The 57,671-nt window shown below is 62.1% G+C and carries 50 protein-coding genes and 1 pseudogene (1 of these 51 running past the window's edge); 18 read left to right on the plus strand and 33 right to left on the minus strand.

The window, feature by feature from the left end; all coding sequences use genetic code 11:
- Positions 1-363: 363 nt before the first annotated feature.
- Genes CKW15_RS16555 through CKW15_RS16565 form a run of 3 tightly spaced genes read right to left on the minus strand, consistent with a single transcriptional unit; the run spans position 364 to position 2,521 of the window.
- Positions 364-993, minus strand: coding sequence for a nuclear transport factor 2 family protein (locus CKW15_RS16555; protein WP_218232140.1), 630 nt, complete (start codon positions 991-993; stop codon positions 364-366).
- A gap of 5 nt (positions 994-998) precedes the next feature.
- Positions 999-1,772, minus strand: a complete 774-nt coding sequence (locus tag CKW15_RS16560; protein ID WP_095061767.1) for an SDR family NAD(P)-dependent oxidoreductase — start codon at positions 1,770-1,772, stop codon at positions 999-1,001.
- 14 nt (positions 1,773-1,786) lie between these two features.
- Positions 1,787-2,521, minus strand: a complete 735-nt coding sequence (locus tag CKW15_RS16565; RefSeq protein WP_095061768.1) for an SDR family NAD(P)-dependent oxidoreductase — start codon at positions 2,519-2,521, stop codon at positions 1,787-1,789.
- Between the two features lie 260 nt (positions 2,522-2,781).
- Here CKW15_RS16565 and CKW15_RS16570 point away from each other — a divergent pair, with 260 nt between their 5' ends.
- Positions 2,782-3,615: an alpha/beta fold hydrolase gene (locus CKW15_RS16570; protein ID WP_095061769.1), complete on the plus strand. Its 834-nt coding sequence runs from the start codon at positions 2,782-2,784 to the stop codon at positions 3,613-3,615.
- Between the two features lie 558 nt (positions 3,616-4,173).
- Here CKW15_RS16570 and CKW15_RS16575 read toward each other — a convergent pair.
- The 6 genes from CKW15_RS16575 to CKW15_RS28800 all read right to left on the minus strand — a co-directional run bounded on the left by CKW15_RS16575 (position 4,174) and on the right by CKW15_RS28800 (position 11,796).
- The gene (locus CKW15_RS16575; RefSeq protein ID WP_095152452.1) at positions 4,174-5,403 is read right to left on the minus strand and encodes an NADH:flavin oxidoreductase; all 1,230 of its coding nucleotides are present in this window, start codon (positions 5,401-5,403) and stop codon (positions 4,174-4,176) included.
- A 73-nt stretch (positions 5,404-5,476) separates the two neighbouring features.
- Positions 5,477-7,123, minus strand: a complete 1,647-nt coding sequence (locus CKW15_RS16580; protein WP_095059598.1) for a DUF1302 domain-containing protein — start codon at positions 7,121-7,123, stop codon at positions 5,477-5,479.
- Positions 7,124-7,217: 94 nt separating this feature from the next.
- Positions 7,218-8,834, minus strand: coding sequence for a FadD3 family acyl-CoA ligase (locus CKW15_RS16585; protein ID WP_095059599.1), 1,617 nt, complete (start codon positions 8,832-8,834; stop codon positions 7,218-7,220).
- 16 nt (positions 8,835-8,850) lie between these two features.
- Positions 8,851-9,873 (minus strand): ferredoxin--NADP reductase, encoded by a 1,023-nt coding sequence (locus tag CKW15_RS16590; protein WP_095059600.1) that lies wholly within the window; start codon positions 9,871-9,873, stop codon positions 8,851-8,853.
- 79 nt (positions 9,874-9,952) lie between these two features.
- Positions 9,953-11,140 carry an acyl-CoA dehydrogenase family protein gene (locus tag CKW15_RS16595; protein WP_095059601.1) on the minus strand — a complete coding sequence of 396 codons (1,188 nt, stop codon included), beginning with the start codon at positions 11,138-11,140 and terminating at the stop codon, positions 9,953-9,955.
- Between the two features lie 68 nt (positions 11,141-11,208).
- Positions 11,209-11,796 (minus strand): hypothetical protein, encoded by a 588-nt coding sequence (locus CKW15_RS28800; protein ID WP_095152453.1) that lies wholly within the window; start codon positions 11,794-11,796, stop codon positions 11,209-11,211.
- A 13-nt stretch (positions 11,797-11,809) separates the two neighbouring features.
- On the opposite strand from CKW15_RS28800, the gene CKW15_RS16605 reads away from it, so the two are divergent.
- From CKW15_RS16605 to dmpG, 4 genes are all read left to right on the plus strand, one after another.
- The gene (locus CKW15_RS16605; RefSeq protein WP_095059603.1) at positions 11,810-12,583 is read left to right on the plus strand and encodes a glucose 1-dehydrogenase; all 774 of its coding nucleotides are present in this window, start codon (positions 11,810-11,812) and stop codon (positions 12,581-12,583) included.
- A 73-nt stretch (positions 12,584-12,656) separates the two neighbouring features.
- Positions 12,657-13,448 (plus strand): fumarylacetoacetate hydrolase family protein, encoded by a 792-nt coding sequence (locus tag CKW15_RS16610; protein WP_095152454.1) that lies wholly within the window; start codon positions 12,657-12,659, stop codon positions 13,446-13,448.
- Between the two features lie 31 nt (positions 13,449-13,479).
- Complete coding sequence (locus CKW15_RS16615; RefSeq protein ID WP_053159794.1) at positions 13,480-14,406, plus strand: acetaldehyde dehydrogenase (acetylating); 927 nt, start codon at positions 13,480-13,482, stop codon at positions 14,404-14,406.
- A gap of 10 nt (positions 14,407-14,416) precedes the next feature.
- Positions 14,417-15,445 (plus strand): 4-hydroxy-2-oxovalerate aldolase, encoded by a 1,029-nt coding sequence (dmpG, locus tag CKW15_RS16620; RefSeq protein ID WP_095059605.1) that lies wholly within the window; start codon positions 14,417-14,419, stop codon positions 15,443-15,445.
- Positions 15,446-15,674: 229 nt separating this feature from the next.
- Here the strand turns inward: dmpG and CKW15_RS16625 are convergent.
- The 11 genes and pseudogenes from CKW15_RS16625 to CKW15_RS16675 all read right to left on the minus strand — a co-directional run.
- Positions 15,675-16,403 (minus strand): annotated as a pseudogene (locus CKW15_RS16625) (SDR family NAD(P)-dependent oxidoreductase); the annotation flags it as partial.
- A gap of 11 nt (positions 16,404-16,414) precedes the next feature.
- Positions 16,415-17,182, minus strand: coding sequence for an SDR family oxidoreductase (locus tag CKW15_RS16630; RefSeq protein WP_095059607.1), 768 nt, complete (start codon positions 17,180-17,182; stop codon positions 16,415-16,417).
- A 135-nt stretch (positions 17,183-17,317) separates the two neighbouring features.
- The gene (locus tag CKW15_RS16635) at positions 17,318-18,553 is read right to left on the minus strand and encodes a helix-turn-helix transcriptional regulator (protein WP_095059608.1); all 1,236 of its coding nucleotides are present in this window, start codon (positions 18,551-18,553) and stop codon (positions 17,318-17,320) included.
- Positions 18,554-18,701: 148 nt separating this feature from the next.
- Positions 18,702-21,134, minus strand: coding sequence for an RND family transporter (locus CKW15_RS16640; protein ID WP_095059609.1), 2,433 nt, complete (start codon positions 21,132-21,134; stop codon positions 18,702-18,704).
- Between the two features lie 14 nt (positions 21,135-21,148).
- Complete coding sequence (locus CKW15_RS16645) at positions 21,149-22,135, minus strand: YCF48-related protein (RefSeq protein ID WP_095152455.1); 987 nt, start codon at positions 22,133-22,135, stop codon at positions 21,149-21,151.
- A 347-nt stretch (positions 22,136-22,482) separates the two neighbouring features.
- The gene (locus tag CKW15_RS16650) at positions 22,483-23,433 is read right to left on the minus strand and encodes an OB-fold domain-containing protein (RefSeq protein WP_095152456.1); all 951 of its coding nucleotides are present in this window, start codon (positions 23,431-23,433) and stop codon (positions 22,483-22,485) included.
- A gap of 4 nt (positions 23,434-23,437) precedes the next feature.
- On the minus strand, positions 23,438-24,649 hold the full coding sequence (locus CKW15_RS16655; RefSeq protein WP_095059612.1) for a thiolase family protein: 1,212 nt from the start codon (positions 24,647-24,649) through the stop codon (positions 23,438-23,440).
- A 94-nt stretch (positions 24,650-24,743) separates the two neighbouring features.
- Positions 24,744-26,411, minus strand: a complete 1,668-nt coding sequence (locus CKW15_RS16660; protein WP_095152457.1) for a DUF1302 domain-containing protein — start codon at positions 26,409-26,411, stop codon at positions 24,744-24,746.
- A gap of 67 nt (positions 26,412-26,478) precedes the next feature.
- The gene (locus CKW15_RS16665; protein ID WP_095152458.1) at positions 26,479-27,564 is read right to left on the minus strand and encodes an MBL fold metallo-hydrolase; all 1,086 of its coding nucleotides are present in this window, start codon (positions 27,562-27,564) and stop codon (positions 26,479-26,481) included.
- Entirely contained in the window at positions 27,557-29,410 is a 1,854-nt protein-coding gene (locus CKW15_RS16670; protein WP_095059615.1) for a long-chain-acyl-CoA synthetase, read from the minus strand. The genes CKW15_RS16665 and CKW15_RS16670 overlap by 8 nt, the downstream gene beginning before the upstream one ends.
- Positions 29,407-30,492, minus strand: a complete 1,086-nt coding sequence (locus CKW15_RS16675; protein WP_095059616.1) for an alkene reductase — start codon at positions 30,490-30,492, stop codon at positions 29,407-29,409. Before CKW15_RS16675 ends, CKW15_RS16670 begins: the two co-directional genes overlap by 4 nt.
- Before the next feature lie 255 nt (positions 30,493-30,747).
- On the opposite strand from CKW15_RS16675, the gene CKW15_RS16680 reads away from it, so the two are divergent.
- The 3 genes from CKW15_RS16680 to CKW15_RS16690 all read left to right on the plus strand — a co-directional run bounded on the left by CKW15_RS16680 (position 30,748) and on the right by CKW15_RS16690 (position 33,120).
- The gene (locus CKW15_RS16680; RefSeq protein WP_095059617.1) at positions 30,748-32,076 is read left to right on the plus strand and encodes an MFS transporter; all 1,329 of its coding nucleotides are present in this window, start codon (positions 30,748-30,750) and stop codon (positions 32,074-32,076) included.
- 70 nt (positions 32,077-32,146) lie between these two features.
- The gene (locus tag CKW15_RS16685; RefSeq protein WP_256580362.1) at positions 32,147-32,575 is read left to right on the plus strand and encodes a nuclear transport factor 2 family protein; all 429 of its coding nucleotides are present in this window, start codon (positions 32,147-32,149) and stop codon (positions 32,573-32,575) included.
- Between the two features lie 89 nt (positions 32,576-32,664).
- Positions 32,665-33,120: a nuclear transport factor 2 family protein gene (locus CKW15_RS16690; protein ID WP_095059619.1), complete on the plus strand. Its 456-nt coding sequence runs from the start codon at positions 32,665-32,667 to the stop codon at positions 33,118-33,120.
- 420 nt (positions 33,121-33,540) lie between these two features.
- Here the strand turns inward: CKW15_RS16690 and cysQ are convergent, their stop codons facing one another.
- Positions 33,541-34,305: a 3'(2'),5'-bisphosphate nucleotidase CysQ gene (gene cysQ, locus CKW15_RS16695; protein WP_177408839.1), complete on the minus strand. Its 765-nt coding sequence runs from the start codon at positions 34,303-34,305 to the stop codon at positions 33,541-33,543.
- Between the two features lie 1,055 nt (positions 34,306-35,360).
- Here cysQ and cysD point away from each other — a divergent pair.
- The 9 genes from cysD (at position 35,361) to CKW15_RS16740 (ending at position 43,740) form a co-directional block, all read left to right on the plus strand.
- Positions 35,361-36,347 carry a sulfate adenylyltransferase subunit CysD gene (gene cysD / locus CKW15_RS28805; RefSeq protein ID WP_256580364.1) on the plus strand — a complete coding sequence of 329 codons (987 nt, stop codon included), beginning with the start codon at positions 35,361-35,363 and terminating at the stop codon, positions 36,345-36,347.
- Entirely contained in the window at positions 36,347-38,260 is a 1,914-nt protein-coding gene (cysN, locus tag CKW15_RS16705) for a sulfate adenylyltransferase subunit CysN (protein WP_095059621.1), read from the plus strand. Before cysD ends, cysN begins: the two co-directional genes overlap by 1 nt.
- A 108-nt stretch (positions 38,261-38,368) precedes the next feature.
- Positions 38,369-39,481: a DUF1214 domain-containing protein gene (locus CKW15_RS16710; protein ID WP_095059622.1), complete on the plus strand. Its 1,113-nt coding sequence runs from the start codon at positions 38,369-38,371 to the stop codon at positions 39,479-39,481.
- Entirely contained in the window at positions 39,478-40,665 is a 1,188-nt protein-coding gene (locus CKW15_RS16715; protein WP_095059623.1) for a sulfotransferase, read from the plus strand. The genes CKW15_RS16710 and CKW15_RS16715 overlap by 4 nt, the downstream gene beginning before the upstream one ends.
- A gap of 18 nt (positions 40,666-40,683) precedes the next feature.
- Positions 40,684-41,400 (plus strand): EthD domain-containing protein, encoded by a 717-nt coding sequence (locus CKW15_RS16720; RefSeq protein WP_095059624.1) that lies wholly within the window; start codon positions 40,684-40,686, stop codon positions 41,398-41,400.
- Between the two features lie 21 nt (positions 41,401-41,421).
- Positions 41,422-41,877 carry a nuclear transport factor 2 family protein gene (locus CKW15_RS16725; RefSeq protein WP_095059625.1) on the plus strand — a complete coding sequence of 152 codons (456 nt, stop codon included), beginning with the start codon at positions 41,422-41,424 and terminating at the stop codon, positions 41,875-41,877.
- A 20-nt stretch (positions 41,878-41,897) separates the two neighbouring features.
- Entirely contained in the window at positions 41,898-42,365 is a 468-nt protein-coding gene (locus CKW15_RS16730) for an SRPBCC domain-containing protein (RefSeq protein WP_095059626.1), read from the plus strand.
- A gap of 40 nt (positions 42,366-42,405) precedes the next feature.
- A complete protein-coding gene (locus tag CKW15_RS16735) occupies positions 42,406-43,197 on the plus strand; it encodes an SDR family oxidoreductase (protein WP_095059627.1) in 792 nt (263 codons plus the stop codon).
- A gap of 87 nt (positions 43,198-43,284) precedes the next feature.
- The gene (locus tag CKW15_RS16740) at positions 43,285-43,740 is read left to right on the plus strand and encodes a nuclear transport factor 2 family protein (RefSeq protein ID WP_095059628.1); all 456 of its coding nucleotides are present in this window, start codon (positions 43,285-43,287) and stop codon (positions 43,738-43,740) included.
- A gap of 293 nt (positions 43,741-44,033) precedes the next feature.
- Here the strand turns inward: CKW15_RS16740 and CKW15_RS16745 are convergent, their stop codons facing one another.
- From CKW15_RS16745 to CKW15_RS16790, 10 genes are all read right to left on the minus strand, one after another.
- On the minus strand, positions 44,034-45,416 hold the full coding sequence (locus CKW15_RS16745) for a DUF1329 domain-containing protein (protein ID WP_177408840.1): 1,383 nt from the start codon (positions 45,414-45,416) through the stop codon (positions 44,034-44,036).
- A 91-nt stretch (positions 45,417-45,507) separates the two neighbouring features.
- Positions 45,508-47,190 (minus strand): class I adenylate-forming enzyme family protein, encoded by a 1,683-nt coding sequence (locus CKW15_RS16750; protein ID WP_095059630.1) that lies wholly within the window; start codon positions 47,188-47,190, stop codon positions 45,508-45,510.
- Positions 47,191-47,382: 192 nt separating this feature from the next.
- Complete coding sequence (locus CKW15_RS16755; RefSeq protein ID WP_095059631.1) at positions 47,383-48,525, minus strand: acyl-CoA dehydrogenase family protein; 1,143 nt, start codon at positions 48,523-48,525, stop codon at positions 47,383-47,385.
- Entirely contained in the window at positions 48,522-49,727 is a 1,206-nt protein-coding gene (locus CKW15_RS16760) for an acyl-CoA dehydrogenase family protein (protein WP_095059632.1), read from the minus strand. Before CKW15_RS16760 ends, CKW15_RS16755 begins: the two co-directional genes overlap by 4 nt.
- 65 nt (positions 49,728-49,792) lie before the next feature.
- Positions 49,793-50,962, minus strand: a complete 1,170-nt coding sequence (locus CKW15_RS16765) for an acyl-CoA dehydrogenase family protein (RefSeq protein WP_095059633.1) — start codon at positions 50,960-50,962, stop codon at positions 49,793-49,795.
- A gap of 10 nt (positions 50,963-50,972) precedes the next feature.
- Entirely contained in the window at positions 50,973-52,151 is a 1,179-nt protein-coding gene (locus CKW15_RS16770) for a lipid-transfer protein (RefSeq protein ID WP_095059634.1), read from the minus strand.
- Between the two features lie 17 nt (positions 52,152-52,168).
- Complete coding sequence (locus tag CKW15_RS16775) at positions 52,169-52,588, minus strand: MaoC family dehydratase (protein WP_095059635.1); 420 nt, start codon at positions 52,586-52,588, stop codon at positions 52,169-52,171.
- The gene (locus CKW15_RS16780; protein WP_095059636.1) at positions 52,560-53,693 is read right to left on the minus strand and encodes an acyl-CoA dehydrogenase family protein; all 1,134 of its coding nucleotides are present in this window, start codon (positions 53,691-53,693) and stop codon (positions 52,560-52,562) included. Before CKW15_RS16780 ends, CKW15_RS16775 begins: the two co-directional genes overlap by 29 nt.
- Positions 53,694-53,701: 8 nt before the next feature.
- Entirely contained in the window at positions 53,702-54,670 is a 969-nt protein-coding gene (locus CKW15_RS16785; RefSeq protein WP_095059637.1) for a bifunctional MaoC family dehydratase N-terminal/OB-fold nucleic acid binding domain-containing protein, read from the minus strand.
- Positions 54,671-54,726: 56 nt separating this feature from the next.
- On the minus strand, positions 54,727-55,512 hold the full coding sequence (locus tag CKW15_RS16790) for an SDR family oxidoreductase (RefSeq protein ID WP_095059638.1): 786 nt from the start codon (positions 55,510-55,512) through the stop codon (positions 54,727-54,729).
- Between the two features lie 142 nt (positions 55,513-55,654).
- On the opposite strand from CKW15_RS16790, the gene CKW15_RS16795 reads away from it, so the two are divergent.
- Positions 55,655-56,440: an enoyl-CoA hydratase gene (locus CKW15_RS16795; protein WP_095059639.1), complete on the plus strand. Its 786-nt coding sequence runs from the start codon at positions 55,655-55,657 to the stop codon at positions 56,438-56,440.
- A 253-nt stretch (positions 56,441-56,693) separates the two neighbouring features.
- On the opposite strand, the gene CKW15_RS16800 is transcribed toward CKW15_RS16795, so the two are convergent.
- Both CKW15_RS16800 and CKW15_RS16805 read right to left on the minus strand, forming a co-directional pair.
- A complete protein-coding gene (locus CKW15_RS16800) occupies positions 56,694-57,473 on the minus strand; it encodes an SDR family oxidoreductase (RefSeq protein ID WP_095059640.1) in 780 nt (259 codons plus the stop codon).
- Positions 57,470-57,671: the end of an FAD-binding protein gene (locus tag CKW15_RS16805; protein ID WP_095059641.1), read on the minus strand. 1,502 nt of this gene lie beyond the right edge of the window; the window shows 202 of its 1,704 coding nt (coding positions 1,503-1,704); the start codon falls outside the window, past its right edge; its stop codon occupies positions 57,470-57,472. Before CKW15_RS16805 ends, CKW15_RS16800 begins: the two co-directional genes overlap by 4 nt.

Below are 57,671 nucleotides of genomic sequence, written 5' to 3' on the forward strand. Positions count from 1 at the left end.
TGGAGCACTCGAACACGCAACTGGAAGTTGGCAGATGCTGTGTATTTAAACCCAGAGCGCCCTGAAATTAAGAGCGCAACGGGCTAGCAACTGTAAGACAAGGTGACAGGTACCTTGACACGTACCGCGTTTGCCAAAAGGGACTCGCCGTAAGGGCGAAACCATAAGTCGCCGTTACCGCAGCAATGGATATGTACACCATCAAAAAACAAGTCGCCCAACACAAAGCCATCGCGAGCAGGCTCGCTCCTACAGGGGATCGGGGACAGCCGCAAAACCCAGGCTAGCTGGAAGGTGCGCGCCAAAAGGGGTATACCGTCGCGCAAGCAAAAGGGCGGCACCTGCACGGGCCGCCCAGATTGGTCAGCGTACGCGAATCTTCGGGTCATCCGCCCCACGGCGCAGGGTTTTGAGAAAGCCTTCCAACGGCGCGGGTTCGGCGATCTGCGGCAAGGCGTCCTTGTCCGGACGTTGCGCCCAGAACGCATCCCACGACGGAAACAACTCATGGAAACTGCCGGCGTAAGGCTCGCGCCCCGGCCAACGCATCTTCAGGCCGCCAATCGGTGGTTTGTTCAGGTCGGTCGCGTACCAGTAGCACGGCAAGCGACGACGGAAACACCAGCGCCCGTCGATCCGCTCGTAGTCGTCCCAGTACAGCATCTGCATGATCACCCACTCGGGACCGGTCTCATGCTCGTTCTTGGAATAGACCACGCCAGTGGCGTGATCGGCATCGCTGAACTCGATGATGTGCTGCCCCAAGTGATGGGAGGTGCCGTGGAACTGCTTGCGCATGGTTTCGTCCAGCCACGCTTTGAGGTGCGCGCGACCGCTCTTGTCGCGGCCCACGCGCACGTCCGGGGCGAAGCAGTTAGCCATCGCATCCATGTCACGCATGTCCAGCGCCAGCGCGTACTTGCCGGCCAGTTGGCGGATAGCGTCAAGCGACTCCAGGCGATCGATGCGCTCAAGCAGCGCGGCGGACTCCAGGCCCATCAGTCGAGCACCGTGTACAGGTCAGAACCGCGCCCGCCGTCCACCGCCAGGCTGGCGCCGGTGACATACGACGCCTCGTCGCTGGCCAGGAACAGAATCGCGTTGGCCAGTTCCACCGGCAGGCCGACCCGTTTCATCGGGATCACCTTTTCGGTGTTGGTGCGGGTTTTGGCGTCACCGAGCATGCCAGCAGTGGCCGGGGTGTCGACCACCCCCGGAATGATCACGTTGCAGCGGATGTTGTGCGGTGCACCTTCACTGGCCGCCGCCCGGCTGAAGTTGATCACCGCCGCCTTGGCCGCCGAATAACCGGCCATCCATGCGGTACCGAACAGGCCACAGATCGAGGCGATGTTGACGATCGAACCGCCGCCCTGCGCTTTCATCAACTGCATCGCGGTGCGGGTGCCGAAGAAGGTCCCGTCGACGGTAGTGGCGAAGTTGGCGTGCCAGTCGGCGGTGGTCATGGTGTCGATGCTGCCCCAAGTGTAGGCCATCGCATTGTTGACCAGGATGTCCAGGCGCCCGTGGCGTTGTGCGGTCGCTTGCAGCGCACCGACGTAAGCCTGTTCATCGCTGACATCGGCCACGGCGATCTCGGCTTGCCCGCCCTGGGCACGGATTTTTTCCTGCACGCCTTGCAACGGCTCAATGCGGCGCCCGCACAACACCACTGTTGCGCCCTCTTCGGCGAAACGCAGTGCAGTGGCTTCGCCGATGCCGGAACCGGCGCCGGTAACGAAGGCAATTTTTCCTTGTAAACGCTTGCTCATGGGTGACTCCCTGATCAGATAAAGGCCATGCCGCCGTTAACGGCGATGTTCTGCCCGGTCATGAAACTGGCGTCTTCGCTGGCCAGGAACACTGCAACCCGGGCGATCTCATCGGTCTCGCACATGCGTCCCAGCGGCACGTTTTTCAGCAGCGCTTCCATGTATTCGTCAGGGATGCCGGCCATCATCGGCGTATTGGTCGGCCCCGGTACCAGGGTGTTGACGCGGATGCCGCTGGCCGCCAGTTCACGGGCGATCGAACGGGTCAGCCCCATCACTCCGGCTTTCGACGCGCAATAGTGACTTGGGCCTTCACCGGTCAGCGCAGCGGTGCTGGAGAGGTTGATGATCGCGCCCTTACGGCCACCCTTGACCATCAGTTTTGCGCCCTCACGACAGCACAGAAAGGTGCCACCCAGGTTCACGCCGATCACGCGCGACCAGCTCTCATCCGGGGTTTCGAGGAAGCTGTCCAGTCCGCCCACGCCGGCGTTGTTGACCAGAATGTCGAGGCCGCCGAAATGCTGTTCGGTCTGGCCCATGGCATCGGCCACGGAGGCGCTGTCACCGACGTTGCAGGACAGGGCCAGGACCTTGTCGCCAAGGTCTGCCAGGCTCTCGGCCAAGGCCGCTTGATTCAGATCGACAGCCACCACCTTGGCGCCTTCGGCGACAAAACCACGCACGATGGCCTGACCCATGCCCTGCGCGGCGCCGGTCACAAAGGCCACTTTGTTGAGTAACTTCATAGCAATCTCCGAGTGTGCAAATACGCTGCGGCCCGCTGCCCTTGCAGTCGCGCCGTCCCCTGCATGATTAGCGGCAAGCGCCCGGGCACACATCGTCCGATGGGACTATCGCCGCGTGGTCTGAACGGACGATGTGGATAACCCCGCCAGAGCCCAGCATTCGCAAGGCGCGCACCACGCCAGGCGCTGTATTCCCCTTCAATCTGCTGCGGCGCCTGGCGCGGCTGTGCTTCATGAATCCGCCTTCAATGGAGAACCCCATGAACCAACCCGTAGATCTGCCCCTGCCCGTCGGCCATTACGCGAGCCTGCCAAACGGCCTGCGCCTGCACTATCTGGATGAGGGCGCAGGCCCTGTGGTGCTGTGGCTGCACGGCAGCGGGCCGGGCGCCAGTGGCTTCAGCAATTTCAAGGGCAACTACCCGCAACTGGTCGCCGCGGGCTATCGCAACATCGTGCTCGACCTACCGGGTTTCGGCCGCTCGGACAAACCCGAGGACGTGCAGTACAACCTGGATTTCTTCGTCGATTGCGTGGCGGCGTTCCTCGAGGCCATCGGTGTGCGGCGTTGCACGCTGTTGGGTAACTCGCTGGGCGGCGCGATCGCCCTGGGGCTGGCCCTACGCCTGCCGCAACTGCCGCAGAGCCTGATCCTGCTGGCACCGGGCGGTGTCGAAGAGAGGGAAACCTACTTCAAGATGGAAGGCATTGTGCGCATGGTCAGCCTGTTCAGCGCTGGCCCCATCGGTCTGGAAGAGATGCGCAGCATGATGAGCCTGCAGCTGTTCGACGCTTCGATCCTGCCAGAAAGCCTGCTGCAGGAACGCGTGGCGGTGGCCGTGACCCAGCCGAAGAATCTGTTCAGCACGATGATGGTGCAGAACATGGAGGCACGCCTGGGTGAAATCCAGTGCCCGATCCTTGGCTTCTGGGGAACCAATGATCATTTCAACCCAATCAGCGGCGCCCAGCGCATCATCGACGGCGCACCGAATGCCCGCTTCATCGTGCTCAACCGATGCGGACATTGGGTCCAGGTGGAACATCGCGAACTGTTCAACCGCAGCTGCATCGATTTCCTGCAAAACGGCTGATCCGGGCGACGTGGTGAGCGAGGCTTGCCAGCGATGGCGGCATCAGCTTCACCGCCGCATCGCCAGCAAGCCGGCTCCTACAGATTGTTCGTACCACCCAACAATCCGGATACACCCGCAAAACCTGTAGGAGCTGGCTTGCCAGCGATGGCGGCATCAGCTTCAACACCGCATCGCCAGCAAGCCGGCTCCTACAGATTTCCCTACCGCTCAACAATCCGGACACACCCGCAAAACCTGTAGGAGCTGGCTTGCCAGCGATGGCGGCATCAGCTACACCACCGCATCGCCAGCAAGCCGGCTCCTACAGATTTTTCGTACCGCTCAACAATCCGGATACACCCGCAAAACCTGTAGGAGCTGGCTTGCCAGCGATGGCGGCATCAGCTTCAACACCGCATCGCCAGCAAGCCGGCTCCTACAGATTTTTCGTACCGCTCAACAATCCGGAGACACCCGCAAAACCTGTAGGAGCTGGCTTGCCAGCGATGGCGGCATCAGCTTCACCGCCGCATCGCCAGCAAGCTCGTACAGGCGACCCAGGCGCCGGTGTATCCGTCACCCCGCCGCCTTCTGGCTGTTCAACACGGCATCGCCCGGCTGGCCCAGTACGCAGGAGGTGCCGCCAGGGGTGTACATCATGGCCACGCAGCGGTTGCAGGCGGTGCAGATCGAATCGCGACTGGCGCCGCTGGCGAGTTTGTTGACGTAGTCATTTTCAGCCAGCAACACCCGCCCCATGGCGACCAGGTCAAAGCCCTCGGCCATGATCTTTTCGATACTCGCCAGGCTCTTGGCGCCACCCAGGTAAGCCAGCGGCATCTTTACCGCCGCCCGCACCTTGCGCGCATGCTCCAGCAAATACAGCTCACGGAACTCCACGGTCGGCTCTTTGCGACGCTGGATAGCCATCGCCAGGGCGATAATCTTGTTCTTCTGCTGTACGCGGTTTTCCTTGGGGAAGGACGAGCCGAACATGGTGGTGATCGATTCGGCGTTCATCCCGGCGCTGAGCACCAGCAAGTGTGCGCCCTCTTCTTCCAGCAAGCGGGCGATCTGTGCTCCGTCCTCGGCGCTGTTACCGGCGCGCACGCCTTCGGTGATGCTGTATTTGCAGATCACCGCCATTTCCGAGCCGACCGCATCGAGCACCGCGCGCAGCACCCGGCGTGGAAAGCGCAGGCGGTTTTCCAGGCTGCCGCCATACTGGTCGCGGCGCTTGTTGTACATCGGCGAAATGAACTGGCTGAGCAAGTAGCCGTGACCCATGTGGATTTCCACGGCATCGAAACCCGCCTGCCGCGCCAGACGCGCGCCCTGAGTGAAATCGCGCACCACTTGCTGCATGTCGGCTTCGTTCATCGCCTGCTTGAGGAACATGCCGCTCATCAAGCCGATCTTGTTGAAGCCGCCGCTGGCCGACAGCGGACGCTTGGTCGAACGTTCGCGAATAAAGGTAAAGCAACCACCGTGGGTGATCTGTGCGCTGGCCAGGCCACCGGACTGGTGCACGGCATCGGTCAGGGCCTTGAAGTGCGGCACGCTGGAGGGGGCGAGGATCAACTGATTGGGCAAGGTGCGGCCATCGCTGCTCACCGCGCAATAGGCCACGGTGGTCAGGGCAGTGCCGCCCGCGACCAGGGCCGAGTGCAGCTTGACCAGCTGCTTGGAAGGTACACCTCCGGCACTCATGCCTTCGTTGGTGGCAGCCTTGATAAAGCGGTTTTTCAGGGTCAACGGTCCAATCGCAATCGGGCTGAACGCTGACGGGGTCGGACGAGGATTCATGACTGGCCTCTCTTTATTGTTATCAGGCTACAAATAAAAGCTGCGCCGCCATGTCGCGACGCAGCAGTGATCATCAGAAGGTGTATTTGGCATTGAGCGACAGATAATCGCGGTCCGCCAGCAAGCGGCCCTGGGCGACATCCGGCGAGCTCAGGTAGGCGACGTAGGTCATGCCGACCTGGAAATTGCCCAGGTACTTGAAGTCGCCACCCACCGTCAGCCGCTTCTCGTCGCGACCCAGGCCCTGGTAGGCACTGCCGTCGATGTTCTGCGTCCAGACCACCTTGGTGCTCAGGTCCAGGCCATTGGCAATGGACGGATAGTCCATGTAGGCGCCAACGCCGAGCAAGGACGAGCCACGGGTCTGGGTCTTTGACTCGAACGTGTCGAACGTGCCGTCCACGCCGGCCCCACCACCGGTGATCGTCAGGCTGTCCACACCGTCAATGTGTTGATGCACCACTTCACCCATGAAAGTGGTCTGCTGGGCGAGGAAGCTCGGGCCGAGGATGTACATGGCGTTGAGGTTGCCTTGCCAGATTTGCCCGGTGGTCGGCGCACCGTTGTTGAGGTAGACCGAGGCACCATCGCGGTAGCTCAGGTCACCGGCATACTGCACCGAGTCGCCGACCTTGGAGCTGAAGCTGATACCGGTCAGCTTGACGTCTTCGAAGTAACCCAGGCGATAGGACGACGCGGTTCCGTCATGACCAATGCCCTTGAGCGACGAGTACTGGGTGGTGCCGGTGAAGTCGAAAAACAACGAACCGACACGCTCGTTATAGCGGTAGTGAAACAGCCCCACTTCGGTGTTTTCAGTGACTCGGTAGCGCACGCCCAGGCCCCATTGGCCGCTGTCGCTGGCGTCTTTTTCACCGGCATAACCGACCGCCAGGCCGTTGGGCAGGCTGTCGATCTGCCCGGCGCCCAGACGATAGAACTCGGCACCGGGACCGAAGGTATCGCTGCCGAAGTAGTCGCCCACGGGGTTGAGATCGGTCTTTTCCCACTCGTACTGGTAGTAGCCCACCAGCGCCAGGTCTTCATTGAGCGACCACGACCCGGACACCTGCCCTACCGGCAGGTAAGAGTCCTTGGCCTCGGTACCCGGCACGTTGAATTTGGTGGCATCCACCGGGGCCTGGCCCTGGCTGATGTTGGCCCAGAACAGGCTCTCGCCCCAGGCCACCAGATGCCGTCCGGCCTTGATCGACAGATATTGGGTCTCGCCGACATCGAAGTTGCCATACACGTACGCATCAAGCAGTCGCGCCATGCTACCGCTCAGGCGTCGGGTTTCGTCACTGAAGCCATCGTTGTGGCCAGTCTTGTTGACCGTCTGCGGCGAGTCGTTGGCGTTTTTCTGGTTGTAGATATCGTCATAGAACTGACTGCCGCGCAGCACCGCACCGAGATTGTCGTGCTTGAGCTGCAACTCGCCGAACAGGCTCACGCGGTTGTTGATCAACGAGCCGCGCTTGAAGTTGCGCGTGCCGTCGTCGTTGTTCGGGTCGTTGAGGTATTGGCTGGCCTGCTTGGCGGTACGCATGGATGCTGTGTAGTTGACCGTCAGCGACGAATCCAGGGTGGTATCTTCCCCCAGCTCGATGGTCGGTGCAGCACTGGCCGTAGCACTGACGAAGGTGATGGCCGTTGCCAACAGGCAGCGACTATCGAATGGACTCCCCGGACGGCGGGTTACCAGGTTTCGGGTAAACATGCTCCTCTCCTTTTTTGTTGTTTTTGCTTGTGCCGCCACAGCATGAAAAAATCCGCTGTGACGCACATCGTCCGTTTGGTGAGATGAGCGCTCCTCATGCCTGAGCGCCGTTGGCCACCACCGCGCGCAGTTCGTTCTTCGCCACCTTGCTCGACGGGTTGAGCGGCAGCGCACTGAAAAATCGCACCTGGCGCGGCACCTTGTAATTGGCCATTTGCTCGCGGCTCCAGGTGATCAGTTGCGCCTCGTCCAGCTCTTTGCCTTCACGCAACACCACGCAGGCACAGCCGACTTCGCCCATGCGTTCATCGGCGATACCGATCACCGCCACCTGGGCAATCGCCGGATGCCGGATCAGTGCTGCTTCGATTTCCGCCGGATAGCAGTTGAAACCGCCAACGATGAACATGTCCTTCAGCCGGTCGGTGATGATCAGATTGCCTGCGTCGTCCAGGCGGCCGACATCGCCGGTGTGCAGCCAGCCTTCGGCGTCGATGGCTTCGCGGGTCGCGTCGGGGTTCTGGAAATAGCCCTGCATGATGTGAAAGCCACGCAGGCAGATCTCGCCGGTCAGCCCGGCGTCCAGCGCCTGGTTATTCGGGTCGCGGATGCTCACCTCAGTGCCGGCAATCGGTCGTCCGCTGGTGCCGGCGATCACGTGCGCCGAGTCTTGCGGATCGCAGATCGTCGCCAGCCCGCCGCACTCGGTCAGGCCGTAGGCGGTGGTCACCACGGCAAACCCCAACTCGTTGCGCATGCGCTCGATCAGGCTCGGCGGGATGCTTGCCGATCCGGTCACCGCGATGCGCAGGCTCGACAGGTCGGTCTGCTGGAGCTTCGGATGGGCCAGCAGTGACAGGTAAAGCGTCGGCGCGCCGGGCAGGACGCTGATGCGCTCGCGGGCGATGCGCTGGAACACTTGCTCTGCGTCGAACACCGCGTGGGGCAGGATGGTCGCCCCGCCGATCAGACAGGTCAGCCAGCCAGCCTTGTAGCCAAAGGCATGAAAGAACGGGTTGACGATCAGGTAACGGTCACCCGGCACCAGGCCGATGACTTTGACGTACTCAGTGAAGGCCCGCAGGTTCTGGCCATGGCCGCTCATCACGCCCTTGGGTTTGCCGGTGGTGCCGGAGGTGAACAACAAATCACACATGGCCTCGGGGCCGACCGCCAATGCGCGGCGCAAGGCGCTGTCCGTATCGATGGTCGCCGCACCGCGCAGGAACTGTGCCAGCGTCAAATCCGAAGACTGCTCCGGCGCGTCGCCATCGACAATTACCAGATGTTCAAGGCTGGATGGCCGATGAGGAGCGAGCAACGCGGGGTAGTCAACGTCGAGAAAACGCTGTTGGACAAACAACACTCGGCAACCGCTACGCTCCAGCACATCGGCGGCTTCCTGCCCCTTCATGCGTGTGTTGATCGGCACCAGCACCGCACCGGCGCACTGAATGCCCAGCGCAGCGAGGATCCAGTCGGCACAGTTTGGCGCCCAGATTGCGACCCGATCACCCGCCTGGATCCCCAGGGCCATCAAGCCCCGGGCAAAGCCCATGACCCGCTCGGGTAACTGCGCGTAGTCGATGCACTGGCCGTTGTCCTCGATAGCCGTGCGTCCGGCAAAACGTTCGGCACTGCTGAAGACCAACTGGGCCAGGGTGGCAGGGGCTGCGCTCAGGGGCGCGGCAAGGTTCAGGCTCTGATTCATCGTGGGCTCGGGCTCATTAATCGGGAAAGCGGATACGCAGTTGCGCGCTGGTGGGCACCGCCTGACAGGCGAGGATCCAGCCTTCGGCCAATTCGCCGGCATCCAGTGCATCGTTGTGCAGCAGCTCGACATCGCCACTTTCCAGGGTGCACATGCACGAGGCGCAGCCACCGACACGACAAGCGCTGGGCGGGTTGAGACCGGCTCGCTCCATGGCGGCCAGCACGGTCTCGCCGCTGTCGCAGGCCAGTTGAAACTCCTCGCCGTCCAGGCGCACTGCCAACTGCGCGGCCACCGCCGCTTCGCTGCTGCTCACCAGCGGCAGTTCGCCCTCGCCGGGCAGCGAGACGAACCGCTCGACATGCACTCGGCGATCCGGCATGCCCAGGCTTTTCAGCGCGCTGACGGCCGCATCCATGAACGGGCCGGGTCCGCAAATGAATGCCTGAGCATCGATAAACGGCCGCGCCAGCTCGCCCAGTTGCCCGACGCTCGGGATGCCCTGCACCGAATCAAGCCAATGGACGACTTGCAGGCGTTGCGGATGAACACTGGCCAAGGCCTTGAGTTCATCTTTGAAAATCACTGATTTCTCATCGCGGTTGGCGTAAATGAGCAGGATCCGGCCCGTACCCGCGAGCAGCGCCGAACGCAGGATCGACAGCACGGGCGTCACGCCACTGCCACCGCCGAACAGCAGCAAGTCGCCGTCGAGGCTACGGGGCACAAACACCCCGGCCGGGGGCAGCACCTCCAGGGTCTGACCGGCCTGAAACTCGCCGCACAGCCAGTTCGAAGCTCGCCCCTCGTGCACACGCTTGACCGTTACCCGCAGCGGCTCATCCAGCAACGGCGTGCTGGACAATGAATAACAACGGGGTAGCCAGCCGCCCTCGAAAGGTACGCGCAAGGTCAGGAACTGACCGGGTTGATAGCGAAAACGTTCGCCCAGATGCTCCGGCACGTCGAACACGAGGGAGCGCGCATCGGCGGTTTCCTCGATCACTCGCGCCACGCGCAGGGCCAGATAATTACTCATAGGTCAGGTACTCATGACCACCTGCCCATGCATCACGGACAGGTGTAAACCCAGGGATGTCGAAACGGGCGCCATCGCCTCAGACGTAAGGGTCCGGGTTGGGCAAGCCGAGCATCACCGCGCCGTAGCTGCGGCCGTAGGCCATGTAGTTGTTGGCGATGTGTCCGCGCGCCTGGTGCAGGTCGCGGAACAGTCGCGCCACCGGGTTGGTGTTGTACAAGCCCGAGGCCGCCATGCTGCGCAGCAGGTCGTTGGCCCGTTCGGCGCAGATGTTGGTCACATAGGCCGACTGGTAGCGATACAACAGGCGGGTCTCGGTGTCCGGGTATTCACCGGCACGGGCAAGGCTCATCAGGTGCTCGTAGTTGCGCTCCAGCACCAGGCGCAGGCTGTCGACGGTGACCATCGCTTCGGCAATCGCGGTTTGCGCCACCGGATCTTCAGCGGTGCGAGCGCCGTGCTTGCCGATGTGTTTGGCGGCGTTGTCGCGGAACTCGTTGATCGCCCCCTGCAGGGCGCCGATCGCCGAGGTCGAGACGGCGCGGGAGAACACCTGGGCGAAGGGAATCGCATAGATCGGGTTGGTATTGACCAGCCGCCCGGGCGTTGCTTCGAGGTTCCAGTTATTGGTGCGCTGCACGCGATGGGCCGGGACGAATACATCCTCGACCACGATGTCATGGCTGCCGGTGCCGCGCAGGCCCATCACGTCCCAGTTGCGTTCGATTTGATAGTCACTGCGCGGCAGCAGGAAGGTGCCGTGCTCAGCGGCCAGTTCGCCATCGGGTGGCAGGATGCCGCCCAGGAACACCCATTGGCAGTGCTCGCTGCCGCTGGAGAAACCCCAGCGTCCGCTGATGCGGTAACCGCCTTCGACCACCGTGACCCTGGCCGCCGGCATGTAAGTCGAGCAGATCAGCGCGTCATGGTCTTCAGCCCAGACTTCGCGCTGCGTTTCAATTGGGTAACGCGCCAGTTGCCAAGGGTGAACCCCCATCACGCCGTAGATCCAGGCCGTGGACATGCAACCCTCGGCGAGGATGGTCTGGATTTCGAAGAAGGTTCGCGGGTCCACTTCGTAGCCACCGAACGCCCGAGGCTGCAAGGCCCGCAGCAAGCCGGCGGACTGCAACTCGACGACGCTCTCCACGGGCACCTTCAAGTCCTTGTCGGCCTGCGCCGTGCGTGCCTTGAGTGCGGGCACCAGGCGCCGTGCACGTTCCAGCAGATCACGTTCGTCCTGGGTCTTTTCACGCATGCTGTGCATCACTCAATTCTCCCGATCTCACTGCGCCATTGCGCCAGTTGGGATGGATCATCGGATTGAGCGGGCAATCATTCATCGTCAAAGCGGACTAGGGGGGGATGGGTCTCCCAGGATTCGCACTGTCCTGTAGGAGCCGGCTTGCTGGCGAAGGCGCCCTCAAACATTGCGCCAATCTCGCGCCCCCCTTCGCTGGCAAGCCAGCTCCTACGAAGAGCGCCGAATTCCGTGACCGCACGATGTCCTGTAGGAGCCGGCTTGCTGGCGAAGGCGTCGTCAAACATCGCGTCAATCTCGCGGACCCCTTCGCTGGCAAGCCAGCTCCTACGAAGAGCACCGAATTCCGTGACCGCACGATTTCCTGTAGGAGCCGGCTTGCTGGCGAAGGCGTCGTCAAACATCGCGTCAATCTCGCGGCCCCCTTCGCTGGCAAGCCAGCTCCTACGAAGAGCGCGGAATTCCGTGACCGCACGATTTCCTGTAGGAGCCGGCTTGCCGGCGAAGGCGTCGTCAAACATCGCGTCAATCTCGAGGGCCCCTTCGTTGGCAAGCCGGTGCACCTCATCGCAGCTCCCTGTGTGCGCTGTTTGATAGTCCATTGAGACGATGCTGGCGCCAGCGTTTGCGGCGATATTCAATCCATAAACAATCGACCCCACGGAGCAAGGGCTCATGAGTATTTTGCAACGTTTCCACATGCACGGCAGCGTCGCCATCGTCACCGGCAGCGGCCGGGGTATTGGTCGGGCGATTGCCCTGGCGTATGCCGAAGCCGGCGCCGACGTGGTGTGCTCGGCGCGTTCGATGGACGAGGTAGAAGCCGTGGCCGAAGAGGTTCGTGGCCTGGGCCGACGCGCCCTGGCCATCGCCTGTGACGTCAACGATGCCGGGCAACGCCAGGCACTGGTGCGTCAAAGCGTTGAGCAAATGGGTCGGATCACTCATCTGGTGAACAACGTCGGCGGTGGCGGTCCCAACGATCCGCTGACGATGACGCCCGAGCAATTCACCGAAACGCTGACCTTCAACGTCGCCACCAGTTACGCCTTCTGCCAATTGTGCGTACCGCTGATGCGCGAGGCCGGTGGCGGCAACATCATCAACATCAGCTCGGTGGCGGCACGCTATGCCCAGCGCCATTTCAGCGCCTACGGCACGGCCAAGGCCGCCCTCAGCCATCTGACCCGCCTGCTGGCCCAGGACTTCGCGCCGCAGATCCGGGTCAACGCCGTGGCACCCGGCCCGACATTGACCGAAGCGCTGAACGGTGTGATGCCCGCTGCCATGCGCGAAGCCATGGAAGCCAACACGCCCCTCAAGTGCCTGGGCACCCCTGAAGACATCGCCGCCGCCGCGCTGTACCTCGCCAGCCCCGCTTCGGCCTGGGTGACCGGCAAGATCATCGATGTTGATGGCGGCGCCGAGACGTCCGTCTGGCCCGGCTGACCGACTCCTTTGGGTTCGCCCCCCGAACACGTTGGGGCGGGCCTTTTTTCTTCCCCCATCTGGAGCCCTCGTCATGGACGCCCATTTGATCAACACCCTCGGTGACGAACTGTTCAACGCTTTACGCGGCCGCCAGACGCTGGCGCCCCTGACCCGGCGTTATCCACAGATCACCCTGGAGCAGGCCTATCAGATTTCCCTGCGCTTCCTGCAACGCCGCGAAGCGCTCGGCGAGCACGTGGTTGGCAAGAAAATCGGCGTGACCAGTCGCGCCGTGCAGGAAATGCTTGATGTCCACCAACCGGACTTTGGCTTCCTCACCAACGCCATGCAGGTCGAGGATGGCAGCGATGTCAGCCTGGCCCGTTACAACCTGATCCAGCCACGGGCCGAAGGCGAAATCGCCTTTATCCTCGGTGAAGACTTGCAAGGCCCAGGCATCAGTGCCGAAGACGTATTGGCCGCCAGTCAATGGGTCGTGCCGTGCTTCGAAATCGTCGATTCGCGGATCGACGACTGGCAGATCCGCATCCAGGACACCGTGGCCGACAACGCCTCCTGTGGGGTCTTCGCCCTAGGCAGCCAGCGCATCGACCCGCGCTCGCTGGACCTGGCTGCGGTGGAGATGCAAATGCTCAAAAACGGTCAGCCGGCAGGCTCGGGCCTGGGCTCGGCAGTGCAAGGCCATCCCTGTGCGGCAGTGGCCTGGCTGGCCAACACCCTGGGTGAATTGGGTATCCCGTTCCGCCGTGGCGAAATCATTCTTTCCGGTGCCCTGGCGCCACTGGTGCCAGTGGTCGCCGGTGACCGCATCAGCCTGTCCATGAGCGGGCTGGGCGAAACCAGCCTGCGCTTTGTCCCGTGAATTGCCCTTCCCTCTTGAGGAGCCAGAAACCATGAGTAAAAAGATCAAATGCGCGCTGATCGGGCCGGGCAACATCGGCACCGATCTGCTGTACAAGCTGATGCGCAGCGAGGTGCTGGAGCCGGTATGGATGGTCGGCATCGACGCCACCTCCGAGGGCCTGTCGCGGGCTCGCGAGCTGGGCCTCAAGACCACCGCCGATGGTGTTGACGGCTTGCTGCCGCATGTCCTCGAAGACCAGATCCAGATCGCCTTCGACGCCACCTCGGCCTACGTGCACGCGCAGAATTCGCAAAAGCTCAATGCCCTGGGCGTATTGATGATCGACCTGACCCCAGCAGCGATCGGCCCGTATTGCGTACCGCCGGTGAACCTCAAGGCGCAACTGGGCCTGGGGGTTATGAACGTCAACATGGTCACCTGTGGCGGCCAGGCCACCATTCCGCTGGTGGCGGCGGTGTCCAGCGTGCAGCCGGTGGAATACGCCGAAATCATCGCCACCGCCGCGTCCAAATCGGTCGGCCCCGGCACCCGGAAAAACATCGACGAGTTCACTCGTACCACGTCCAGCGCAGTGGAAAAGGTCGGCGGTGCCAAGAAAGGCAAGGCAATCATCATCATCAACCCGGCCGAGCCGCCGCTGATCATGCGCGACACCGTGCATTGCCTGACCGCCAGCGAACCCGACCAGCCGGCGATCACCGCGGCCATCGAGGCGATGATCAAGCAAGTGCAGCGCTACGTGCCTGGCTACAAGCTGGTCAATGGCCCGGTGTTCGACGGCAATCGGGTGTCGATCTTTATGGAAGTCGAAGGCCTGGGCGACTACTTGCCCAAGTACGCCGGCAACCTCGACATCATGACCGCCGCCGCGGCGCGCACCGCCGAGATGTTCGCCGAGGAAATCCTCAAGGGCGAACTTGTGCTCAAAGCCACCGCCCAACCCGCCCACGCATAAGGAGTCGACCATGGATCTTCGCGGCAAAAGCATCACCGTTCACGACATGTGCCTGCGCGATGGCATGCACCCCAAGCGTCATCAGATCAGCCTGCAACAGATGAAAGACATCGCCTGCGGCCTCGATGCGGCGGGCGTGCCGCTGATCGAAGTCACCCACGGCGACGGCCTGGGCGGTAGCTCGGTGAACTACGGCTTTCCGGCGCACACCGATGAGGAGTATCTGTCGGCGGTGATCCCGCTGATGAAAAAGGCCAAGGTTTCGGCCTTGCTGCTGCCGGGCATCGGCACCGTCGATCACCTGAAAATGGCCCATGAACTGGGGGTCAACACCATTCGCGTCGCCACCCATTGCACCGAGGCCGATGTCAGCGAACAACACATTTCCCACGCCCGCGGCCTGGGCATGGACACTGTCGGGTTCCTGATGATGGCCCACATGAACAGCCCCGAAGGCCTGGTCAAGCAAGGCTTGCTGATGGAAAGCTACGGCGCCAACTGCATCTACCTGACTGACTCGGCGGGCTACCTGTTGCCCCATGACGTCAGCGCCCGTGTGGCAGCAATGCGCGCAGCCCTCAAGCCGGAAACCGAGATCGGTTTTCATGGCCACCACAACCTGTCGATGGGCGTGTCCAACTCCATCGCCGCGATTGCCGCCGGGGCCAACCGGATCGACGCCGCGTGCGCAGGCCTCGGTGCCGGTGCCGGCAACACGCCGATGGAAGTGTTGGTGGCGGTGTGTGACCGCATGGGTATCGATACTGGCGTCAGCGTGTTTGGTATCCAGGACGTCGCCGAGGATCTGGTGGTGCCAATCATGGACTTCCCGATCCGCAGCGACCGCGACGCCCTGACCATGGGCTACGCCGGGGTCTATGGCTCGTTCCTGTTGTTCGCCAAACGTGCCGAGAAGAAATACGGCGTATCCGCGCGGGAGATCCTCGTTGAAATGGGCCGTCGCGGCATGGTCGGAGGCCAGGAAGACATGATCGAAGACACCGCCATGACCCTGGCCCGCCAGCGGCGGCAGGCGTAAAGAACCCTGTAGGAGCCGGCTTGCTGGCGATGGCGTTCGTCCGGTCGACGAATGGGTTGTCTGACCTGACGCAATCGCCAGCAAGCCGGCGCCTACATCTATGGCGACCGACCCACCGTTTTCGTCAACGCCAGTCGGCGACTATCCCGTGCTCCAGCGCAAACGGCTGCGCCGCGATGGTCCGGCGTTGAAAGCCCGGTGCCTGTTCGGCCGTAGCCAGCCACAGCATCACCGCCGCCGGAACATGCGGTGGAGCACTGCCGGCGCGCAGGGCGATCAGGCCTTTGTCGCCGATGGTGGCCTTGAGCGCTTCGGTGGTGACTACGCCTGGATTTAGCGTGTAAGCACGCACGCCGGCCTCGCCCAGTTCCGTGCTCAGCACCCCGGACAGTCGCGACACCGCCGCCTTGCCCGCGCCATAGGCATAACCCCAACCGCCCTTGCCCGCCGCCACTGGTGGGTCGCTTTCGCCAGCGCCGGAGGTGACGTTGATCACCACCCCGCCGCCGCGCGTCACCATGTGTTCGGCCACCGCACGGGTCAACAGGAACGGGGTGAGGATGTAGCCCTGGAACATCCGCTCCAGGGTCTGCGCTTGCAGGTCCATGAACCCGGCGTTGAGGTCGCTGCCTTGGTAGATCGCGTTGTTGATCAGCACGTCAATGCGCCCGTACTCGGCCAGCACCGCCTCGCAGGCGTTCAGGGCCGAGGCGCTGTCGAGCAGGTCCATCGGCACAACGAGCACCCGGCAACCGAGTTCTCGTAATGCCTGCGCTGTGCCGTTAAGGCTGCCGGCCAACGGCGCCCCGTCGGCATTGCGCAACGCATGTTCATGTTGTTCGCCCTCGTTGAGGGTGCGTGCGCTGATCGCTACGTCGAAACCGGCGCGGGCGAATGCCAGCGCCGCCTCGCGGCCGATACCTCGGCTGGCGCCGGTAATGAATGCCACCTTGTTCATACAGATTCCTTTTAGAAACGCGAGGCGCGGACCATGGCGTCCATACCGCCATCAACGAACACCACGGTGCCATGGACAAATGACGCTTGTGGCGATTGCAAGAAAGCTACCATTGCGGCGATCTCATCAGGGTGCCCGGAGCGGCCCAGGGGTGCGACGAAATCACGGGTTGCCTGGCCAAAACGCGCATCGTCCAGCGAAGCCTGGTGCAGCGGGGTTTCTACCGCGCCCGGCGCCACCACGTTCAAGCGCATGCCCTGTTTGCCCCAGCTCACCGCCAGGCTGCGGACATGTTGGCTGATGGCGAGCTTGGAGGCGGCATAGGCGACGTGAGGCTGGCCGAGGCTGTTGGCCAATTCCAGCGCCCGGGCTTCATCGCCGGCGATCATCGCTTCGATCAGCGGCTGGCCCTCAGGCCCCGAATGAGTCGCTGCCACCGAGCCGATCACCAGCGCCGCCGGTTGTTGTCCCTTGGCCAATGCGCCCTGCAGGCCATCGAGCAACTGACTGACGCCAAAGTAGTTGACCGCCAGGACCAAGCCACAGTTTGGCGCGGTGACACCGACCCCGGCGCAGCAGATCAACCCGTCGAGGACCTCGCCACTGAGTTCAAGCACTTGCCCGATGGCGGCGTCACGCCCCTGAGGGGTGGACAGGTCGGCGATCACTTCGGCGTTGCTGCGATCGATACCGATGACCTGGTGCCCGGCGGCACGCATGGCGGCGGATACGGCGGCCCCGATTCCCGAGGCACTGCCGGTGATGGCTGTAATTGGCATGGTGGTTCTCCGTGATTGGTCCGCCCAGTATCGACAGGGCGATCACGGGACGGCATCGTCCGTGCGGACTAAAAAATGCGCGGGGTCAACGACTGCGACGCCGGGCGCGAATGGCCCGGCGGTGGGTCTGCAGGATCAGGCCTGACGGTAGATCGGCACGGCCAGTTGCAGTGGCGGCACCTTGATTTTCTCGGACATTTTCAACGCCAGTTGCGGCTTGCCCAGGGCCACCACGCTGTTGAGCATGATGCGCACCAGTTCGGTCTGGCGCCGCACGCCGGTCTTGGAGAAGATCGAGCGCAAGTGTGCCCGCGCGGTGTTACGCCGGATATTGAGAACCTCGGCCGCTTCTTCCAGGGACAAGCCGTTGGCCAGTTCCATGGCCAGGGCGGTTTCGGCCTTGGTCAGGTTGAACAGCTGCTTGGTCACCACTTCGCTGGCCAGGGACTTGCTCGACGCATCGCGGATATACACCAGCGCCGCCGGCTGGCCCTTCTCCTCGGCCCAGTCCAGGGACGGAATCGATTCGACCACCACCCCCAGGTTGACCAGCCCCGAGGGACGCGTCACCGACATGGCTTCGGCGCTTTTCGGCGCATCCGGACAGAACGCACCGCGAATCAGGCGTTGCAGCTCCCGGTTGTCGCTGGGATACGTCGCCTCCAGGCGCCCGCCCACCAGTTTCAGGCCATCGGAACGGGCGAGGATTTCCTGGGCTACCGGATTGATCTGCAACACGCTGCCGCTTTCGTCGAGTACCAGGGTCGCCACCGATAACCGGCTGATGGCCTGGGAGTACAACTCGCTCAGCGATTCACTGCGGTCCACCATGTTATGCAACTGCGAGGCACGCCGCAGGTGTGGCAGGAAACTGGCGCACACCGCCCGGTCGTTGGCAGAGAAGTTGGGTGCCCGTTTTGGGCGGGTCATGCGAAAACGTAGTTTGCCGCCGTCCGGAGTGGAAATGTCGGCGCACATCAGGTGATACACGTCATGGGGCTCGCAGAACATCTTGTAGTAACCGTTCTGCTCCCATTGCGAGTTGCTCATGAGGTCATCGACGGTGAACACGCTGTCCAGCGGCTGGTTGGAGAAAGGCGAATTGGTCTGCGGGTAAGTCATGTAGCAAACATCACCGGCACCTTCGATGTCGCCGACGATGATCATCACGCCCGTATCGGGTTGATCCGGCACCCGCAGGATCAGGGTGACGAAGTTGGCATCGTAGAGTTTGAGAAAACTCCTGAGGGCGTGGGCCATCAGTTTCGGATCGAGGGCGCCTTCATAGATTTCGCCCACCAACTGGTTGTAGCGCGTGAGGTCGAGGCCAAGACTGGCCAGGGCTTCATGGGTCAAGACACCATTTTGCATAGTCTTATCTCGCTCGGGTAAGAGCCTGGCCCTTCCCTTGTTATTTTTATAATTTCGGCGGGGGGAACCCAGGGTTCCCCCCCTTTTCGACTCTACTTGCCTGCCAGTTTCCCTAGCACCTGCGGACTCCACAAGAGGTCCGGCAGGTTTATTTTTCGCCTGCGGTATCACGCGCCGCCAGGCTGTTTTTCAGGTGGAACTGCCCTTGTGCCGGAGCAGGCGTACGTACCCGACAGGCAACCAACGGTCGACCTCGATTGAACCAGGCCGCCAATGCCGGCAGGAGGAAAATCGCCCCCAGCACGTTGACCAGGAACATGAACGACAGCAGCACTCCCATGTCAGCCTGGAACTTCAGCGGTGCGAACGCCCAGGTGCAGACACCAATGGCCATGGTCACGGCCGTGAATACCGCAGCGGTGCCGCGTTGGCACATGGCCTGATAGAACGCCTCGCGCAGGTTGGCGCCACGCAGCATTTCGTGCTGGATACGTTCGTACAGGTAAATGCCATAGTCGACGCCCACGCCCACCCCCAACGCCATCACCGGCAAAGTCGCAACCTTCAGTCCGATCCCGAGCAGGGTCATCAGTGCGTTACAGAGGATCGCGACAATCGCCAGCGGCACCAGAATGCACAGCACTGCGCGGATCGACAAGAAGGTCAGCCAGCAAAACAATGCCACCGATCCGAATAGTGCCCCGAGCATGATCACTTCGGCGCGCTTGACCGCCTCGTTGGACGCTGCCATCACCCCGACGTTGCCGCCAGCCAGAAGGAATTCGACTTGCGGTGTACTGACTTCAGCAATGATCCGCTTGGCTTCCGCGATCGCATGGCTGACCGTGCTGCCTTCGTGGTTGGCGAGGAACACCAGGATCTGCATCTGCTGGCAGCCGTCGGTGACCAGTCCGTCATCCGGCATATAGGCCCGAGCGCCCTGGCTCAAGCCACGGGGCGAGCCTGGAATCGCTGCCCAGCGTGGATTGCCTTCGTTGTTGCCGGCGATCACCCGCTTGCCCATGTCCGCCACACTCTGGATCGACTGCACGCTCGAGACCGTGCGCATGCGGAAATCAAAGGCTTCCACCGCACGCATCACCGCAGGCGACAGGCAACCTTCCTCAACACCCTTGACCTGAACAAACACCGACATCACATCGAGGCCGATGGAGTAGCTGTTGATGATCTTTTCGTTGTCCTGGTTGTAGCGGGAATCAGCCCGCAGTTCCGGCGCGCCCGCGCCGATATCGCCCACCGCCAAGTCGCGAGCCTTGTAGGCCCCCGCCGCCAGCAGCAACAGACTGACAACGAATACGCCCAGAGCAGGCCCCGGCTCTGCCAGCGCCGACAGACGCCACCACAGGCGGTGCTTGCCCGTCGGCCGGAATTGCGCACGACGCAATAGCGCGGGTTCCAGGTGCAGGTAGGAAATGATGATCGGCAACATCAGTTTGTTGGTGATGATCATCAACATGACGCCGATGCAGGCCGTCACCCCCAGTTCGTGAACGATCGGAATGTCGATCATCATGATCACCGCGAAGCCCAGGGCATTCATCAGCAAGGCCAGGGAACCGGGGATGAAGATCTTGCAGAACGCCGAGTGCGCCGCTTCTTTGGAACTACTGCCGGCCAACACGTCCTGCTTCCAGGCGTTGGTCATCTGCACCGCATGGGACACGCCGATGGAGAAGATCAGGAACGGCACCAGGATCGACATCGGATCGATGCCCAGGCCCAGCAGCGGCAACAGGCCCAGCAACCAGACCACCGGCAGTAACGCGACCACCAGAGCCACGACTGTCAGGCGCAGGGAGCGAGAATACAGCCACAGCAGCAACCCGGTGATGACGAAGGCCACCACAAAGAAACCGATCACCGTGTTCAACCCTTCAACCACATCGCCCACCAGTTTGGCGAAACCGACAATGTTGATTTCGATATCGGGGTTGTTGTACTTGCCGCGGATCTCTTCCAGACGCTTGGCGATCTGGACATAGGACACCGGCTGACCGGTCTTGGGGTCGGTGTCCTGTAGGTCCGCGCGGACCATGGCCGACTTCAGGTCGTTGGCCACCAGACGACCGACCTGCCCGGAGGCCGCCGTGTTGCTGCGCACCTGCGCCAGGTCCTCGGTGGTGCCGCTGAAGCGCGGCGGCACGACCACGTCGCCAAAGAAACCTTCCTCGGTGATTTCGATATAGCGCACGTTGGCGGTAAACAGCGACGTCACGCTCGGTCGACTGACCCCGGAGATGAAGAACACGTCGTCGGTGACTTTACGCAAGGTCTCGAGGTACTCAGCGTTGTAAATGTCACCCTCGCCCTTCCAGCGCACGCTGACCAGAAAGCGGTTGGCGCCGGTGAAGTAGTGGCTGAACTTGAGAAAATTGATCATGTACTCATGACGCACCGGGATCTGTTTGTTAAACCCCGGATCCAGTTGCGTGTGGGTGGCGCTGTAACCCAGGCCCAGCGTTACCAGAACAAACAGGAGCAGCAGTCCCTTGCGCCAGGCCATCAGGTGGTCTGCGCACGTATCGACACAACGTGTCACCCAGTGTTTACCTTGATTCATTTCCCGCCTCTCATTCACTGGGTGGCCTCAGTGGCCATTAGGGCAGCGACGCTGCCACCTGATCCCTGTAATACCCCGCGTTCGCCACCCACCAACAGGCGAGAGCCAACGACGGTCGCCGAGGTCAACGTGCCAAGGCCGGCCAGACGCCCGACACCGACCAGCTCACCTTTCACATTCAGGCGTACCACCGAGCTGCCCGCACCGACGATCACCAGGCCCGAGTGATCGGGCAGCACCACATGGCCATACAGCGGCAGTTGGTTTCCGACTTTGATCTGGGTCCAGCTGTCGCCGAAGTCGTGACTGACAAAAACGTGCCCGCGCATGCCGTAAGTCACCCAGTTATCTGCACTCAGGCGCACGATGCCGAACAGTGAACCGCTGTAGAACGCCGGCAATGTCTGCCAGTGCTGGCCACTGTCGGTAGTACGCAACACCAGACCCTGCTCGCCCACCAACATGCGCCGACCATCGTTGCCTCCGGCCATGCTGTTCAGGTGCGCGCTGTCGATGTCCAGCGGCTGCGGTGTCCAGGTTTGCCCTCCATCCGGCGATTGATAGAACTTGCCGAAGCTGCCGAACGCCATGACGCTGTCGCCACCGCCCGTCCAGATGCCCAGCAGCGGTTCACCCAGATCGCTGTCGTGGCGAATTTCCTGCCAGCTGCTGCCCGAGTCCACAGAACGCAGGATCCAGCCGTCATGCCCGACAGCAAGCAAGCGTTTGTCGTCCAGCGCCACAACGGCCGTCAGGGTGGCATTGCGTTGGGTGGCGACACTGGCTGGCTGCCAGCTGACGCCCTGATCATCACTGAGCAAGATGCTGCCACGCTCGCCCACGGCGACCACCCGCGCGCCAAGATTGAGCAGACCATTGATCTGCACTCGGTCCGGGCGCGTGGCCAACAGTTCGGCCTGCGGTGGGGATTTGGGGGAAAAGGTGTAGCCAATGGTCAAGGCAACCACCAGGCAAACCACGTAGCCGATCACCGAGCGCATGAGCAACGCTCCTGTTCGGGAAAGATATGGATAGGGCAAGTCATAGGGCCGATCCTCTTGTTTTTGTCACGCACCAGGGCATGCGAGGCAATCGAGATGGGCGTTGCCTCTGAGGGAATAGTCGGCGCAAGGGAGGGGTGACACATCGTCCAAATGGCTTATGCATTGGCGGGAATGGCGTGGGGAGAATGGCGGGTATTTATGTGCAAACCGAACTGATTGGCATCGCCCCCCCCCCTGTAGGAGCCGGCTTGCCGGCGATAGCGTCAGTTCAGACAACCCATTCGTCGACCTGACGGACGCCATCGCCGGCAAGCCGGCTCCTACGGGGGGATCTTCGGCGGGGATCAGGCCATGTACAGGATCACCAGATCGTTGATCACCGAAGGCCGGTCCTGGCCGACCACATGGGTGTTGAGCTCCAGAGTCATCTGGGTGCCACGGGCCAGGACTTCGACTTTTTTCACCCTGGCCCGCGCATGGATACGCGAACCGGCCGGTACCGGAGCCGGGAAGCGCAGGCGATCGGAGCCGTAGTTGATCTGAGTCGTGAAGCCGCTGATTTCGAAGCCCAGCGCCAATTTCATCCGCGACTGCAACACCTGCACCAGTGCGCCATGGGCAATAGTGCCGCCGAACGGACTTTGCAGGCGTGCCCGCTCCGGATCGGTATGGATCCAGTAATCGTCGCCCGACAACCGGGCAAAGTCGTCGATCAGTGCCTGCTCGACCACCACCACGTTGCTCCAGTCGCTGAACTGCTCGCTGACCAGCGCCTGCAAAGCCGGACCGTCATTGAGGTCGATCTGCCGCGCGGGCGTTTGCTCCGATGCCGCAGGCGCCGGTTCGTTGTCCTGCGCCAGCAACGGTTCAAGGCTGGCCGCGTCTTTGTCCACCCCGGTGAAGCGCAGCAGACGAGTGCCCTTGGCATCGACCTCGGCGAACACTGGCTGCAACGGCATGCCAATCTTGATTTCGCCTTCGTCCAGGCCCACCAGGTTGGTGTTGATGCGCACCCCTTCGGCCAACTCGACCACCGCCAGTTTCTGCGGCATCTCATCAATGAAGTCGGGCAAGGTCGCAATGCGCGTTACGGTGTAGCTGTAGAGCGTCGCGGCGCCGTTGACTTCGCGCCAGGCCAGGTCATGTTCAAGGCATACCGGGCAATGCCGGCGCGGGTAGAAGTTCCAGTGTGCACAGGCGTTGCATTGCTGGATCAACAGACGGCGAGCCTTCAGGCCCTCCCAGAATGGCGCGGAGATCTGCGTCGCGACCGGCATCGGTTTGTTGTTGGACATGTGCTTATGCTCCCTGAAGTATCAATGCGCCCTGCTCGCTCATCACGCCGCCGGTACCGGAGACGTAGACGCTGTCGCAGCGGCCCAGTTGGCGTTCGCCTGCATTGCCGGCAATCTGGGTCACCGCCTCGATCACCTGGCTCATGCCACCGGCCGAGGCCGACTGGCCGAAACTCAGTTGCCCGCCATGGGTGTTCATCGGGAAGTCGCCACGCCAGGTCAGGTCGTGTTCGCGCACGAACGACATGCCCTCGCCCTTGGCGCAGAAACCGGCATCTTCAAGGGTCAGCAAGGTGGTGATGGTGTAGCAGTCGTAGATCTGCGCAGCATCGACGTCCTTGGGCTTGAGCCCGGCCATGGCAAAGGCGCGCTGGGACGCTGGACCGATCGGCGTGTGCAGCATGTCCTCGGCATAGGACGGCGACTTGAAGGCCAGGTGCTCGCCAAAGCCGGTAATGAACGCCGGGCGTTTGCGCGCCCGCGCCGCCACTTCCTTGTTGGTGATGATCAGCGCGGCGCCACCGGCCACCGGCATGACGATTTCCAGGACGTGCAAGGGGTCGGCGACCATTTTGCTGGCCAGCACCTGTTCGATGGTCAATGGCTGGCCGTAGAACATCGCTTGCGGGTTGGCCAGGGCGTTGGTGCGCTGATCGACGGCGATCTTGGCCATGGCGCGCTGATCATAGTCGTACTGGGCGGCATAACGCTGGGCAATCATCGCGTAGCCGGTGTTCTGGCCCATGTGTCCGTAAGGCAGGTCGAACTCGGCTTCAGGCGCGCCGAATGCCGTGCTGTGTCCACCGAAACGCATGGAGCGGGCCATCCAGCCAGGGTCCTCGTCGGGCCCCAACGGCGCCATGCGTGCGGGGATGACGCACAGCACTGCCTGGCACAGCCCCAGCTCGATGGCAGCGGCAGCGCGCCAGACCATGCCCACCGACGTACAGCCACCCAGGTCCACCACTTCGGCGAAGTTCAGCCGCAGGCCCAGATATTCGGCCGCCATCGCCGGTACGAACACCGAGGCTTCATGAAAATGCGGGCCGTTGATCACCAGCCCGTCGAGATCCGAGGCCTTGAGCCCGGCATCGCGCAGGGCCTGGGCCGCCAGGTCGGCGACTTGCTCAAGATGGAACATCTTGGGCGCAGTCGAGTACTTCTCCGGTTTGTATTGTGCGGTGCCAACAATGGCCGCGTGCCCTTTGAGCCCCATAGTGCCTCCATGCCGAAGCGTTACGCTGCGGCGTTTTTCCAGGTTGTGTTGACGGTCCGGGCGCAGCAGGGCGACCCGGACCTCGAGTCGTCAATCAGAAGGTGTATTTCATCGAAAACGTGGCGTAGTCGCGGTCAGCGAACGGACGATCGATCGCGTCGGCTTCCCCCAGGTAGGCGATGTATCTCAAACCGAGTTCCAGGTTGCCCAGGTACTTGAAGGTCGTGCCCGCACTCAGGCGTCGGTCACCGGCAACGCCGGAAATGCTTCCGGACATGGGCGTGGAGCCGCTGAAGACGTTGGAGAAGCTGAGGGGGACATCCAGATCCCAGCCTTGGAAAACTCCCGGATAACTGAACGATGCGCCCACGGTGTAGGCGCTGGAGTACTTGGTGCGGTAACCCGCGGCGGTGCTGTAGGTGTAGTCATCGGAAGAGGCCACTAGAGGTGCCAGGGAGGGCAATAGGTTCACGCCTTGCAGGTTGGGCGCCGCCGAAGTGGATTCGACGCTGTCGACCTGCACGCGGATGATTTCGGCTGTCAGACTGGTCTGGCTGGCCCAGGGACGGTCGCCGAGGATCCGGATCGCCGACAACTGCATTTGCTGGCCCTTGCCCTTGGCCGGTACTGCTCCAAGGCCGGTATTGACCATCACTGGCGCACCATCGCGGTACGACCATTCGGCGCCGACCTGGGTGTCGCCGATCTTGGTCGAGGCGCTGATGCCGGTCAGCTTGATGTCTTCGAAGTACTTGATCTCGTAGCCATTGCTGACGAAAGCGTTGCGGCCACCGCCAATCGGCAAAGCGTTGTAGCCGACCAGTGCGGTGGCCGGGTTCTTGTCGTGGTAGTTGACATGAAACAGCGACAGCTCGATTGCTGGCACCGGGCGGTAGCGCATCTGCACGCCCCACTGGCCACCATCACTCGGCTCGTCGGTGCCGCGGTAAGGGATCTTCTGGCCGTTGGCGTAGATAAACTCGCGCCCTGGCCCGACCACGTCGCTGCCCGACAGATAGCTGCCCACCGGCGGCAGTTCGGTACCCTTCCATTCGTATTGCACGTATGCACCGAAGGTCAGTTGGGGGTTCAGTCGGAACGAGCCGGAGAACTGGCCCACCGGCAACAGTACTTCCTTGACTTCAACACCCGGTTGCGAGGCTTTTACCGCATCGGACGGGTTTTGTACGCCGTTCACACCCGGGTAGAACAGGCTTTCGCCCCAGGACTCGATGTGCCGCCCGGCCTTGACGTCCAGCATGGTGTCGTTGTCAAAGCGCCAGCCGCTGAATACATAGACATCCAACATTTTGCTGCGACCGCCGCTGTAGTAGCGGGTATCACTGGTGAACTCGTCGTTGCTGCCGTTTTTGTTCACGGTGGCCGGCGAGTCGTTATCGTTCATGCGGTGGTAGATGTCGTCGTAAAAGGTACTGCCGCGCACCACGGCGCCGTAGTTGTCCTTGCGCAAGATCATTTCTGCCAGGGCGCCCACGCGGTTGGTGGTCAGACTGCCGCTGTCGAAGTTGCGGTTGGCATCGTCGGCGTTGACCGTCAGCAAGCGATCGCTTTGACTGCCCGTGCGCACACCGATGCCGTAGCTGGTGGTCACCGACCAGTCGATGGTTGCGCCGTTGTCGAACTCGATCGTGTCACCGGCCCATACGGGCGTGGACAACAGCGCAATGGCCGCCGCGAGACTGCTGATCTGAAATGCGCTCGAACCGCTGACCGTGAAGTTATTGTTGTTCTTGTTGATCACACTGACTCTCCTCAATGACAACCGGCTGGCTGCCTGGAATGTTCAACACTGCTGCCGTGCCGTCCGCTCAAAACACCTTGAGCGGAGTAACAGCGCACGCTCCCCTTACAGCACGCCGGTAGCGATATCGCCCCCGGTCCTCTTCCCGCTCCAGCGACCCTTCGGCCACCAGGTAGTTGGCATGGGCCAACGTTTCGCCAAGTGCCATCAGTTCGTCGAAACGACCCGATAGCTTGGGAAACAACAGGGCCATCAGTTCGAGCACGGTGCGCGGCTCGTCACAGTTGGCCAGCATCAGCGCCAGGTGCCCTTTGTGATGGGCTTCCAGTTGATCCAGGCGCTCATGCAAATTAAAAAACGGCCGTTCGTGCGCCGGCAGCACCAGCACGCTGTCGGGCAAGCTGCGCAAATGCTCGATGGAATCGAGCCAGTCGCGCAGCGGGTCGGCCAACGGTTCAGTGGCATGCACACCGACGGTGGAGGTGATGCGCGGCAACACCTGGTCGCCGGAGATCAGCAAGCCGTCATCCGCGGCGTACAGGCAGGCATGCTCCGGCGAGTGCCCGCGACCGATGACCACTTGCCAGGTACGGCCGCCGATATGCAGTTCACTGCCTTCGTGCAAACGGTGGAAATGGTTCAGCGGCACTGGCAGGAAATGGGCGTTGCTCATCACCGCGAACATCTCGGTGCTCTGTTCGTCACTGACGCCGGCCTTGCGGTAAAAATCGAGAAAATCCCAGCCCGGTTTTTGATCGGCAGGAAACTTGACGTGCAGCGACTGGAACTCACTGGCGGTCATGTACACCGGGCAATGAAAACGCGCCGAAAGCCACGCGGCGACCCCGGCATGATCAGAGTGAAAATGGGTACAGACCACCGCCAGCAACGGCAACCCGCCACACACTTCATTCAGCACCCGGTCCCAGACCTCTCGGGTCTGATCGGTGTTCATGCCGGTGTCCACCGCCACCCAGCCGTCGGTGTGGCGCAGCAGATAAAGGTTGATGTGGTCCAGGCGAAACGGCAGCGGCATGCGCAGCCACCACACGCCTGGCGCCACTTCGCGCACCTGTCCGGAGTCGGGCGCTTGCGGCCAGGGATAACGCAGGCCGCCGCGCAGTTCATGACCGTTGACGTCGAGATCAGCCATGGTCGGCCACCGCGAAGGGTGTCAGGCCGGCCCGCGTCAAAGCCTCTGTCGAATAAGGCACATAGGTGCGCGCCTGTTCGTCGCGAATGAACAGAGGATCGCTGCAACGGGTCGGGCAGTAACCCTGGCGCTGCAGATCCACTTTGCGCAGTTTGAAGCTGGCCGTCAGATCCGCCGACTGGGTGACCCGCACGAAAACCGGTGCCGCATAACGCGGCAGGCGCGCTTCAGCCAGGGCGTACAGCGCGACAGGATCAAACGTCTGGGCCGCCTGCATCAGCACGGCGGCCATGCCGGCGCGACCTTCATTGCCCGGCACCTGGACGCCATAGATATTGATCAGCTCCAGCCCCGGCAGATCACCCAACGCATCCGCGACTTCCTGAGTCGATACGTTCTCGCTCTTCCAGCGATAGGTATCGCCGATACGGTCGACGAAGTAGCAGTAACCGTCGGCGTCTTCGCGCAGCAAGTCGCCGGAACTCCAATAAGCATCGCCCTCGCGCAACACATTGCGGCGAATCTTGCTCTCGGTGGCCTCGGTCGAGGTGTAGCCCTCGAAACGCCCGCCACCTATCTCAGGGTGATCGACGATAAAGCCCATGGCCTCGCCGACCTCGCCCACTTTGCAGACTTGATAGAAACCGTTTTCGTCCCGCGGATGGCAGTCGTTTTCGATGTCGTAACGCACCAGCCGCAGGTTGGTCTTGTTCCAGTCCGGCACGCGTCCGCAGGAACCGAAATAGTTGTCGACGTTGATCACTGCAGCATTGGCTTCAGTGGCGCCCCAGCCCTCGAACACCTGGATCGGGCCGAAGCGCTCCAGCCAGCGTTGCCAGGAATCCGGCGACAGCCCGGCACCAAGCATGCAGCGCAGGGTGTGCTCGCGCTCGTTCGCTTGCACCGGTTGATTGAGCAGGTAGCGGCAGATCTCACCGATGTACTGGAAGATGCTGATCTGATGACGAGACACGTCCTTCCAGAACTCACGCACGCTGAACTTGCGGCGGACCACAATGGCGGCACCGGCGCGCAGCGCGGTCGACGTCACGGACGTGGCCGCTGCGCCGTGGTACAGCGGCAGACAGCAATAGAACACATCCCTGGAGGTGGCCTGCAGGGTCGTTTCCATCACATCGCCCGACGACATCCAGCGCATGTGGCTGTAACGCGCCGCCTTGGGCAAGCCTGTGGTGCCCGAGGTAAAGATCAGCAGGGTCGGCGTCTGCGCGTCGATGTGCGCGCGGATATCCCGGGGGAACGGCGTGCGCGGGGCTTTCTCCAGGCGCGCATCGAAATGCCCGTCGACTCCCTTGGGCAGCGCTGCGGTCCAGGGATTTTCCGCGTCTCGCAGCAGCCAGCACGGCAGGTCTGGAAAACCTTCGGTGGCCTGCACATTGGCCAGGCACTCTTCACCGATCACCAACGCCTTGGCCTCGGTCGTCTGCAACGCATGCAGCAGGGGTCGACCACTGACCTGAGTGTTGATGAAGGCCACCACCACACCGAGCTTGACCAGACCGAACCATGTGCAGAAAAACGCCGGACGATTTTCCATGGCCAGGGCGCAGACATCACCGGCGCGCAGGCCATTGGCATAAAAGGTGTGGGCCATCTGGTTGGCTCGCGCATCGACCTCGAAGTAGCTCAGGGTCTGCTCGCCATAGATCAGGAACGCTTGCTCTCCTTGCTTGCTTGCCTGTTGTTCCAGACGATCGGCCAGGGTGTAAAGGTCGCCCGGTTTGATCTGCCCGGCGGCCGCCGAGCGTTGGTCGAGCAGCGCTTGGGTCTGCTCCCGTGGCACTGGACGTGTTGGCAAGACGCGGCTCAAGTCATTGAGGTTCATTGCGCCACCTCCTGGGCAATCGCTTGGTAGGCGCAGTAGTCGGAGTAGCCCGCCGAGCCCGGTGTATAGAGCGTTTTACGATCGAAGCGGCTCAGCGGCAGGCCACGCTTCAAGCGGTCCACCAGATCGGGATTGGCGATAAAGTGACGGCCGAACGACACAGCAACCCCCTCGCCCGACGCGAGCGCGGCGCTGGCCGAAAGGCCGTCGAAACCATCGTTGAGAATCAACGCATGCGGACTGTGCCGACGCGCCAGGGCGAAGGCATCGAGCTCTGCCAGTGGCGAGCGCATGATGTGCAGGTAGGCCAGGTTTAGCGACGCCACGGCTTCGCACAAGGCAGCCGCCGTGGCCGCCGGATCGCTGTCGTCGATGTCGTTGTAGGGGTTGCCGGGGCACAGGCGAAAACCGACGCGTCCGGCGCCAATCGCACCGGCCATGACCTCGATCACTTCCTTGGCAAAACGCACCCGTCCGGTCACATCGCCGCCGTAGGCGTCGCTGCGCTGATTGCTGCCGGAGGCCATGAACTGCATCGGCAGATAGCCGCTGGTGCAATGCAGTTCGACACCGTCGAAACCCGCCAGACGCGCATTCAATGCGGCCTGGCGATAGTCTTCGATCACGTCGTCGATGCCTTGCAAAGTCAGTGCGTGGGGCTCGTCTGTGTCCACCAGTCCGGCAGCGTCGCTGAACACCTGCGTGCGTGCGCGCAATGCCGAAGGTGCGACCGTGGCCGCACCCGCCGGCTTATTGTGCCGGCTGGCGGCGCGACCAACGTGCATCAGCTGCAGGACGATGCGCCCGCCCTCGGCATGCACCGCCTCGGTGACCCGCTGCCAGCCGACGATCTGCTCGTCGCTGTAGATGGCCGGGGTGCGACAATAGCCCAGGCCACTGGCCGAGGGCGCGGTGCCCTCAGCGACAATCAACCCGGCACTGGCACGCTGGCGGTAGTATTCGACCATGTCGCCACCAGGGACCGCATCGGCAAGGGCACGGCTGCGAGTCATGGGTGCCATGACGATGCGGTTGGCCAGTTGCAGTTCGCCCAGGGCGACCGGTTCGAACAAGACGCTCATTTCAATTCCTCAGCTTCTTATTGTTTTCAGGCTGTCGCCATGCTCGCCACAACGTGGGCAAGCGCTGACATGCCAGCGGATACGGGCTGAATGATTGACGTTGAGCACAAGCGAAACATCGTCCGACAAGACTAGGTTCGCCATTGGGTAAGGCGGCTTGCCTGGGTACGACAAAGATGGTCTGAACGGACGATGAAATAAAAACCGGGCACGTAGAGCATCGCGCCAACTAGAACAAAACCGGGAGCACCCGCAGTGAACCAATCCACCCCCGTGACATGGCGAACGCACTACGCGTTGTTCGTGCTCGCCAGCATCTATGTGTTCAACTACATCGACCGCCAGTTGATGGCGATCCTGATCGAACCGGTGAAGCTCGAATTCGGTATATCCGATACCGGCATCGGCCTGCTTTCGGGGGTGACCTTCGCGGTGTTCTACACCGTGTTCGGCTTCCCGATGGGGCGTCTGTCGGACCGCATCGGACGCAAGCCGGTGATCGCCTTCAGCTGCATCGCCTGGAGCCTGATGACCATGCTTTGCGGGATGGCCGGCAACTTCCTGACCCTGGTGCTGGCACGGGTTGGCGTGGCGGTTGGCGAGGCTGGCGGTACGGCGCCGTCGGTGGCCATGGTCTCGGATCTGTACCCGGCGAACCGCCGATCCACGGCCCTGTCGGTGCTGATGCTCGGTTCCAGCCTAGGGGCGATCGTCGGCCTGGGCCTGGGTGGCTGGATTGCCCAGCACCACGGTTGGCGCTACGCCTTCTTGCTGATCGGCGCACCCGGGATCTTCCTTGGCCTGCTTCTGCTGCTGACTGTGCGGGCACCCCAGCGCGCAGTGCCGCTGGGCCACCTCGCGACGCAACAGGATGGCTGGCTCAAGACCCTGGTCGAACTGTTTCGCATGCCCTCGTTCCTGTGCCTGGTGCTCACCGGCGGCGCGGCGGCGATTGCCGGCTACGCCATCGGCACCTGGAGCCCGAGTTTCCTGATCCGTTCCCACGGCCTCAACCTGCAAGAGGCCGGATTTTTGGTGGGCGTGGTGGGCGGTGGCGGCGCGACCGTCGGCACCCTGTTGTGTGGCATGCTCACCGACCGCATGGCGCGGCGCGATGTCGGCTGGCAAATCGGCGTGCCGTTGCTGGGTACGCTGATCAGCATCCCCTTCGCCCTGGCGTACTTCCTCTGGCCCCAAGGCACGGCGTTCCATATCGGCAGCATCGCCGTGCCCCAGGCGTTCCTGTTCTACAGCGCCTTCGCCTTCTTCGGCGTGTGGTGGGCAACACCGTGCCTGAGTGCCATTACCCACCTGTTCCCGGCCACACGCCTGGCCCAGGCCACGGCGATTTTCGTCATGTCCATGACCCTGCTGGGCGTTGGTATCGGACCGCTGTTCGTCGGCATGCTCAGCGATTTCTTCGTGCCGACCCTGGGCAGTGAATCGCTGCGCTATGCCCTGGCTTCGTCGGTGTCGATGCTGTTGCTGGCCAGCGTGTTCCTGGCCCTGGCACTGCCGCGTTATCGCCAACAGATGAAGCACCCGGCTGCACCCCTTGCACCGGTCCGGGCCGTGACGGCCTGACTCCTTTCCTGCACCACCGCGCCGCTGCAACCTTGCCAGGTTGCAGCGGCTTTTTTTCATGAGGAATGCCATGAGCGCCGTACAGATCTGCAACCTGCTCTACCGTTACGCCGAGTACCTGGACAGCGGCCGACTGGTCGAGGCCGCCGAACTGTTTCGGCATGCCCGCATCAAGGTAAACAGCCAGGGCGAGTGCCTTGATCACACCGCCCTGCTGGGCATCTGGCAGCAACGCATCAAGCTCTACCCCTGCGGTACACCGCGCACCCGACACGTCATTAGCAACCCCATCATCGACATCGACGAAGCCTCGGGAACCGCCACGGTTCGCGCCTGCTACACCGTGCTGCAGGCCACCGACACACTCCCCCTGCAACCCATTGCCGCCGGGCGCTACCTTGATGAGTTCGAGCGTGTCGACGGGGTCTGGCGGTTCAGCTTTCGTGATTATTCGCACCTGGACATGTTGGGGGATTTGCGCGGGCATTTGGTGATGTAGCCGCAAATGGTCTGAACGGACGATGAGGGGAACCCGAAGCGGGCCGAGCATCAGGTCAACCGAAAAAACCGGAAATGAAGGGAGGCAAGATGGACATCAACAATCTGCTGCTTGAGCGCGAGCTCAATGTAGTCCTTTCCCGCTATGCACGTGCTTGCGACCAACGCGACTGGTCGGCCATGGAGGATGTTTTCCTGGAGGATGCCACCGCCGACTATGGCGGCTTGCAACACCTTCAAGGGCGTGAGCCGATTGTGGCGATGATCCGTGTGCACCTGGATGGCTGCGGACCTTCGCAGCACTTGCTTGGCAACCTGTTGGTCGACGCCAGTGATGCGGCCGTCGAGAGCCGCGTGTACGTGCGTGCCGCGCATCGCGGCGCCGGCAGCATGCGGGACATCACCTATGAATCGCTGGCCGAATATCAGGATCGCTGGGTATCGACGGTGAACGGTTGGCGTATTGCCCATCGACGCATGGTCATCAGTCACGAGCAGGGATGCCGCGACATCCTGCGCCCGACAACAGAGGCTGCGCACAGATAGGTGCAGGCCTGTGATCGTTTCCACGCTCCGCGTGGGAACGATCACAACGAGTACATCCGCGAAATCAGGTCGGCTGTCAGGCCGCCTCGCTTTTGCTTTCGCTTTTGATTTGGCTTTTGATTTTCTTGCCCCATCGAGAGGCCGAGTGGAGGTTCTGCGCAGTGGGTAAACCGGCAAGGATGCCGGTTTAGCCGCGCTGGGCCATGGATGGCCCATCGCGGCGACCCACGGAGCAGGACCGGAGCGAGGGCATGCCGAGCATTAGCGAGGCACCGAACGCCAGGGGCAAGAGCCCTTGGTTACTTGGGGCTTTTCCAAGTGACTCGCTGTAAGAGCGAAACCCTAAGTCGCCGTTACCGCAGCAACGGATATACACCCAATCCAAATATGCAACGAGTACATTCGCGAATGCCCGGCGATCTATAGACCCTGAGCATAGAAATGCGGGTTGTCCAGGCCAGGCTTGCCATAACGCAACACCTCTCCGGCCAGGGTGCGGATCTGTCCACCGGCCGCGACAAGCACCGCATGCCCCGCAGCGATATCCCACTCCATGGTGCGCCCCAGGCGCGGATAAAGGTCGGCCTCACCGGCCGCCACCAGGCAAATCTTCAGCGATGAACCGGCACTTTTCAGTGATCGCACATGGCGCCCGTCGAGGAATTTGTCCAGCGCCTCGGCATCGCCATGGGAGCGGCTGGCGACCACGTCCAGGCCCTCGTGCGGCACTGCACGGCAGTGAATGGGTTGGCGCTGCCCGGCCTGTTCGATAAAGGCTCCACAACCGTGGGCACCCGCGAACAGACGCGACAGCGCGGGCGCCAGAACCACCCCAAGCACCGGCTCACCGTTATCGATCAGGGCGATATTGACGGTGAACTCGCCATTGCGATTGATGAATTCCCTGGTTCCGTCCAGCGGGTCCACCAGCCAGAAACGCTGACCCACGTCGGGCACCTGGCCGGCAGCGGCGGCCTCTTCGGAAATCACCGGAATCTGCGGCGTACGCGCCGCCAAGGCACGCAGAATCAAAGCCTCGGCACGCTCGTCAGCTTCGGTCACTGGCGAGGCATCGACTTTGCCGCGTACCTCGAAATCCGAGCGGTACACCTCCAACACCAGCTCACCTGCTTCGCGAGCAATAGCGATGACGTCTTCAAGCAGAACAGTCATTGACTCGTTCATGGCAATTCTCCTGTTTTTGTTCTTCGTATGGTCCATTCGGCCTATGCGCCGTTTTCCGGATCCGGGAACAGTACAGACATCCGCACCACCGCCACTGCGCAAATGGATGTTTAACAGGAGTTCCTGTGTCCCACGGCAATCAGTTATCCGTTCCACAGATCAACAAGCTTCGCCTGCGCGCCGTGCAATTGCGCATCGCTGGCAGCACGCTCAAAGCCATCAGCCAGGACACCGGACTCTCATCGCCGACGATCATTTCTGCCTACAAGGCGTGGCAGGCCGGTGGCTGGAATGCCGTGCCCGTGCGCGAACGCGGGCGCAAGCAAGGTGAAGGCCGCAGCCTGTCTGCCGAGCAGGAACAGAACATCTACCGATTGCTGGTCAGTACGCCGCCGGAACGACACCAGTTACCCTTCCTGCTCTGGCAACTGGAAGCGATGCAGGCACTGGTCAAGCGCCTGCACGATATCGACTTGCCGGAACGCACCGCCGCCCATTATTTGCAACGCTGGCAGCTCAATGCCGAGCGCCCGGCCAAGCGCGTCGCGAATGCTTCGCTAGCGGTGCAGCGTTGGTACCGCGGCACCTACCGGGACATCCTCGAACAGGCTCGTACGCAGAACGGCGAGATCCACTGGATCGATGACTACGGTGCGCGCAACGACCAGGGCAAGCTCAGTCACGGAGTACTGCGCGCGGTCAGCAATCGCGGCAAGGTGCTCTGGCTGCCATACGAAGACGGCTTGCGCGCGCCCCACCTGGAAGCGTTCTTCGACCGTTTGTATCGCTCCGTCGACCGCAAAGTGTTCGCCCTGCTCTCGGGCATGCACTGGCAACGCGCCGCGACCTTCATCACCTGGGCCGGCGAACGCGCCGAACGGCTGCATCTGTTTCATCTGCCCGAAGCCAGCGCAATGCTCAGCGGTGCCCGCGACCTGGCGACCCAGATCAGTCAGCAAGCCGCGCGCGTTTGTCCTGACGATGAGCTCGATCACGTGCCCGCCACAGTCGCTCCCCCCCTGCCCCGCGATCCCATGCTGCAGATGTTGCGCCTGATGTTAAAACATCAAGTCGCGCATAAGTCCGAATCGCAGCAGTTGTACGTTGATAAACGACAACAACAAAAAGCGAGAGGAAAATCTATGACGCTTACCCATCTGCAACGACTGGAAGCGGAAAGCATCCAGGCAATGCGCGAGGTTGTCGCCGACTCCGACAATCCGGTCATGCTCTACTCCATCGGCAAGGACAGTGCGGTCATGCTGCACCTGGCCATGAAGGCCTTCTACCCGGCCAAGCCGCCCTTCCCCTTACTGCATGTCGACACCACCTGGAAGTTCCAGGAGATGTATCGCTTCCGCGATCAGATGGTGGCCAAGCTGAACGTCGACCTGCTGACCCACACCAACCCCGAAGGCATTGAAATGGGCATCAGCCCGTTCAAGCACGGGTCGCAGATCCACACCGACATCATGAAAACCGAGGGCCTGAAACAGGCACTCGATCACTACGGTTTCGACGCGGCCTTCGGCGGCGCGCGTCGCGACGAAGAAAAATCCCGGGCCAAGGAACGGATTTTCTCCTTTCGCTCCGATCAGCACCGCTGGGACCCGAAGAACCAGCGTCCAGAGCTTTGGCACCTGTACAACACGCGTAAACACAAGGGCGAGTCGATCCGCGTGTTCCCTCTGTCCAACTGGACCGAGCTGGACATCTGGCAATACATCTATCTGGAAAACATCCCGATCGTACCGCTGTATTTCGCCGCACCGCGCCCGGTGGTCGAGCGTGACGGGATGCTGATCATGGTCGATGACGCACGCATGCCGCTGAACCCGGGTGAAGTGCCGATGATGCGCAACGTGCGCTTCCGCACTCTGGGTTGCTACCCGCTCACCGGTGCCGTCGAGTCCGATGCCGACACCCTGCCCAAGATCATTCAGGAAATGCTCCTGACCCGCACGTCCGAACGTCAGGGGCGAATGATCGACCACGACTCGTCCGCATCGATGGAGAAGAAAAAACAAGAGGGGTACTTCTAATGGCACACGTATCTGACCTGATTGCCGAGGATATCGGGCAATACCTCAAGGCCCACGAGCACAAGAGCCTGCTGCGCTTCATTACCTGTGGCAGCGTGGACGATGGCAAGAGCACGCTGATCGGACGCCTGCTTTACGATTCGAAAATGCTCTTCGAAGACCAGATGGAAGCGCTGGAGGCCGACTCGAAAAAAGACGGCACCCAGGGTGGTGAACTGGATTTCGCGCTGTTGGTTGACGGCCTGGCCGCCGAGCGCGAACAAGGCATTACCATCGACGTGGCCTACCGTTTTTTCTCCACGGAGCTGCGCAAGTTCATCGTTGCCGATACCCCGGGCCATGAGCAGTACACCCGCAACATGGTGACCGGAGCCTCCACGGCCGACGTGGCCGTGGTAATGATCGACGCCCGACGCGGCGTGCTGACCCAATCCAGGCGTCACAGCTATCTGGCTTCGCTGATCGGCATTCGCAAGGTGGTCCTGGCCGTCAACAAGATGGACTTGATGGACTACTCGGAGAAAGTCTTCAACGCCATCGTCGATGACTACCGCGCCTTCGCCAGGCAGATCAATCTTCAGGATGTCACCGCCATCCCGATGTCCGCGCTGCGGGGTGAGAACATCACCGAGCAGAGCGAGCACATGCCTTGGTACCGCGGAACCACGCTGATGGGTTACCTGGAAACCGTCGAGATCGACGAGGCGCACCAGCAGAAACTGTCGTTTCGCATGCCGGTGCAGTGGGTCAACCGCCCCAACCTGGATTTCCGTGGTTTCACCGGCACCATCGCCAGCGGCGTGGTTCGTCCCGGCGACCGCGTACGTGTGTTGCCGGCCGGGCAAGAGAGCCGAATCTCGCGCATCGTTACCCTCGACGGCGACCTGCAACAAGCCGTGGCCGGGCAGTCCATCACCCTGACCCTGACCGACGAAGTCGATTGCAGCCGCGGCGATGTCCTGTCCACTTCGGAAGACCCGGCCAGCGTCGCCGACCAGTTCCAGGTCAGCCTGATCTGGATGCACGAACAGGCCATGCTCGCCGGTCGCCCTTACTTAATGAAGATCGGCGGCAAGACGCTGTCGGTCACCCTGGCGGTGCCCAAGTACAAGATCAACGTCAACACCATGGAGCACTTGGCGGCCAAGGAACTGGCGTTGAACGAGATCGGCGTGTGCAACCTCTTCTCCAGCCAGCCGATCGCTTTCGATCCCTATAAGGACAATCGCGAAACCGGCAGCTTCATCCTCATCGACCGCCTGACCAACGCCACCGTCGGCGCAGGCCTGATCGAGTTCTCGCTGCGCCGTTCGCAGAACATCCATATGCAGCACGTGGATGTGAACAAGAAGGCACGTGCCGAACAGATGGGCCAGCAGCCGGTGCTGCTGTGGTTCACCGGTTTGTCGGGGGCTGGCAAATCGGCCATCGCCAACTTGCTGGAAACCCGGCTGTACGCCCGCGGCCGCCATACCTACTTGCTCGACGGCGACAACGTGCGTCACGGCTTGAACCGCGACCTGGGCTTCACCGATGCCGACCGGGTAGAGAACATTCGCCGGGTGGCCGAGGTGTCCAAGTTGTTCGTGGATGCCGGGATGATCGTGTTGACCGCCTTCATCTCGCCGTTCCGCTCCGAGCGCGAGATGGCGCGTGGGCTGCTGCAGGAAGGCGAGTTCATCGAGATCTTCGTCGACACGCCGCTGGCCGTGGCCGAAGAGCGCGACCCCAAGGGCCTGTACAAGAAAGTCCGCCGCGGTGAGTTGAAAAACTTCACAGGCATCGACTCGCCTTATGAGGTACCGAGCAAGCCGGACATCCATATCCAGACCAGCAAGCTGACGCCGGAGGGTGCAGTGGACCGGATCATCGAGGTGCTGACCGAGCGCGGCTTCATCGGTAAGGAACTCTAGCCCCGGCGCCCGGTTCGCCGGGCATTTGACCGTGTCCCGTGAATCCGGCTCAAGCGCCTCTTGGCAGTCGCTCACGAGCCGGATTCGCCTAATCAAGAGAGTCTAACAATGACAATCAGCTCTATTGACGAACAACAGCTGTTGAGTGGCCAGACCTGGGCCACGTTCTGCGATCACCTCAAGCGCTGCGGCGAGCAGATCCTGCGTCCCGAAGCACCCGTCGATGCGGCCACCCGCGCCGAAGGCTTCCGCTACCTGACGCGCCTGCTGCGCATCGGCCTGGAGATGCACATCGAGTTTGCCGACCCGGCGTTTCCCAGTTTCTTCAAGACCTCCCACGAGACCGCGAAAATTGGCGCCGACAACCCGGACAACCTCTATGAGTACTCGCGCCTGGACGGCACGCTGGACTATCGCATCAAAGGCCAGCGCGGCAGTGTCGCCTACCTGAGCTTTGGCACCCAGAAAGGCGGTTATGAAACCGACGGCACCCTGATCCAGACCGGTTTCATCGATGCCAGCCAGCTACAGGTCGATGACCAGGGCAATTTTGAAATCATCCTCAGCAGCGAACCGCAAACGGGCAACTGGCTGAAAATGGAAGGCGCCACCAATGCCTTGATCGTACGCCAGACGTTTCTTGACCGTCGCAGCGAAGTGCCGGCCAAGTTGAGCATCGAGCGCATCGGCACCGATTCCAAGCCACAGGCCCTTGACCCGGCGACGTTCCAACAAGGCCTGGCGCGGGTATCGAGCTTCGTGGAAAACACCGCCCGGCTGTTCGCCGACTGGAGCGAAAGCTACCTGCCGCACAGCAATCAGTTGCCCCCAGCCAACCAGGCGCTCTGCCAGTCAGTTGGCGGCGATCCGAACATTTTCTACTACCACTCGCACTGGGCGCTAGCCGCGGACGAGGCGTTGGTCATCCACATTGATAAAGTGCCGGACTGCGACTTCTGGAACTTGCAGATCAACAATTACTGGATGGAGTCGCTGGACTACCGCTACCACCAGATCTGTTTCAACAAGCATCAGGCCCGCTACGACGACAACGGCGGCGTGACGCTGGTACTCAGTGAGCTGGACCCCGGGGTGAGCAACTGGCTGCAAACCGCCGGTGTACGCCAGGGCACGCTCTGCCTGCGTTGGGTCGGCGCCCGGGAGCAATGCCACCCCACCACCCGCGTCGTAAACGTATCTGCCGTCGCGGAGGCCGTATGAACGCGCACACCCGCATTGAAGACCTGACCGTCGAAAAACTGCTGGCCAGCGCCATCGCGCGCAGCAATGGCCTGAGCGATTTTGGCGATGACAACTACCGCGAGTCGTTGCAGGCGCTGCTCGATGCCCTGGCCGCCGAAGCCCAGCTGTCAGCCTCCGGCCTGTATTTGCTGGAAGAAAGGTTGGTCGGGCAACTGGTCAACCGCCTGGTGATGGAAGACTACCTGCGCCGTCATCCAGAAATAACCCAGATACAAATCGACGATCCGCTGGTCATCGTCGGCCTGCCGCGCACCGGCACCACCATGCTTCAGCGCACGCTGGCGGTCGACCCACGCTTCTACTCCGCCGCCTGGTGGGAAACTCGCTTTCCGGCACCGCTGACTGACGAAACTCTGGCCGCGCCGGCCAAGCGCATCGCCCAGGCCAAGGCCGAGGTCGATCTGATGGCCGAGGTGATCCCGCAGATCCTCGCGATCCACCCGCTGGATCCGATGCTCTGCGACGAAGAGTTCATGCTCATGGAACACTCGTTCATGTGCGCCATGGACGCCTACGTCAACGTGCCTAGTTATACCCGCTGGCTGGATCAGCAAGACCAGCGGCCGGTCTACACCCAACTGAAGAAAATGCTGCAGTTCTTGCAGTGGCAGAAGCAACAACGGCGTGAGCCGGCAGGTCAACGCTGGCTGCTCAAAGCGCCACAACATCTGCACACCCTGGATTTGCTGCTGGATGTCTTCCCCAAGGCGCAGGTGATTCTGACCCACCGTGAACCGGCCCAGACCATCCCGTCGATGGCCAGCATGGCCCACACCCTGTGGCAGATGTACAGCGACAACCCGGACCCGAAAGCCGCTGGTGAGCAGTGGAACAACCGCATGGCGCGAGGCATCCGTCACACCATGCAGGTTCGCGAACAGCATGTGGCCGAGCGCTTTCTCGACATCCACTTCGCCGACACCGTGAAGCAGCCGCTGCAAGTGCTGGAAAAGGTCTACGCCTTCGCCAATCTGCCGTTTACCGATAAGGCCCGCGCCGACGCGCAGGGCTGGCTGTCGCAAAACAGCCGGGAAAAACGTGCCAGCCATGACTACAGCCTGGAGCGCTTCGGTCTGAACGAGACGCAGATGATCCAGGACTACAGCGAATATCGCGCCCGTCACCTGAGCGTCAATCACTGAACGCAGGTTGGAGAAATCATGGAAAAAATCATCTTGACCTTGTGGAAGCCGACACAACCCAACGCCAGGCAATGGCGTGCGGATTTGTTCGACCTGCGCGACGCATTGACTGCAGCCGGTGCAAAAAACCTCCGCGTGATGCTGGTCGACGAGGCGGTGGCCGCCGCCTCGACGCAGCGCATCACCAATAGCGCCGTGCCCCTGGACGGGTTGCTCTCGTTGTGGCTGGACAGTGCCTCGCAATGGCCCGCCATCCAGGCACTCGTGGCGCCCAAGACCCGCCGCCTGGAGGCTTATCTGGTGGTGGAATCCGAGCCGTATCCCGAGGAGCGCCAGCCCCGTGCCGCCCAGTATCGGGTGCCGGTCGGCGAGCGCACGCCCGGCATGAATCAGGTGGCGTTGCTGCACAAGCCAGACCGGATGAGCTACGAGCATTGGTACGACACCTGGCGCAACGGACACGGGCCTAATGCCTATCCGCTGCAATCGATCTTCGGCTACCGGCAGAACACCGTGGTACGCGCGCTGACCTTCGGCGCACCGGTGCTGCACGCCATCGTCGAAGAGAACTTCCCGCCCGAGGCCATCGGTAATCCGCAAGGATTCTTCGCCGCCCTGGGCGACCCGGACAAGTGCGCGCAGCGCCAGCAAGCCATGTACGAATCGACCAGCAAATTCATCGACTTCCAGAAGATCGACTGCATCCTCACCAGCGAGTACCAGCTCAGTGCCTGAGTGGCCCCAAGGAGGCTTCACATGTTGGATCTAGAAGCAATCGAGCTGATCAAACAGCTCAAGGCGCGCTATTTCCGCGCCATCGACACCTGCAACATCGAGATGCTCCAGGGCATGCTGACCGAGGACGTCGCCCTGTCGTTCAAGAGCCCTGCCTACGAGTTCCACGTCAATGGCCTGGGCGATGCGCTGGACTTCTATCGCACCTCGTTCACCAAAACCCGCCTGGCCACCCACAACGGTCACACCCCGGAAATCGAAGTCGATGGCGACCAGGCGACAGCCCTCTGGTACCTGAGCTACGTGTTCATCAACCTCGAGGAAAACACCCACATGCACGGCAGTGCGATCTACCAGGATCGCTACATCAAGCGCGGCGAGCGCTGGATGATCGCCGAGACGGGCTACGAAACCCTGCTCGAGACTATCCAGCCCTTGAGTGAACAGCTGCAGATCACCTCCAAACCCATCAACTGAATGCACAACAGGAGACAGTCATGGCCAGAGCAGAAAACATAGTGACCTCCCACACGGTGGAAATTAATGCCCCCGCCCGGGTGGTCTGGGAAGTGCTCATTGATCTGGACAATTACCACCAGTGGAACAGCTTCTGCCCGAACATTCAGTGCGGCCTGCAGATCGGCGACGAGGTGCATATGCAGGTACTTACGCCCGATACCGGCGAAACCGTTCCGGTCTTCGAATACCTCGTGGCCTGCGACCCCGAGCGACTGCTGTCCTGGGAGCAGCGCCCCGTCCCGGAAAACATGGACGCCGCCCGCCGCGATCAGTACATCAAGGCCATCGATGCCAACCGCTGCAGCTATTTCACCACTGACATTTTCCTGGGCCTGAACCAGGACACGATCATGCGTGAACACGGAGCCTGGGTAAAAACCGGCTTCGACCAGATGGCCCTGGATCTGAAACGACGTGCCGAAGAACTGCACGCCAGTCGCACCTGAACGCCCCATTCCCTACCAGAACAATAAGAAGGTAATTGCCATGTTGCTCAAAGATAAAGTCGTCATCATTTCCGGTATCGGTCCTGGCCTCGGCATCAAGCTGGCCGTGCGTGCCGCGGAGTATCAGGCGAAGGCCGTGGTATTGGCCGCCCGCACCCCGGCCAAGCTGGATCAGGCTGAACAGGCCATCCGCGACGCCGGCTACAGCACTCCTGTGCTGAAAGTCCCCACCGACATTGCCCAGGCCGAACAGTGCCAGACGCTCGCCGACCTGACGATCGAGCACTTCGGCCAGATCGACGTATTGATCAACTCTGCCTACGTCCATGGCGCCTGGGGCAGTTCCTCCGAGTCGTCAATGGACGACTGGCGCAACGCGATGGACGTCAACCTGTTCGGCACCATGCACATGACCCAGGCCGTGTTGCCGCAGATGAAGAAGCAGAAGTCGGGCAGCATCGTCATGATCAACACCATGGCCACCCGCACCCCCAACCAACTGGAATCCGGCTATGCCGTCTCCAAGGGTGCATTGAAAACCGCCGTGCAGTACCTGGCCCAGGATCTTGGCCCGTTCGGCATCCGCGTCAACTCCACCTTCATGGGCTGGATGTGGGGCGCGCCGGTCATCGGCCACTTCGAGAGCGAAGCCAGGCGCCTGGGTGTCCCGATGGAGTCGCTGGTCGACCAGGTCGCCCAACAGATTGCACTGCGCAAGATCCCCGAAGACAACGACTGCGCCATGGCCGCCCTGTACCTGGCCAGCGACTACGCCAAGGTCATTACCGGCGCACAACTGGACGTCAACGGCGGCCACTTTCTGCCCTGCTAAGCACTTCAAGGCGACAAGCACGTCGCCTCTTTCCAGCGGCCACACGGTACCCGTGTGGCCATCGCCTTCCCCTTGGAGTTGAATAACATGCTGGATCTCGTTGCCATCGAGCAGATCAAACAGCTCAAGGCCCGCTATTTTCGAGGTATCGATACCTGTAACCTCGAACTACTGCGCAGCATCCTCGCCCCCGAGGTGAGGATCAGCTTTCAAAGCCCGACCTACCAGCTCGAACTCAACGGACTGGAGCAGGCCATCGAGTTCTACCGCACCAACTTCACCAATCGCCGTTTCGGCATGCACAACGGCCACACCCCGGAAATCGTGGTCAACGGTGATGAAGCCACTGGCCTCTGGTACCTCAACGACCTGTTCATCAACCTCGATAAGCAGACCCTGCTTAACGGCAGCGCGATCTATGAGGATAGCTACATCAAGATACAAGGCGAATGGCGCATTCTCCGTACCGGTTACAAACGGCTGCTGGAGATCATCGGCCCACTGGATCCCCAATGGTCGATCACCTCTCAGCCGATCAACTGACTGACAACCTGAAAGTCAGCGTGTAATCGCGCTGACTGGGTTTTTTGCTCGCAACGAAGATGTCTAGCCCTGAACTAACGCCAGCTGCTACAGGTAATGGGACGTTGTTGAAAGAACGCGTCTGACCAGCAAAAAAAGGTTCTTCACGGCATCTCGGGAAAACAAGAGCATCGTGCTGATCTGTCTCAGGTAAATCCTCCTGCTATCGAATAACCTTATTGCAGAACCCAACCCAAAAAGGCCCCACCGTTACCCGGCGAGGCCTTTACTTGTAGCGGGTATTGCCGAAGTCGTTACCGCCCGATCGCCCGCGCCGCATCCGCGGTGTATTGGTCCGGGGTGAATTTGCCTTCGTTGAGGATCGGGCCCTTCTTCGACTCGTTGGTCATGCCGTAACCGGTGTACTGGCCTGAATTCAAGTCCATGAAGAATTGCGACCCGGCCTGCCAGCCACTCATGTCAGGGTGGTAGTAGTAGTTGACCATGGCGTGCTTCCACAGCTGCCCGCGGGCATCGTAGTTGTCGGCCATGACCGAGTTCCAGGTGTCTTCGTCGATGAACAGCACACGCTTGCCATAGACATGGCGATAGCCTTCCTTCAGGTCAGCTTCCAGCACCCAGACGCGACGCAACTCATAACGCATGAACTCCGGGTTGGGATGGTTGGGGGTCAGCATGTCGGCATATTTGATCGACGCGGTGTTGGGCTTGAAGGCGTTGGCCGGGCTGTAGATTTCACGCTTGCCAATGAGCTTCCAGTTGAAGCGCTCCGGAGTGCCGTTGAACAAACGGTCCTCGTCGACGGTCATGGTGCCGTTGGTGCCAATCATTGGTTGATCGAAGCCGTAGCCCGGTAGTTGCCGTACGCGGCGGGTGGATGGGCTGTAGGACCAGGCCTGGCGTGAGTCCGTACCGAAGTTGTAGGGTTCGTGCGAAATGCTCAGCGTGCCGTTGTCACGGGCCGGTTTGAGGGTCATGTTGTTGCTCATGGCCGAAATCTTGTCTTCGGTCCTGGAGTCGGCACTGGGTGAATTGGCCAATGCCAGGTTACGGGCATATGCACGCCCCCAGCCGATGCTGCCATTGGGCAGGACCGAAGCCAGATCGGTGGTTTTTTCCTCGGTGTAGGCACGCGCCGGCTGTTGGTGGTTCCACAGCAATTCCATGCCGTTCTTGGGAATCGGGAACGGCACCTGGCCAATCCCGGTAAAACCTGCACCGTCATTGACCAGTTTGGCCTGCAATGCGTTGTCCATCGCACGGCGGCACACATAATCCGGATAGCGGAAATCCCGATGGCCCGGGTAGATGTTCATTTTGTAGGTGGTCGGATACTTCTTCAGCAGCGCCTTCTGGCCCTCGGTCAGGTGCGACTCGAACTGGCTCATGTTCTGCGCAGTGATCACCAGAATCGGCTTCTCCGCCGCATAGGGGTCCACCGGCTGGTCGCCGGAGAACTTCACATGATTCCAGCCCGGGACTTCACCCAGGTACTTGCCGGTGTACGGCGGAATGGTGCCCTCGGCATTGCCGGCTTGCTCGGCGCCGACACAGGTCAGCTCCTTGCCCAGTTTGGCTGCTTCCTGAGGTGACACCGCGGCGTGCGCAAAACCCATCAGCCCGCTATTGGCTGTGACTGCGACCGCGAGCATGAGACCTGTTCTTGTTATTTTCATGTGATGCCTCCTTCGCTGATAAGGCTGTGTGGATGGACCCATTGTTCGGTTTCTGCCGGCCCCGACATCGTCCGGAAAGACTAAGGCAGCGCTATGCGCCCAACTTTTCTTGCAGCTGTGCCTTGAGCACCTTGCCGGTGGCGTTGCGTGGCAAGGGTTCGAGTACCCGATAGACCTGCGCCGGCACTTTGTAGGCGGCCAGGCGCTGGGCGATGAAGGCGCAGATTTGCGCTTGCTGGGGCAGCGTCGAAGCCTGACCATGCACGGCCAGCCCCACCGTTTCACCCAGTAGCGGATCGGCGATGGCGAACGCCGCAGCTTCCAGGACACCGGGCATATCGAGCACGCACGTCTCGATTTCTGCGGCGGAAATTTTCTCGCCTCCGCGGTTGATCAACTCCTTGACCCGGCCGGTGATACTGAGGAAGTCCTCATCGTCGAGGTAGCCGATATCGCCCGTGTCGAGCCACCCGTCGCGCAGGCTTTGTGCGGTGGCTTCAGGCAGGTTCCAGTAGGCGCTCATCAAGGTCGGCGAACGCAGCCAGATCACCCCGCGAGTGCCCGCAGGCTGCGGTCGGTGCGGATCATCGCCAATGCGAATATCGACGATCGGCAAGGCCCACCCCGCCGCTGCCGGCTTGTAGATGAACGGGTCGCCACCGATGGCAGCGCCGATGCCGTTGCTTTCGGTCAGACCGTAGCCGGCGCCGCCGATGGCATCGGGCTTGAGCTTGAGCATGTTGTCCAACACCCCGGCGGACGCCGCTCCACCACCCAGCCCCAAACCGAACAGACTGGCGGTGTGCTCGCCGCCAAAGCGCGGTGAGGCGAGCAGTTGCTGCATCATCACCGGCGCCCCGTTGAACTGGGTGCAACGCTCGTCACGAATCAGGTCCAGTGCCTGCTCCACATCCCACTTGTACATGAGCAGCAACCGCCGTCCGCCGCGCAGGGCCGAGAGGAACTGCGCATGCAGGCCGCTGACGTGGAACATCGGCACCGCTGCCAGTGTGGTCGGCGGGTAGCCGCTGTTGATCACCACGCCGATGCGTTCAGGCGAACTCATGGCGCAGAACGCGCCCTGAAAATCCAGGGCAAACAGCGCCTGGCAGATGGCCCGGTGACTCGACACTGCACCCTTGGCGCGGCTGGTGGTGCCCGAGGTGTAGAGGATAAGCGCCGGCGCATCGGGATCGATTTCCAGCGTTGGCACCGGCAATGCCGGAGCGCCGATCAGGTCTTCGAAACGCAGGCAATACTCGGGCAACGACCCTGCCTGGGCTCCGACGACAATCGTCGCCCGCTGTTCACGGGCGAGGTCTGCGCGCAGGGTTTCGAGGCGCGCTTCGTCACACAGCAACAGGCGCGAACCACTGTCCTGCAAAGCGTATTGCAACTCATCGCGCAGCCCCCAGCTGTTGAGCGGCACACACACCGCGCCGCAGCGCTGGATAGCGGCGAAGGCCACCAGCCACGCCGGCTGGTTGCGCATGGCAATCGCCACCCGCTCGCCCGGTTGCAAGTCAAAGCGGGCAACCATCTGCCCGGCCAGGCGATCGACCTGATCGTAGAACTGGTTGAAAGTCAGGCGTTGCGACTGCCAGATCAGGAACTCACGGTCGCCATGGACTCGACCGGTGTCCAGCACCTGCAACAGGTCGTGCGCGGCGTGACGGAAGAAGCGTGGAGCGCCGTCATCGGGCGTCACCACTTCAAACGGCGCACCGGGGGCGATCAGTTGCCGCCACGCGGTTTGCCAGCGTTCAATGCTCATTATTGTTTTCTCCAGGACAGCCGGGGTAGCGCCCCCAATGGCGTGCAAGTGGGCCAATGTCAGTCGGTCAAGCGACATCCCTGTGGGAGCGAGCCTGCTCGCGATGAGGGCGTGTCAGTCGATATAAATGCCGCCTGTTACACCGCTATCGCGAGCAGGCTCGCTCCTACAGGAGTTGACTGCCTACAGGTTCTACGCGTGGGCGGAATAGCGCTCGCAATGGAAATCCCGGTCGCCCAGACAGCTCTGCGCCACACGGACACGCTTGAGGTACAGGCCGACATCCAGCTCGTCGGTGACGCCAATGCCGCCGTGCATCTGCACGGCTTCGTTGGCCACCTTGATTGCCGTGTCGCCGGCCTTCCATTTCGCCAGGCTGACCAGTCGCGCACGTGCCCCTGCGTCGTGGCCGGCGTCATCCAGAGTCGCCAACGCAGCCATCAGCGCACTACGGCTCAGCGCCAGGTCGATGTACATTTGCGCGGCACGATGTTGCAGAACCTGAAAGGTGCCAATCGGCGTGTCGAACTGCACGCGGGTCTTGAGGTACTCCAGCGTGGTTTCGAACAGTTGTTCGGCCATCCCTAACAGCTCCGCGGCGAGGCAAGTGCGGCCACGGTCCAGCACCGTTTCCAGCGCAGCCCAGCCCTCGCCCAGGGTGCCCAGCAGCGCTTCGCTGCCCAATTGCACCTGGTCCAGTTGCAGCCGTGCGCTGTTGCGCGAGTCGATCAGCGACAAGGCGCTGACGGTCAAACCCGGTGTACCGGCTGGCACCAGGAACAGGCTGATGCCGTGCGTGTCGCCCGGTTGTCCGGCGGTGCGCGCAGCTACCACGAAGGCATCTGCACCCAGCCCGTCGACCACCCAGAACTTGTCGCCGTGCAAGCGATAGCCCTGCCCCTCGGCTTTAGCCGTTAGGGCAATGCGGCTCGGGTCGTGGCGCGACTGTTCGTCCACGGCCAGGGCCAGGCGCTGTTCACCACTGATCACGGCTTGCAACCAGTGCGTCTGTTGCGCGGAGTTGCCCGCCAGAAGTACCAGCGAACCGCCGAGGACTACGCTGGACAACAGCGGCGTTGCGGAGAGATTGCGGCCCATGGATTCGAAGATCGGCCCAAGGCCCTTGCAACCGAAATCCAGGCCGCCAAAGTCTTCCGGAAACGGAATCGCACTCCAGCCCAGATCGACCGCGCCCTGCCACAACTGCGCATCGAAACCCGCCTCAACCGCGTCATCGCGCAGTCGACGCTGGGCACTGACCGGGCTGCGCGCGGCGAGAAAATCCCGGGCACTGTCGGCCAGCAAACGTTGTTCGTCGCTATAGCGCAGGCTCATGGGGTAACTCCTTTTTTAGCGTCGGGTAAACCCAGCACGCGCTTGGCGATGACGTTCAACTGGACCTCCGAGGACCCGCCGGAAATGGTCAGCGCATAGCTGTTCAACCAGGCGCGGGTCACCGCCAGTTGCTGCTCGCTGAATGCCGCGCTCTCCCAGCCAAAGGCATCCCCGCCCATGGCATCGAGCAGCACTTCGAATTTGTCGCGTTCCTGTTCGGTGTGCACCAGCTTCATGATCGACATCAGGCCACCGATGTCGTCGCCAGCCCGAGCCTCTTCGCCCATGCGCTGCACGGTCAGGTTGTAGGCATGCTCGTTCATCGCACAGGCCGTGGCCCGCGCCTGCAGGGCGTGCTCGCTCTGGGACCGGGGCGCCGGCACGTATTCGCGCATCAGGGCCAGCAGGTCGAAGTGCGACGGCAGGCTGAACTCGCCGAATTTCGACATCGCCTTGCGTTCGTGTTGCAACAGGTACTTGGCCAGGTTCCAGCCGCCATTCAACGGCCCGATCAGCTGGCTCTTGGGCACTTTCACGCTGTCGAAGAACACCTGACAAAAGGCCGATTTGCCGCTGATCAAATCGATCGGCTGTGGCTTGACGCCGGGGCTGCGCATGTCCAGCACGATCAGGCTGATGCCCTGGTGTTTGGGCACGCTGAAGTCGGTGCGTACCAGGGCGTACATCCAGTCGGATTTGTCACCGTAAGAAGTCCAGATCTTGCTGCCGTCCACCACGAAGTGATCGCCGGCATCGCGGGCGGCCATCTTCAGGCTGGCCAGATCGGAACCGGCGTTCGGCTCGGAGAAACCCTGACACCAACGCACTTCACCGCGGGCAATCGGTGGCAGTAGATCGCGTTTCTGTTCCTCGCTGCCGTAAGCCAGCAGCACTGGCCCAAGCATCCAGATACCGAGGTTAATCTGCGGCGGCCGGCACTTGAGACGGCGCATCTCACTTTCCAGCACTGCCAGTTGTTCGTCACTTAGACCGGCGCCGCCGTATTCCTCGGGCCACTCGGGGCAGAACCAGCGCTTGTCGCGCATGCGCTCAAACCACAAGCGTGCGTCTTCACAGGGAAACTGCGGGTTCTGGCTGCCCCACACCACATCGCCTTCAGCCATGCCGGTGCGCATCGACAGCGGGCAGTTAGCCTCCAGCCAGGCACGGGTATCGTGCCTGAATTGCTCGATAGTGCTCATGAAAGTCCCCTTCGACTCGCCCCGGATTCGGGGCGGGTACGGTTTTTGTTGTTGATGGACCAACGTCAGCGTTGGGTGCGCGGCATGCCGAGGCCAAACTGGGCGATCAGCTCACGCTGGATTTCATTGGTGCCACCGCCAAAGGTCAGGGTCACCGAACTGCGCAACTCGTATTCCAGCTCGCCCTGCAGCAACGTCGCTGCCGAACCGCTGCGCATCGAGCCATTGGCGCCGAGGACCGCCGCGAGTTTGCGCAGGATCTCGATGGCCGATTCCGAGCCGAACACCTTGGTGGTCGAACTCAGCGCCACGTCCATGCGCTCGTGCTCAAGGTCCGAGGCGATGCGCATGTTGATCAGGCGCATTGCCTCCAGGCGCGCATAACATTCAGCCAGCGAGCTGCGCACCCAGGCCTTGTCCATCGCCCGACGCCCCTGCTCGTCGCTGGCCCGCGCCCACAGATAAACCCGGCGAAAAAGCGCCACTACCTTGTCCGACCAGGTACCCAGGCCGAGTCGCTCGTGGTTCAGTTGCGAGGTGATCAGCTTCCAGCCACCGTTCAACTCACCGACCAGCATCTCGTTGGGCACCCGTACGTTGTCGTAATAAGTGGCCGTGGTCGGAATGCTGGTGGTGGGGATCAAGGTGTGAGAGAAGCCCGGCGTCGTGGTGTCGACGATCAGCAGCGAAATGCCTTTGTGCCGTGCCTGGGTCGGGTCGGTGCGGGCCGCCAGCCAGACGAAGTCGGCCGATTCGGCCCCAGACGTCCACAGCTTGTTGCCATTGACCACAAAGCCCTGGTCATCCTGACGGGCACTGGTTTTCAGTACCGCCAGGTCACTGCCGGCCTCCGGTTCCGAGTAGCCGATGGCGAACATGATTTCGCCTGCGGCAATGCCGGGCAGGAAGCGTTCTTTCTGCAACTCGCTGCCGTGGGTCATCAAGGCCGGGCCCACGGTACTGATGGTCACGAACGGCAGCGGCGCGCCGGCGATGTTGGCTTCTTCGAAGAAGATCAACTGTTCGGTGGCGGCGTAACCCTGGCCGCCATGGGCCTTGGGCCAGCCGACCGCGAGCCAGCCGTCGCGACCCATCTGGCGGATGGTCTGGCGAAACAGCTCGCCGCCTTCCTTGCCACGCAACTGCTCGCGCATGTCCGGGGTCATCAGGGCCTGGAAATAGTCCCGCACCTTGTGGCGTAGGGCATGTTGTTCGGGAGTGAGGTCGACGAACATCTGGTGCTCCTTACGCTGCGCCGAGAATCAGGCCGCTGGTGGGTACGCCGGTGCCGGCGGTGACCAGCACGTTCTGCACATCCGCCACTTGGTTGACCGCCGTGCCACGTACCTGGCGCACGGCTTCGGCGATGCCGTTCATGCCGTGGATATAGGCCTCGCCCAGTTGTCCACCGTGGGTGTTGATCGGCAGTTTTCCGCCACGGGCGTGGTGCCCGGCGCGGATGAATTCCTTGGCTTCGCCGCGTTTGACGAAGCCGAACTCTTCCAGCTGCGGCAGCACGAACGGGGTGAAGTGGTCGTAGATCACAGCCGTCTGGAACGCGTCCGGGCCCAGGCCCGACTGGCGATACAGTTCACGGGCGACCACGCCCATCTCCGGCAACCCGGTGATGTCGTCGCGGTAGAACGACGTCATGCTCTGCTGGCCGTGGCTGATGCCTTGAGAGCCGGCCTTGATGGTCACCGGTTTCTGCCGCAGGTCACGGGCACGCTCGGCCGAGGTGATGACCATCGCCACGGCGCCATCGGATTCCTGGCAGCAATCGAGCAAGTGCAGCGGCTCGCAGATCCAGCGCGAGGCCTGGTGTTCTTCCAGGGTGATCGGCTTGCCGTGGAAAAACGCCTTGGGGTTGGTCGCGGCAAAATCCCGCGCCGCCACCGCTATTCGGCCGAAGTCTTCACTGGTGGCGCCGTAGGTGTGCATGTAGCGCTGGGCAAACATCCCGACCCAGGCGGCCGGTGTATGGAAGCCGTGGGGCATGTACCAGCCGTAGTTGACGTTGTCGAAAGTCGGCGCCGAAGCGAAGCCGTAGCTGCCGGTACCGAAGCGATACCAGGAACGCTCGTTCATCGCCCGATAGACCACCACCACTTTCGCCATCCCGGTAGCCACCGCCATCGCCGCGTGCATCACCGGCCCACAGGCCGCACCGCCGCCGTGGGGCACTTGCGAGAAAAACTTCACGTCTTTGCAACCGAGCAAACGGGCGATTTCGTACTCCGGGACCTTGTCCACCGAGTAGGAGCTGAAACCCTCGACCTCGGATGGATCGATGCCGGCGTCCTTGAGCGCACTCAAGGTGGCCTCCAGCGCCAGGCGCAATTCAGTGCGTCCGGAGTTTTTGGAAAATTCGGTCGCGCCCAGACCAACGATCGCGGCACGCCCGGAAATCGATGAATCAGTCATCTGTGTCTCTCCGGCTGTCAAGGCAGGACCAGCGCGACCGTGCCGGTCACGTGGTTGCCCATGGAATTTTTGCCGCTCAAGGTGATTTCCACCGAACGGGTGTCCGCATCAACGCCAGTGACGCTGCCATTGAAGGTCATGCAGTCACCGGGATAGTTCGGCGCGCCGAGCTTGATTTTCAGCGCGGTGAACTGTGCCAGCGGCCCGCTCCACTGCTCGATGAACCGCTGCACCAGCCCGTTGGTGGTGAGGATGTTCATGAACACATGGGGCGAACCCAGGGCACGGGCCGCTTCCGCGTCGTGGTGACCGGGGAAGTAGTCACGGGTGGCAATCGCGCCGCCGTTGATCAGGGTCACCGTGATCGGCACGGCAAGTTCCGGCAGTACTTCGCCGGGTTGCACGTCTTCAAAGCGCTTGGTGTTCTTCGAGGTCATATTTCCATCCCAGCTTGTCGTTATCGTTGAGCCAGTCGCCCAGGCGTTCCAGGCTTGCTGCCGAGCCACCCAAGGCAAGGCACAGGCCACGGCTCCAGTAGAGAAAACGGTGGATCGGGTAGGTCAAGTCGACACCGATGCCACCATGCACGTGCTGTGCGACATGGCCGATGCGATGCCCTGCTTCGCAGGCAATCCAGGCGGTAGCCAGGGCTTCGCTGGGCGACGGCAAACCGGCATCGATGCGGTAAGCCAGTTGCCACAGCACGGTGCGCAAGCTTTCGACGGCGATATGGGTGTCAGCCATGCTCATCTGCACCGCCTGGAAGCTGCCGATGCTGCGCTCGAACTGTCGACGTTCGCTGACGTAGGCCACGGTGCGGCGGATCTGCTCTTCGCTGACCCCCAGTTGCAAGGCTGCCAATGCCGCTGTGCAGCGCAGTTCCAGCCAAGCGACGGCCTCAATCGGCAACAGCGCGGCGGCGTTCACGGTCAAGCCGTGAATGTGCAGGTCGGCCACCGCCTCGCCGTGGGTCAACACTGCCGACACCCGTTGAACCTCGGGCGCCGCCAGATCGAGCAGCAGCAAGCGCGGCTGGCCCTCGGCCTGCACCAGCACCAGTGCGGCGCTGGCCAAATCACCCTGGGACAAGGCTGCGACCCGGCCATTTATTGACCAGCCCCCGGCATTCGCTTGCGCCTGCAATTCAATGCCCCGGGCACTGCTCAAGCCGTCGATGGACAGGCTCAGCAGCGCCTCGCCGGACGCCGCCTTGGCAACCCAGCCCGCACTGTCGCCAGCGTCGAAACGGGCCAGGGTCGCGGCAGCCAATTGATGGCGCCACAACGGCACCTGGGCCAGGGCCTTGCCCTGGGCTTGCAGCACCAGCATCAGTTCGGTCATGCCCAGACCGCTGCCGCCGTGTTCTTCGGGAATAGCCAGGGCATGCAGCCCGGTCTCGATACACAGCGCCCACAGCGGCGCCATCATCGGCTCGCCGCTGGTGTCCCACTGGCGCATGTAGTCGTCATGACAATGGTCGACAAACAAGCCGTCAGCCATCTGCGCAATGGCGCGCTGGTCTTCGCTCAATTCGAAATCCATGGTGGCTCCTATGCCTCTACCGGCCGGAACAACGGCAGGGTCAGCTGGTCATCGAAGGTCTGGAACTCGACCTGAAAACGCTGGCCGATCTGCAATTGCTCACGCTCGATGCCGACCAGGCCGGCGATCAGGCGCACGCCCTCTTCCAGTTCGATCAGGCCAATCGGGTTGGGGTAATCGAATGGCGGCACTTCGGGGTAGTGCATCACCACGAACGAATACAACTGGGCGCGGCCACTGGCCTGCACGGTGTCCCAGTCGAAGCTGTGACATTCGATGCACACCGGTGCCGGTGGATGGCGCAGGGTCTGGCAGGCGGTGCAGCGCTGGATCAGCAACTGGCCCTGCTCGCAGCCTTCCCAAAAGAAGCGGGTGTCGTCGCTGATGCCCGGCAGCGGGCGCTTGGCCTTGACCGGTGCCGACTCAACCTTGGCTGGCGCCTGGGCATTGGCCGCGCGGAACTTGAAGACGCGAAACAGCAACTCGCCCACCGGCTCGTCGCCACCGGCTTTTTCGACGAAGTGGCTCATCACCAGGGTGACAAAAAAACCAGTGCCCAGGGCGGTGGTTTTTTCATCGCCCACCGCATCCAGGCGCGTGGTGTAGTAGAGCTTTTCCCCCAGGCGCACCGGACGGGTGAAGGTCAGTTCAGAGTTCACCGCCACGGTCGAGGCGTAGCCGTAGGCTTCCATTTCCTTGAGCACCTCGTACGGGTTCTCGTCGGTGGAGCCAGGCGGATAGTTGTTGGCGTGCAGGCCTTCCATGGTCCACACCTGCAACATCGCCGGTGGAGCGATCAGGCCCTCATACCGGGTGCCCTGGGCAAACGCCGGGTCGGTGTAGAGCGGGTTGTCCACGCCCATGACTTCGCACCACTGGCGAATCATCGGGGCATTGACCTCGTCCCAGGCATACACGCGGCCGTATTGGCGCCCCACCAGGGCGCGCACATTGGATAGCAATTGTGGATCAGCCAAAGTCGTCTCCTTCACATTGAAGGCGGCCACCGAACCCGGTCGCCGCAATAGGTCGATCAGGTGGGCAGAACCTGCGCAGCACCGAGAAATGCCGGGCGTTCACCACCGCCGTGCAGCAACAGGTTGCAACCGCTGGCGTAGCTGGCCAGCGGAGATGCGATGTAAAGGCAGGCGTTGGCGATGTCTTCGGCCACCGCCATACGAGCGGCCGGGATGCCGGCAGCCACGGCAGCGATACCGGCCTCGGAGCCGTAATGCAGATGCGCCTGCTCGGTCAGCACCAGCCCCGGGCTGACCGTGACCACCCGCACCTTGGGGCCCCACTCCACCGCCAGCGATTGCACCAACGCCAGCACCCCGGCCTTGGCCGCGCCGTAAGCGGCGGTGCCTGGCGAAGAACGTAGTGCACTGATGCTGCCGATAAAGACGATGCAACCACCCTGCGCCTGTACCTGCATCAGCCGGTTGGCGTGCTGGGCGACATTGAGCGGCGCGATCAGGTTCAGCCCGATGATGCTTTCGTGGAACCTGGGCGAGGCCGTGGCCGCTTCGGCGGACGGACTGCCGCCGGCGTTGTTGATCACCACGTCGAGGCGCCCGAAGTCGCGCTCGATGCTGGCGAACAGGCGTTGCAGGGAGTCGTGGTCACGCACATCGGCGGCAATGAAGCTCGCACGCTTGCCACCCACTGTCGGCACCTGCTCAGGCTCGCGCCGGGCACAGACGATCACCCTCGCGTTGGCAGCGAGGAACCCCCGTGCGATACCCGCGCCGATGCCCTTGGTGCCACCGGTGACCAGCACCACTTTGCCGCTGTAATCAAGACCCGAATGCAGCTCCATCATGTGCTCCTTTCTCTACTGACAAGGGTCACTCTAGGGACGAACCTCGGGTCAAACTACGTCTGAACGGACGATGAAAATTAAACCTCGCGAACAGGACACTGGTGGTCATTCACACGTTTTCTGGTCTTTGAGGATGCCCATGTCCGACCCATCCGTTGCACCGGTTCTGCTCGAACGCCCACTGCCCGGCGTGGCCCTGCTGCGGCTCAACCGCCCGCAGGCGACCAATGCCTTGAGTCTGGAATTGCAGGCGCTGCTGTCGCGGTATTTCAGTGAACTGGCGATTGATCCCGAGGTGCGTTGCATCGTGCTGACGGGCGGTGACAAGGTGTTCGCGGCGGGTGGCGACATCAACAGCATGGCCGGGGTCGGCGCCATCGATATCTACAAACGCCACACCGAGCGGGTCTGGGGGCCGATCCAGCATTGTCCGAAACCGGTGATCGCGGCGGTCTGCGGTTACGCCTATGGCGGAGGTTGCGAGCTGGCGATGCACGCCGACCTGATCGTCGCCGGGCGCAGCGCACGCTTCTGCCAACCGGAAATCCGCATTGGCATCATGCCCGGCATCGGTGGCACCCAGCGGCTGGTGCGCGCGGTGGGCAAGGTCAAGGCGATGCGCATGGCGCTCACTGGGCAACCGATCAGCGCCGAGGAAGCCTGGGTGGCAGGTTTGGTCAGTGATCTGGTGGACGATGACCAGGTGCAGGCCCACGCCCTGGAACTGGCGCGCGTCATCGCGGCGATGCCGGCATTGGCCGCCGAGCAGATCAAGGAAGTGATCCTGGCAGGCATGGACGCCCCGCTGGAAACCGGCCTGGCCCTGGAGCGAAAAGCCAATGCCCTGCTGTTCGCCTCACGGGACCAGAAAGAAGGCATGCAGGCGTTCATCGACAAACGCCCGGCGCAATTCGAGGGGTACTAGGCGTTCGTCAACCAAGACGCATACCTGTAGGAGCTGGCTTGCCAGCGAAGGCGGCCTGCCGGCCGTTCTGACCGGTAGTTCATGCGCACTCCTTGTAGGAGCGAGCCTGCTCGCGATGGACTAAAACGATGATGCGTGCTGTCTGAATGAACCCATTGTCAGGAAGTTTTTCGCGAGCAAGCTCGCTCCTACAGGGGATCGGGGACACCCGCAAAATCAGTGTCGACTGGAAGGCCGCCTTCGCGGGCAAGGGTTAGATACTCATCACCATCTGCCCACTATCGATACGCAACTCGACACCATTGATCGCCCGAGCCTCGTCGCTGGCAAGGAACAGCACACTGGCCGCCACATCCTCGGGCCGACACATGCGGTTCATCGGGTCGCTATCGATAGTCAGGCGATTCGGGTCAACACCCTCGGGGAAACCCCCGCGGGTCATGTCGGTGAGTACGCCATCAGGGTGCAGGGTGTTACAGCGAATGCCGTATTTACGCCGCCGGCAAAGCACCGCCACCGAACGCGACAACGCCGCCACCGCCCCCTTTGAAGCACTGTAGGCCATGTAATCGTCACGCCCGGCCAAGGCCGCGATGGACGACAGATTGATGATCGAACCTCCGTTTTCCTTCATCAATGCAATGCCTTCGCGACAGCCCAGAAACACACTGTCTGCATTCACGCGCATTACCTTGTGCCACTGCTCCAGGCTGGTGTCTTCAATCGAACCGCAGATGAGGATGCCAGCGTTGTTTACCAGGATATCCAAGCGTCCGTAGTGCTCGCGCACATGGTCGATGACCTGGCGCCACTCACCTTCGCTGCTGACATCGTGGCGGATAAAGTCTGCAGCCGGTCCGATTTCCACCGCCAGAGCCTGGCCCGCCTCGACGTCCAGGTCGCTGATCAACACCTTGGCACCTTCGGCCGCCAGCAGCCGCACGCTGGCAGCGCCGATCCCCTTGGCGCCGCCGGTGACCAGCGCGACCTTGCCGTGAACTCGGCCATTCTTGTTGTGGTGATTGAGGGTCATCGTGTCATCTCATGTGCGTGGGTCGTTTGAAGTTGCCGGTCGTGCGGGCGGGCGACGGCGGCACCGGCTCGACGGCCGGAGAACACGCAGTCGGCCAAGGACAGGCCGCTGATGTACAGGTGCGAAGGAATCCCCAGGGCACTGCGCCCAGCCGCGTACAGGCCGTCGATCGGCTGGCCTTGCTCGTCCAGCACCGCG

This window comes from Pseudomonas sp. Irchel s3b5 (assembly GCF_900187435.1).
Classification (GTDB): domain Bacteria; phylum Pseudomonadota; class Gammaproteobacteria; order Pseudomonadales; family Pseudomonadaceae; genus Aquipseudomonas.

Excerpts from the sequence above, each read along its gene's own strand:
- CKW15_RS16560 (WP_095061767.1), bottom strand. The coding sequence starts at position 1,772 with ATGAGCAAGCGTTTACAAGGAAAAATTGCCTTCGTTACCGGCGCCGGT.
- CKW15_RS16670 (WP_095059615.1), bottom strand. The coding sequence starts at position 29,410 with ATGAACCTCAATGACTTGAGCCGCGTCTTGCCAACACGTCCAGTGCCA.
- CKW15_RS16750 (WP_095059630.1), bottom strand. The coding sequence starts at position 47,190 with ATGAGCATTGAACGCTGGCAAACCGCGTGGCGGCAACTGATCGCCCCC.
- CKW15_RS16605 (WP_095059603.1), top strand. The coding sequence starts at position 11,810 with ATGAGTATTTTGCAACGTTTCCACATGCACGGCAGCGTCGCCATCGTC.
- CKW15_RS16690 (WP_095059619.1), top strand. The coding sequence starts at position 32,665 with ATGGACATCAACAATCTGCTGCTTGAGCGCGAGCTCAATGTAGTCCTT.
- CKW15_RS16715 (WP_095059623.1), top strand. The coding sequence starts at position 39,478 with ATGAACGCGCACACCCGCATTGAAGACCTGACCGTCGAAAAACTGCTG.
- CKW15_RS16745 (WP_177408840.1), bottom strand. The coding sequence starts at position 45,416 with ATGAAAATAACAAGAACAGGTCTCATGCTCGCGGTCGCAGTCACAGCC.
- CKW15_RS16640 (WP_095059609.1), bottom strand. The coding sequence starts at position 21,134 with ATGAATCAAGGTAAACACTGGGTGACACGTTGTGTCGATACGTGCGCA.
- CKW15_RS16725 (WP_095059625.1), top strand. The coding sequence starts at position 41,422 with ATGTTGGATCTAGAAGCAATCGAGCTGATCAAACAGCTCAAGGCGCGC.
- CKW15_RS16665 (WP_095152458.1), bottom strand. The coding sequence starts at position 27,564 with ATGGCTGATCTCGACGTCAACGGTCATGAACTGCGCGGCGGCCTGCGT.
- CKW15_RS16570 (WP_095061769.1), top strand. The coding sequence starts at position 2,782 with ATGAACCAACCCGTAGATCTGCCCCTGCCCGTCGGCCATTACGCGAGC.
- CKW15_RS16580 (WP_095059598.1), bottom strand. The coding sequence starts at position 7,123 with ATGTTTACCCGAAACCTGGTAACCCGCCGTCCGGGGAGTCCATTCGAT.
- CKW15_RS16730 (WP_095059626.1), top strand. The coding sequence starts at position 41,898 with ATGGCCAGAGCAGAAAACATAGTGACCTCCCACACGGTGGAAATTAAT.
- CKW15_RS16685 (WP_256580362.1), top strand. The coding sequence starts at position 32,147 with ATGAGCGCCGTACAGATCTGCAACCTGCTCTACCGTTACGCCGAGTAC.
- CKW15_RS16760 (WP_095059632.1), bottom strand. The coding sequence starts at position 49,727 with ATGAGCACTATCGAGCAATTCAGGCACGATACCCGTGCCTGGCTGGAG.
- CKW15_RS16710 (WP_095059622.1), top strand. The coding sequence starts at position 38,369 with ATGACAATCAGCTCTATTGACGAACAACAGCTGTTGAGTGGCCAGACC.
- CKW15_RS16740 (WP_095059628.1), top strand. The coding sequence starts at position 43,285 with ATGCTGGATCTCGTTGCCATCGAGCAGATCAAACAGCTCAAGGCCCGC.
- CKW15_RS16765 (WP_095059633.1), bottom strand. The coding sequence starts at position 50,962 with ATGTTCGTCGACCTCACTCCCGAACAACATGCCCTACGCCACAAGGTG.
- CKW15_RS16585 (WP_095059599.1), bottom strand. The coding sequence starts at position 8,834 with ATGAATCAGAGCCTGAACCTTGCCGCGCCCCTGAGCGCAGCCCCTGCC.
- CKW15_RS16575 (WP_095152452.1), bottom strand. The coding sequence starts at position 5,403 with ATGAATCCTCGTCCGACCCCGTCAGCGTTCAGCCCGATTGCGATTGGA.
- CKW15_RS16565 (WP_095061768.1), bottom strand. The coding sequence starts at position 2,521 with ATGAAGTTACTCAACAAAGTGGCCTTTGTGACCGGCGCCGCGCAGGGC.
- CKW15_RS16655 (WP_095059612.1), bottom strand. The coding sequence starts at position 24,649 with ATGGGGCTCAAAGGGCACGCGGCCATTGTTGGCACCGCACAATACAAA.
- CKW15_RS16770 (WP_095059634.1), bottom strand. The coding sequence starts at position 52,151 with ATGACTGATTCATCGATTTCCGGGCGTGCCGCGATCGTTGGTCTGGGC.
- CKW15_RS16650 (WP_095152456.1), bottom strand. The coding sequence starts at position 23,433 with ATGTCCAACAACAAACCGATGCCGGTCGCGACGCAGATCTCCGCGCCA.
- CKW15_RS16790 (WP_095059638.1), bottom strand. The coding sequence starts at position 55,512 with ATGGAGCTGCATTCGGGTCTTGATTACAGCGGCAAAGTGGTGCTGGTC.
- CKW15_RS16615 (WP_053159794.1), top strand. The coding sequence starts at position 13,480 with ATGAGTAAAAAGATCAAATGCGCGCTGATCGGGCCGGGCAACATCGGC.
- dmpG (WP_095059605.1), top strand. The coding sequence starts at position 14,417 with ATGGATCTTCGCGGCAAAAGCATCACCGTTCACGACATGTGCCTGCGC.
- CKW15_RS16595 (WP_095059601.1), bottom strand. The coding sequence starts at position 11,140 with ATGCACAGCATGCGTGAAAAGACCCAGGACGAACGTGATCTGCTGGAA.
- CKW15_RS16735 (WP_095059627.1), top strand. The coding sequence starts at position 42,406 with ATGTTGCTCAAAGATAAAGTCGTCATCATTTCCGGTATCGGTCCTGGC.
- CKW15_RS16775 (WP_095059635.1), bottom strand. The coding sequence starts at position 52,588 with ATGACCTCGAAGAACACCAAGCGCTTTGAAGACGTGCAACCCGGCGAA.
- CKW15_RS16800 (WP_095059640.1), bottom strand. The coding sequence starts at position 57,473 with ATGACCCTCAATCACCACAACAAGAATGGCCGAGTTCACGGCAAGGTC.
- CKW15_RS16610 (WP_095152454.1), top strand. The coding sequence starts at position 12,657 with ATGGACGCCCATTTGATCAACACCCTCGGTGACGAACTGTTCAACGCT.
- cysD (WP_256580364.1), top strand. The coding sequence starts at position 35,361 with ATGTTAAAACATCAAGTCGCGCATAAGTCCGAATCGCAGCAGTTGTAC.
- CKW15_RS16635 (WP_095059608.1), bottom strand. The coding sequence starts at position 18,553 with ATGCAAAATGGTGTCTTGACCCATGAAGCCCTGGCCAGTCTTGGCCTC.
- CKW15_RS16780 (WP_095059636.1), bottom strand. The coding sequence starts at position 53,693 with ATGGATTTCGAATTGAGCGAAGACCAGCGCGCCATTGCGCAGATGGCT.
- CKW15_RS16720 (WP_095059624.1), top strand. The coding sequence starts at position 40,684 with ATGGAAAAAATCATCTTGACCTTGTGGAAGCCGACACAACCCAACGCC.
- CKW15_RS16590 (WP_095059600.1), bottom strand. The coding sequence starts at position 9,873 with ATGAGTAATTATCTGGCCCTGCGCGTGGCGCGAGTGATCGAGGAAACC.
- CKW15_RS16675 (WP_095059616.1), bottom strand. The coding sequence starts at position 30,492 with ATGAGCGTCTTGTTCGAACCGGTCGCCCTGGGCGAACTGCAACTGGCC.
- cysN (WP_095059621.1), top strand. The coding sequence starts at position 36,347 with ATGGCACACGTATCTGACCTGATTGCCGAGGATATCGGGCAATACCTC.
- CKW15_RS16645 (WP_095152455.1), bottom strand. The coding sequence starts at position 22,135 with ATGCGCTCGGTGATCGGCTACGTGGTTTGCCTGGTGGTTGCCTTGACC.
- CKW15_RS16630 (WP_095059607.1), bottom strand. The coding sequence starts at position 17,182 with ATGCCAATTACAGCCATCACCGGCAGTGCCTCGGGAATCGGGGCCGCC.
- CKW15_RS16755 (WP_095059631.1), bottom strand. The coding sequence starts at position 48,525 with ATGAGCCTGCGCTATAGCGACGAACAACGTTTGCTGGCCGACAGTGCC.
- cysQ (WP_177408839.1), bottom strand. The coding sequence starts at position 34,305 with ATGAACGAGTCAATGACTGTTCTGCTTGAAGACGTCATCGCTATTGCT.
- CKW15_RS16795 (WP_095059639.1), top strand. The coding sequence starts at position 55,655 with ATGTCCGACCCATCCGTTGCACCGGTTCTGCTCGAACGCCCACTGCCC.